Here is a 47,452-nt window from a genome sequence, read left to right as displayed (position 1 = left end):
AACTCGGTGGCGCGTTGGGCGGTGCGGCCAACGCCGGTGCCGGGCTCGGTGGCGCGCTGGGCGGTGCTGCCGATGCGGGAGCGGGTCTCGGTGGTGCGCTCGGCGGTGCGGCGGAGGCCGGGGCGGGTCTCGGCGGTGCGCTGAATGCGGGGGGTGACTTGGGTGCGGGGGTGTCCGGTGCTGCGGGTGCGGTGACCGGGGTGGGCTCCGAGCTGGGAGGTGCCTTGGACGGTGCCGCCAACGCGGGTGCTGGTCTGGGAGGTGCACTGAGTGGTGCGGCCAACGCCGGTGCGGGTCTGGGTGGTGCGCTGAATGCGGTGGGTGACTTGGGTGAGGGGCTGTCCGGTGCTGCCGGTGCCGCGACCGGCGCGGGCTCCGAACTCGGTGGTGCTTTGGGTGGCGCGGCGAATGCCGGTGCAGGACTGGGAGGCGCGCTGGGCGGTGTTGCCGATGCGGGTGCCGGCCTTGGTGGTGCGCTGAATGCGGGAGGTGACTTGGGTGCGGGGCTGTCCGGTGCCGCGGGCGCCGCGACCGCGGTGGGCTCCGAGTTGGGTGGTGCCTTGGGTGGTACAGCCGACGCGGGCGCTGGACTCGGTGGCGCGGTGGGTGGCATGGCGGACGCCGGTGCCGGACTGGGCGGTGCCTTGGGTGGTGCCGCCAATGCTGGTGCGGGGCTGGAAGGTTCACTCGGGAATTCGGTCCATGCGGGTGGCGATCTGGGTGGTGCGACGCAGGTCGGAGCCGACCTCGGTGGTGCTCTCGGGGGTGCGACCCAAGCGGGCGCTGGGCTCGGTGGCGCACTCGGGGGAGCGGCGAATGCAACTGCGGGCCTTGGGGGTTCACTCAGCGGGGCGGCCGATGCCGGTGCCGGGATCGGCGGCGATCTGTCGGATGCGACACAGGCGGCCGGAGATTTGGGCGGTGCGCTGAGCGGTGCTGCGCAGGGTGGTATCGGTGGTGCACTGAACGGTGCCGCGAATGCCGGAGCGGGACTGGGCGGCGCTGCGAATGCCGGTGCGGGGCTCGGTGGTGCCTTGGGTGGTGCGGCGAATGCCGGTGCGGGATTGGGTAGCGCCCTGAACGGTGCGGCGAACGCCGGTGCCGGGCTCGGTGGTGCCTTGGGTGGTGCGGCGAATGCCGGTGCGGGACTGGGTAGCGCCCTGAACGGTGCGGCGAACGCCAATGCCGGGCTCGGTGGTGCCCTGGGTGGTGCCGCGAATGCCGGTGCCGGGCTCGGTGGGGCGCTCGGTGGTGCTGCCAATGCCGCCGCGGGACTCGGGGGTGCCACCGGTATCGGCGCCGGGCTCGGCGGGGCCGTGGCTTCGGGGGCGCAGGGTGCGACCGGGTTGGAGACCGGGTTGTCCGGTGGTCTCGGCAGCGGTGTGCACACCGGCGCGGATCTGTCCGGGGCCGCGGCCTCGGGTGCGCATGCGGCCGGGGATCTGTCGTCCTCGCTGTCGGGTGCGGCGACGTCCGGTGTGAACAGCGCGACGGGCCTCGGAACCTCCCTGTCCGGATCAGCGGATGCGGGCGTCCACAGTGCCGGCGACTTGGCGACCTCGCTCTCGGGAGCGGGCGCCGGGGCCGTGCACAGTGCGGGCGAGTTGGGCACCTCGCTGTCCGGCGCTGGTGCCGGTGCCGTGCACAGTGCGGGCGACTTGGGCACGTCGTTGTCCGGCGCGGGCGCGGGGGCTGTGCACAGTGCGGGCGACCTGGGGACATCGCTGTCCGGGACCGCCGCGTCGGGTGTGCACAGTGCCGGTGACCTCGGAACCTCCTTGTCCGGGACCGCGGAGTCCGGTCTCCACGGTGCGGGCGATCTGTCGACCTCGCTGTCGGGCGCGGCGGATTCGGGGTTGCACGCGGGCGCCGATGCGAGCTCGGGTCTGACGGGTTCGGTCGACTCGGGGCTGCACGCGGGCACGGATGCCTCCTCGGCGCTCTCGGGTACGGCCGCCGGCACCTGGTCCGGTGTCGATGTGTCGCACGCGTTCGGCAGCGGTGTCGGCACCGATATCTCCGGCGTCGGCGCCTCGGGTATCGGCGGCGGCGTGGACAGCGCCCTCGGTGCGCACAGCGGCATCGACAGCACCCTGGCGGCGGGCGGCAACAGCTCGCTGTCGGGCGGGCTCGATACCGGCGGTCACACGGATTCGAGCCTGTTCGGTGACACCTCCGGCCACGCCTCGACCGTCACCGATACGCACGCCTCCGGCGACATCACCGGCGGACTGCTGCACTGAGGGTAGCGAAGAATCGGTTCGGTCAACGAAAAAGGTTGGGGTGCAACGAAAATGAGCAGTGTGGTCGTGGCGGACACCGCCCCGGAGGCGCCTGCCTCACCGCTGTCGCGGATTCTCGCCGAAACCATCACCGCCGCGCGCACCGCCGATCGTGACGATCTGGTCGGCCGGCTGGAGGTGCTGGCCGACCGGATCCGCGACCCCCGCCGCCGTATCGTGGTGGTGGGCCTGGGCAACCAGGGCAAGAGTCAATTCGTCAACGCGCTGCTGAATCTCGACATCAGCCCGGTCGGAGACGATGCGACCACCGGGGTACCGATCGTGCTCTCGCACGGACCGCAGGCCCGGGCCGAGACCGTTGTCACCACGCCGTCCGGTGACGAGCGGGACAACCGGCGGATTCCCCTGCCGCTCGGCGATATTCACACCGTCACGCCGCAGTCTCCGCACGGCCGCGTGGCGCGGGTGGAGATCGAGTTGCCGAATCCGCTGCTGGCCGACGGGATCGTCGTCATCGACACCCCGCCGGTCGGCGGCCACGCAACCGCCACGGCCGCAGCGGTTCTCGCCCTGGCCCCGGCCGCCGATGCGGTGCTGCTGCTCTCGGATGCCTCCACCGAACTGACCGAACCGGAGGTCGACTTCCTGCGGCAGGTGCGCGAACTGTGCCCGGCCGTGGCGCTGATTCTCAGCAAGATCGATCTGTATCCGCATTGGCGGCAGGTATTGCAGGCCGACCAGGCGCATCTGGAGCGCAATCGCCTGGCGCTGCCGATCATCCCGGTCTCGGCGCTGCTGCGCAGCCACGCCATGCGGCTGCAGGATCAGCAACTGGGCCGGGAATCCGGTTTCGGTGTCCTGTTCGACTTCCTGCGGGAGCAGGTGGTCGCCCGGGACAAGGCGGCGGCGCAACGCGCGGTGGCTCTCGACATCTCCTCTGCCGCAGAACATCTCGCACTGGCGCTCAGCAGTGAACTGGTCGCCCTGCGTGATCCCGAGCGCGGTGCGGCCGCCATCCGCGAACTGCGCACCGCCAAGGCACAGGCCGAGGAGCTGCATCGCCGGACCGCGGCCTGGCAGCAGACGCTGGGCGACGGCGTCACCGATCTGGCCGGCGATATCGACCACGACTTGCGAGACCGGTTGCGCGCCATCGGCAGAACCGCCGAGGAATGGATCGACGAGAACGATCCCGGCCGGCTGTGGGATCAATTGGAACAATGGCTGATGCATACGACCGACACCGCCATCGGCGACAATCTGCTGTGGACGCATCATCGCGCCATCCACTTGGCCGAGCGGGTGGCCGAGCACTTCCTCGAATTCGGCGCGGTGGATCTGCCTGCGGTGCGGTCGGGTTCGGAGTTGGAGGAGTCCCGGGTGGCGGCGGTCACGCTGGCTGATCTCGAGCCGGATCTCGGCATCGGCCACAAGTTGCTCGTCGGTATGCGCGGTTCCTACGGCGGCATGGTGATGATCGGCCTGGCCAGTACGGTCGCGGGCCTGGCGCTGATCAACCCGGTGTCGCTCGGCGCGGGTGTGCTGCTGGGCGGCAAGGCGTTTCGCGACGACAAACGAGAACGGCTGGCGCGCAAGCGCGGCGAGGCGAAGATGGCGGTGCGCCGCTACCTCGACGATGTGAGTTTCGAGGCGGGCAAGGAGTCGCGCGACCGGCTGCATCGCATCCATCGCATTCTGCGCGATCACTTCACCGGCATCGCCGACCGCAGTCTGCGTTCGATCAACGATTCGCTGCAGGCCGCGCAGGATGCCGCCGGTGTGGCCAACGCCCAGCGCGCGCAGCGGGGCGCGGAACTCGAGCGGCAATTGCGAGTGGTGGCCGAGCTGCGACGTCATGCCGATACGATGCTGCCGTCGGCGGGCCCGTCCGGACGTCATGCGCGCGGGGCACAGTCCTGACCCACGGCACCGGGACTCCGAGCCTGCGGCCCTGGGATTCCCAGCCCACGGCACCGGGATTCACAGCCTGCTCGGGTACGGTCGACGCGTGAGTTACCAGGTCAGCGACCAGACGCCGGGCATCGTGGGGGAGGCGCGCCGGTTGGTTTCGGCGGCCCGCCACGCCTATGCGCCGCGGTCGCGCCCCGCCGCGATGCTCGGTGACTGTGCGCGCCGCCTCGACCAACCGCTGCGGGTGGCGCTGGCCGGGCAGCTCAAGGCCGGTAAATCGACACTGCTCAATGCGCTGGTCGGACAGGACATCGCACCGACCGACGCCACCGAGTGCACGCGGATGGTGACCTGGTACCGCCACGGCCCGGCACCGCGCGTGAGCGCCCTGGCCGCCGACGGCGCGAGCGCCGATGTGGTGGTGCGCCGCACTCCCGGCGCCGACGGCCTGCCCGGGGCGCACGGTCTGAGTTTCGACCTGTCGGCGCTGCGCTGGAACGCCGCCGGTGAGCACGAGGTCGACCATCTGGATGTGCAGTGGCCGGCCGCCACCCTGGCTCGCACCACCATCATCGACACCCCGGGCACCTCGTCGCTGTCGCGGGAGGTGTCGCTGCGCACCTCACGGCTGCTCACGCCCGACGAGAATGCTGCGGTGACCGTGCCCGAGGCCGACGCGGTCGTCTATCTGCTGCGCCGGCTGGACGCCTCCGATATCGGATTCCTGGAACGCATCGGCGCCGGAGGTGCTGGCCGGCAGGGTGTTTCGGGTCCGCTCGGCGTGATCGGGGTGGTCTCCCGGGCCGACGAGATCGGCGCCGGCCGCATCGATGCCCTGCATTCGGCCCGCGAGGTCTCGGCCCGCTTCGCCACCGAACTGGAGCGAACCGGATTGTGCCAGGCGGTCATTCCGGTCGCCGGCCTGCTCGCCTTCGCCGGCGCGACGCTGCGGCAGCGCGAATTCGATGCCTTCGAGGCGCTGGCGCGGATCTCGGTGGACGATCTGAGCATCGCCCTGCTGTCCGCGGACCGATTCGCGCATCCGGAGTTGCCCCTGCCGGTACCGGCGGAACTGCGGGCCCATCTCGCTGCCCGTTTCGGCCTGTTCGGCATTCGCATGGCGGTGACGCTGATCCGGCTGGGCGTGCGCGACTCCGCCACGCTGGCACGCGAACTCGGCGAGCGCAGCGGTGTGGAGGAACTGCGCACGGTGCTCGATGTGCAGTTCGCCCAGCGAGCCGATCAACTGAAGGCACATTCGGCGTTGACCGCGGTGGCGCGGATCGTGGCCGCCCATCCGGGAACGCGCGCCGACGACCTGCTGCCCCATATCAACAGCCTGTTGGCGGATGTGCACGGATTCGCCGAGCTGCGGCTGCTCGGGCGGTTGCGCACCGATGAATTGCCCCTGCCCGCAGACGATGTCACCGAGTTGTACCGGCTGGTCGGCGGTTCCGGTGTGGCACCGCACCTGCGCCTGGGATTGCCCCCGGACGCTCCGGGCGGCGAAGTGCAGGCACACGCGGTGGCGGCGGTGCGGAAGTGGCGTGGTCGGGCGCGCCATCCGCTGGCCGACCGATTCACCACCGAGGCCTGCCTGACCGCGGCGCGGAGCGCGGAGGGAATCGTCGACCAGTTGCGGGAACCGGAAACCACCCCGATGAACCGCGTGCGTCCGCCTCGCGCCCGCTGATCCCTCGGCGCTGTGGTGTGTCTCGCATCACAGCGAAGGCCGGTCACAACCTCGTCCTGCCCGTGTCGAAACCGGATGTAAGGGCCGAAAACTCGGCCGGGCACCGATCCGAGGACACATCATGCCGACCGTCGTGACTCTCGATTCCTTCGTCAACTACCGCGAGAGCGGCACCGGACCGGTTCCGGTGGTCTTCCTGCACGGCAACCCGACCTCGTCGTATCTGTGGCGCAACGTGATTCCGCACGTCGATCCGCTGACCCGGGTGCTCGCGCCGGATCTGATCGGTATGGGGGATTCGGGCAAGCCCGATATCGCCTACCGATTCGCCGATCACGCCCGCTACCTCGACGCCTGGTTCGACGCCCTGGAGCTGGACGAGGTCGTGCTCGTGGGGCACGACTGGGGCGGTGCGCTGGGTATGGACTGGGCCGCGCGCCATGCCGACCGGGTGCGCGGCGTCGCGGTGGTGGAGACATTCCTGCGACCGCTGCGCTGGTCCGAGATGCCCGAGCAGGGGGCGGAGCTGTTCCGGCGGTTCCGGTCACCGGAGGGGGAGCAGATGATTCTGCGCGACAACATGTTCATCGAGTTCAATCTCCCGTTCGGCGCGCGCAGCCTGATTCCGGCCGATCTGGACGTGTACCGGGCGCCGTACCCGACGCCGGAGTCGCGACGGCCGATGTTGGTGTGGCCGCGCGAGATTCCGTTCGACGGGGAGCCCGCCGATGTCGCCGCCGTCATGGACGACTACGGCCGCTGGATGGCTTCCACACCGGATATCCCCAAGCTGGTGATGGCTGTGGATGCCGGCGTCGGCCTCGGATCGTCGGACGCGGTGGAGTGGGCGCGGCGGACCTTCGCCGCGGTCGAGGTCGTCGGGATCGGTGCGGCCGGACATCACGCCCCCGAGGACCGTCCCGACGCCATCGGCGCGGCCGTGGCCACCTGGCTGCGCGACGCGCGGCTCACCGAACCCCGCACCGCGGTCCGGACAACACCGCGGTGACCTGCGCCGTTGCGGTGCCGCCCGCGGCACCGCACGATAGGTCGATGAACGTTGACGGGCTCGACGAGCGGGCGGCCGAGACCGCCCTGGTCGAGCGCGCCGTGGCCGGCGACCGGACCGCCATCGCCGACGTGGTGCGGCTGTTGCAGGATCCGTTGTACCGCTTGGCGTTACGGATCACAGGTAATCCGCCCGACGCCGAGGACGCGGTGCAGGAAATCCTGCTGCGTGCCGTCGGAAATCTCGCGAGTTGGCGCGGCGAGGCGAAGCTGACGACCTGGGCCTATCGCATCGGCGTCAACTATCTGCTGAACCAGCGCCGGCGCAGCCCGCAGGAAACGGCGCAGCTGGACCTGGACGGCTTCGCCGCCAATCTGCTCGAGGGGCTGGCCGAACAGGAGTACCGGGGGCCCGAGGCGACGGTGCTCACCCGCGAGGTGCGGCTCGTCTGCAGCCAGGCGATGCTGCAATGCCTCGCCCGTGACGAGCGGGTCGCGTTCGTGCTCGCCGAGGTCTTCGAACTGAGCTCGGCCGAGGCCGCGTGGATTCTCGGCATCGGCGCGCCGGCCTATCGGAAAAGGCTGGAACGGGCGAGGACTCGGCTCGGCAACTTCTTGAACGCCACCTGTGGTGTGGCGAATCCGGCAGCGCCGTGCCGCTGCGCGCGCCGCGTGCGGACCGCCGTCGACCAGGGCCGGGTGCGGCCCGGCGCACCCGGCCTGGGTGGTCATCCGGTGGCGCCCGGTGGCCGCAGCGCGGCCGATGCCGAGAAGCAGATGGTCGGCCTGCACGATGCCGCGTCGATACTGCGTGCCCACCCGGACTACGCGCTGCCGCCGGCGCGGTTGGACGCGATCGCGAAACTGCTGGATTCCGGACGCTTCCCGCTGCTCGACCGCTGAGCGATCACACGTGGTCCGATGAACTCGACGGGTCCACAAGGATTTTCGCGTGATGTTCGGGACTGCCCAGGGCGGTGAAGGCGTTGTCGACACCCGCCAGCCCCACGGTTCCGGTGATCAGCGGGGCCGGGTCGACCTTGCCGCCGGCGATCATGTGCAGGGTGTCGCGGAATTCGCCCGGGTCGTAGCCGAAGGCGAAGCGCAGTTCGATCTCCTTGTTGATCGCCATCGCGGGCCGGAAACGGTCGGTCTCCATACAGACCCCGACCACCACGATGCGGGTCAGAGGCGGTGCGTCGGTGAGCAATTGGTCGATGATCCCCGGCACGCCCACACATTCGAACACCACCGGCCCGCCCGGCGCCGCGTCCAGGCTGTGCGCGAGGCGGAACAGATACCACCAGGGCAGTTTCGGGATGCTGCGCAGTCGCGTCATGGTGTCGAAACCGAGATTGAGGATATCGGTGACGCCGGAGATGCGACCCTTCGCGGGGTTGGCCGTCCACGGTGATTCCAGATTCGGATCCACCACCACATTCGCGCCACACCGGCGCGCCAGTTCGCGGCGACGCGGTGAGAAGTCGCTGGCGACAATATTCTTCACGCCGGCGGCGCGCAGCATGCTGATGACCGCCAGGCCGATCGGCCCGCACCCCACCACGAACGCGGGCTGGTTGCGGCCCACCCGACTTTTGCGCACCGCATGCCAGGCGACGGCCATCGGTTCGGTCAGCGCCGCATGGTCGGTGGCCAGCCCGTTGGGCACCGGGAACGTCATGGATTCCTGCACCACGACTTGTTCGGCGTAGCCGCCGGGCGCCTGCTCCGACAGTCCGGTCAGTTCCGGGTCGCGGCCGTTGCGCACGATCGGCAATGCCACCACGCGGGTGCCCGGCTGCCAGCGTTTGCGGCAGTCGGGCCCGTATTCGACTATCTCCCCGACGAATTCGTGGCCGAGCACCACACGCTGATGGGAGCGCATGAAATTCCGGTAACCGGTGGCGGCCGCGAGCTCGGCGAGTTCGTCACAGTGCAGACGGGCGTGCAGATCGGAGCCGCAGATCCCGCATCGCGACACCGCGATCACCAACTGGCCGGGCCCGGGTTTCGGCGCCGGGATATCAGCGACTTCCAGCTTGCCTTCCGAACACACCACGGCCTTCATATCCGCACGGTACCGCGCGGGATGTGCCGAATCAGCGGGATTGCGGAGGAACACCCGCGGACAAACTGGGGGGTCGCCCGAATCCCGCACCGACACGCCGTGATGCGGATGCCGAGTCGCTACCATCCAGGGGTGAGCTCTTCTGGGTCCGGAATGCCGGGTATGCCCGCACCCGGCAGCATGCGGGCCCGCGATATGGACCGAGTTCAAGCGCGCACCCTGCTCGATGCCGCATTCGACGAGGGCCAACTCAGCGCCGACGAATATCACGACCGGTCCGACCGTGCGGCCACCGCGAAGACCGTCGGCGAACTGCGGAATCTGGTCGACGACCTGCAACCGCCCGCCGGTGGTGCGCAATGGACACAGCCGCCGGGCCCGCCCCGGCGAGCAGGCCGCTATCCGGCCCATATCCGTGCCCGCGACGCCGACCGCGCCGAAACCTGCCGTGCCCTCGACACCGCCCTGGCCGACGGTCAGCTCTCGGCGGAGGAACATCAGACCCTCACCGATCTGACCACGGCCGCCGAAACCCTGGGCGATCTGGCCGAACTGACCGCGGACCTGCAGCGCCCGGCCGAAGCGCCGATCGATCCGCGGGCGGGAGCGCAGAGCGGGACGGCGTGGTTCGCGGGCGTCGCGGCGGTGGTCGTGCTGGCGGCTGCGGTCGGCGGATATCTGCTGACGCATCGAGCCGCCCCCGAGCCCGCTCCGATCGCGGCCGCGGCGCCGCAGGTGATACAGCCCGTGGTGATCGAGACGCCCGACCTCACCACGGTGGCCGGCTTCGAGAAGTTCCGCAGCGACTATCAAGCGAAATTCGGGGACACCACCGTCGACGACCTGACCCTGTTCCCCGATTTCGCGTCGGTCGACCGCACCTCGGCGCGGCAGCCGAATCGGGTGGCCGACTACTCCTATCGGGGCGGTTTCATGGCCTCGACCGCCGTCACCACTCGCTCGGCCGACAAGCCGATATTCGACCTCGCCGCGGTGAACACGTCCGCGCTGGGCGATCTGATCGCGCGGGCGGTACCGCTGCTGAAGGTCCCCGGCGGCGCGGTGAGTCATATCGGCATGGGTATCGACACCATCTCCAAGGTGCCCACGATCAGCATCTACGTCGGGAATTCGTTCAACGAGAACGCATACCTGGAAGCCACGCCCGCGGGCGATCCGATTCGCGTCTACCCGTTCCACACATAGGTGCAGCCGATGGGAACCTTCGCCACATCCCGCCGAACGGGCGCCCCGGCCGGGGCCGCGAACAGCGGTCTGCGGGTGCGTGATTCGGATCGCGTCGACGCCTGCGCGCTGCTGGACGCCGCCCGCGACGACGGTCAGCTCTCCGACTCCGAGCACGGGCGGCGCACCGCCGCGGCGATGCGGGCGCGCACCTTCGCCGACGTGGAGAAGGTCATCGGCGATCTGCAGATTCCGGCAAATATGGCCGACGCCCCCGTCGTGCGCCCAGCGCGACGACGGCGTGCCCGACGGTGGGTACTGGCGGGCGGTGCGGTGGCGGCTGCGGCACTGATCGGCATGTTCTGCGGCTGGGTGAGCAGCGACGACGGTCCGCTCGCCGACCACACGCCGCCGGATATGACGACCGCCGCCGGTATCGAGGCGTTTCTGTCCGATTACCGTCAGCACTACGGCGATCTGCTCGCCGACGACGTGACGCTGATGCCGGAGAACGCCTCGATCGAACGGCCCCGCACGGGGGACCGGTCGATTTCCGAAAGAGCTTCCTACAAGGGCGAATTCGACACCTGGACGACCAGCAGCCGGGATCCGAAACTCGAGCCGATCGACCTCGCGACGATCGATGTGCCGAAATTGGCGGCCCTGCTGGCCGGAGCTCCGCGAACCGTCGGGTCGCCGCAGACGAAGGTCAGCCATCTGATCATCGGTCGCGACAGCTCCGCGCCGGATCACCCGCCGACGATCACCATCTTCACCGAAGGCGCCCGCAGCGGGCATCTGGTGGTCGCGCCGTCCGGTGAACCACTGGTGGTCTACAAATCCCAGCCGTGAGGCAGGAGACGTCGGCCGTCCTCGCCGGCGGGTTTGACCTGTGCGTCTCGGGTTAGCCGGGTAGTGAATCGCCGGGTCGACGAAAGTGGGGTGTCGCAGATGAGCGCGAACGAGGATCGGATCGCCCGGGAACTGCTCGACCGAGCGGGGACCACCTATGCGGCCGAGGCGGGAATCACTCTCGCCGACAAACCCGCTCCGCTGTTCCAGCTCCTGGTGCTGGCCCAGCTCATGAGCGCCCGGATCACCGCCGATATCGCGGTCGCCGCCGCGCGCGAACTGCGATCGAGCGGCTACCGCACCCCGCAGCGCGTCGCCGAGGCCGACTGGCAGGACCTCGTCGACGCGCTGGGGCGCGGCCACTACCGCCGCTACGACGAATCCACCGCCACCCGGCTCGGTGAGAACGCCACCATCCTGCTCGACCGCTACCACGGCGATCTGCGGAAACTGGCCGCCGAAGCGGATCGGGACCCGGACCGGCTGGCCGAATCGCTGCACCAGTTCAAGGGCATCGGCCCGACCGGCGCCGAAATCTTCCTGCGCGAAGTTCAGGATGTCTGGACCTGGGTGCGCCCGCATTTCGACGACCGGGCCCGCAAGGGTGCCGATCTGCTGCATCTGTCGACCGATCCGAAGCGCCTCGACCGCCTCGGCCCTTCCGGCCACGACGCGGAATTGGCCGCCGCCCTGGTTCGGGTGAGTCTCGACAAGGATCTCGCCGACCGGGTACTCGCGGCCGCCGGCTGAGGGTCGGATGGTCGAAACGCCTGGTCATCCGCGTATTGCGGGACCAGGCCCGGTGAGCGCCGCGTGCGCTCCGGCGGGCCGGGAAATTTTTTCGTCCGGCCGGGAATGAACCGTCCGCCCCGCTCGTTGAGCTGATCGACGCAAGGTTGAGTGAAAGCGACTCAAGTCTCTGGTTGACTCCGACGGGATCGGGGGGCAGGATTGAGCCGACCACGCTCAGTGTTGCTGAGGACCGTGCTCCGTGCGGTGTCAGGGGCGAGGTCCGGCCGGCACGAACAGTGCCACACGCAGGGTCGCCCCTGCACCACACACAGTTACATCACCTAGGAGGAACCACTATGGCTCGTGCGGTCGGTATCGACCTCGGGACCACGAACTCGGTCATCGCTGTTCTCGAAGGCGGTGAGCCGGTCGTCGTCGCCAACTCGGAAGGTTCGCGCACCACCCCGTCGGTCGTCGCGTTCGCCAAGAACGGAGAGGTTCTCGTCGGGCAGCCGGCGAAGAACCAGGCGGTGACCAACGTCGATCGCACCATCAAGTCCGTCAAGCGCCACATGGGCGAGGACTGGACCGTGGAGATCGACGACAAGAAGTACACGGCGCAGGAGATCAGCGCCCGTACCCTCATGAAGCTCAAGCGCGACGCCGAGGCCTACCTGGGCGAGGAGATCACCGACGCGGTGATCACCGTGCCCGCCTACTTCGAGGACGCGCAGCGCCAGGCCACCAAGGAGGCCGGCCAGATCGCGGGTCTGAACGTCCTGCGCATCGTCAACGAGCCGACCGCAGCCGCGCTGGCCTACGGCCTGGACAAGGGCGACAAAGAGCAGACCATCCTGGTCTTCGACCTCGGTGGCGGCACCTTCGACGTCTCGCTGCTGGAAATCGGCGAGGGCGTCGTCGAGGTTCGTGCCACCTCCGGCGACAACCACCTCGGTGGCGACGACTGGGACAACCGGATCGTCACCTGGCTGGTCGACAAGTTCAAGGCCAGCTCGGGCATCGACCTGACCAAGGACAAGATGGCCCTGCAGCGTCTGCGTGAGGCCGCGGAGAAGGCCAAGATCGAACTGAGCTCCTCGCAGAGCACCTCGATCAACCTGCCCTACATCACCGTGGACGCGGAGAAGAACCCGCTGTTCCTCGACGAGCAGCTGACCCGCGCCGAGTTCCAGAAGATCACCTCCGATCTGCTGGACCGCACCCGCGCGCCGTTCCAGTCGGTGATCAAGGACGCCGGTATCTCGGTCAAGGACATCGACCACGTGGTGCTCGTCGGTGGCTCCACCCGTATGCCCGCGGTCTCCGAGCTGGTCAAGGAACTGACCGGCGGCAAGGAGCCCAACAAGGGCGTGAACCCGGACGAGGTCGTCGCCGTCGGCGCCGCCCTGCAGGCCGGTGTGCTCAAGGGTGAGGTCAAGGACGTCCTGCTGCTCGATGTGACCCCGCTGTCGCTGGGTATCGAGACCAAGGGTGGCGTGATGACCAAGCTCATCGAGCGCAACACCACCATCCCGACCAAGCGGTCGGAGACCTTCACCACGGCCGACGACAACCAGCCGTCGGTGCAGATCCAGGTCTTCCAGGGTGAGCGCGAAATCGCCTCGCACAACAAGCTGCTCGGCTCCTTCGAGCTGACCGGCATCCCGCCGGCCCCGCGCGGTGTGCCGCAGATCGAGGTCACCTTCGACATCGACGCCAACGGCATCGTCCACGTCACCGCGAAGGACAAGGGCACCGGTAAGGAGAACACGATCAAGATCCAGGACGGCTCCGGCCTGTCCAAGGAGGAGATCGACCGGATGATCAAGGACGCCGAGGCGCACGCGGCCGAGGACAAGTCGCGTCGCGAGGAGGCGGAGACCCGCAACCAGGCGGAGTCGCTGGTCCACCAGACCGAGAAGTTCATCGCGGACAACTCCGACAAGGTGCCGGCCGAGACCAAGGAGAAGGTCGAAGCGGCTATCGCCGAGGCCAAGCAGGCCCTGCAGGGCAGCGATATCGCCGCGGTGAAGTCCGCGGTGGAGAAGCTGGCCACCGAATCGCAGGCACTGGGTCAGGCGATCTACGAGGCTTCGGCTGCCGAGGGTGGCGCCGCCGCCGACGGTGCGGGCAACGCGTCCGCCGGTGACGACACCGTGGTCGACGCAGAGGTCGTGGAAGAGCCGGAGAAGAAGTGACGGAACAGAACCCGAAAGAGGAGCCGGTCACCATCGTCGACAACCGAAAGATCGACCAGGACGGGAAACCGTCCGCTCCGCAGGGTGATGTGAGCGAGGCCGCAGCCGGAAACGACACGGCTTCGGCCTCCGCTTCGGCCGGCGAGGGCGACGCCCTCGCCGACAGCATCAGCGCCGAATTGTCCGAGCGCACTGCGGATCTGCAGCGGCTGACCGCGGAGTACGCGAACTACCGCCGCCGCGTCGACCGCGACCGCAAGGCCGCCATCGACTCGGCCAAGGCCGCGGTGGTCACCGAATTGCTCGGTGTGCTCGACGATCTGGATCGTGCCCGTGCCCACGGAGATCTCGAGTCCGGACCGCTGAAGTCGGTCGCGGACAAGCTCGCCGACGCGCTGCAGAAGCAGGGCCTCGAGGAATTCGGTGTCGAGGGTGAATCTTTCGACCCGACCCTGCACGAGGCCGTGCAGCACGAGGGTGAGGGACACAACCCGGTGATCGGGGTGGTCATGCGTAAGGGTTACCGCTTCGGCGACCGCGTCCTGCGCCATGCGCTGGTCGGAGTCACCGATGGGGTAGCGGATCTGTCCGATTCGTCGGACACTGCGAATGCCGGCCGAGATGCCGACGGTGCCGAGTAACACACAGTCGCGCAATGTGACGGAAGGAGGAGATGCCCGGTGAATCGGGAGTGGCTGGAAAAGGACTTCTACAAAGAGCTGGGTATTTCCTCCAGCGCGACCCAGGACGAGATCAAGAAGGCCTACCGGAAACTGGCCCGGGATCTGCATCCGGACAAGAATCCGGGAGATACCAAGGCCGAGGAGCGCTTCAAAGCGGTCAGCGAGGCGCATGCCGTGCTGGCCGATCCGGAGAAGCGCAAGGAGTACGACGAGGCCCGGCGGTTGTTCGCCAGCGGCGGTTTCGGCCGCGGCGGCTACGCCCCGGGTGGCGGCTACACCGGCGGTGGCGGCTTCTCCAACGAATTCAACCTGGGTGACATCTTCGGCGGTGCGGCCGCCGGCGCGGGTGACGGCGGTCTGGGGGATATCCTCGGCGGCCTGTTCAACCGCGGTGGCACACGGACCACGTCGCGCCCGCGACGGGGCAGCGACGTGGAGACCGAGACGACTCTCGGGTTCCGCGAGGCGGCCCAGGGCGTGACCGTTCCGCTGCGGATGACCAGTCCGTCGCCGTGTACGACCTGTCACGGCAGCGGCGCCAAGCCGGGCACCAGCCCGCGAGTGTGCCCGCACTGCAACGGAACCGGCGTGATCAGCCGCAACCAGGGCGCGTTCGGGTTCAGCGAACCCTGCGACGACTGCCGTGGCACCGGCTCGATCATCGACGACCCGTGCACCGACTGTCACGGCACCGGCATCCAGAACCGGACCCGCACCATCACCGTGCGCATCCCGCCCGGGGTGCGCGACGGGCAGCGGATCCGGTTGGCGGGCCAGGGCGAGGCGGGTCTGCGGGGCGCGCCCGCAGGCGACCTGTACGTGACCGTGCACGTCAGCCAGGACAAGGTCTTCGGCCGCAACGGCGACGATCTGACCCTGGTGCTGCCGGTCAGCTACAGCGAATTGGTGCTGGGTACAACGGTTTCCGTGCCTACACTGGAAGGCAGAGTCGGAGTGAAGGTGCCACCCGGCACCGCCGACGGCCGGACGCTGCGAGTGCGCGGGCGCGGTGTGCCCAAGCGCGGCGGCGGCGCCGGTGACCTGCTGGTCACGGTGAAGGTCGCGGTACCGCAGAAGCTGGACGACGAAGCCACCGAGGCGCTGCGGCGCTACGCGGAGGCGGAGAAGGCCGGCGGGTTCGACCCGCGCGCAGGTTGGGCAGGTGCGTAATGAACGGTGATCCGAAGAATCGGGCAACCGGCACCGAGTACTTCATGATCTCGGTGGCGGCTCAGCTGGCGGGAATGCACGCGCAGACGCTGCGGACCTACGACAGACTGGGATTGGTTACGCCGCAACGCACTTCCGGCGGCGGCCGACGTTATTCGTCCCGGGATGTGGAACTGCTCCGCGAGGTGCAGCGCCTGTCCCAGGACGAGGGCGTCAACCTGGCCGGGATCAAGCGGATCATCGAACTCACCAATCAGGTCGAGGCGCTGCAGCAGCGGGTGGGTGAATTGACCGCCGAGGTCGAACGCCTGCGTGCCGGGCATCGGCCCGATATGGCTCCGCCGCAACGCAGTACCGCACTGGTGGTGTGGCAGCCACGCAACAAACGGCGGTAGGCGGTTTCGGCTCTGTGCCGTTCCGCGACCGAACACACCGTGCGACAGCGCCCCCGGATCGGGGGCGCTGTTCGCGTATCCGGGCCTCGTTCCGGCACTCAGCATGCACCCGGCAAATGTGAAAATCGCATATCGAGTCGTGCACAACCACTCTCGAACACGCCGAAATACATGGCGTGTCACGGTCTTTGAGTCGGTTTCCAGGGGGCTACACACTCCGGGACCTCGGTTCGGCCGAATTACCTCCCTGTTGTTCGTTCAGTGCGTCCCGCGCCCGGCAAACCTCGCCTACACTCGGTCTCCATCGGCTGCGCCGCGTGTCCGGCGGCACCGCGCTCACCGGACCGGCCCGTGTTCGACGTGCGAAATGGGGTTGTGGACAGATGGATTCGCGGACCGTCGCGCTGATCAGAACCACGTTCAAGGCGGTGGCCGCGGAGGAAGGCGGCCCCGAACAGCTCGCCCGATCCTTCTACGCCCTGCTGTTCACCGAATATCCGCAGCTCCGGGATTTCTTCCCCGCCGCTCTGGAGGTGCAGCGCGACCGGCTGGTCAAGGCCATCGGGTATGCCGTGGACCGGCTGGAGGAGCCCGAGCAACTGCTGCCCTTCCTGGCGCAGCTCGGCCGCGACCATCGCAAATACGGTGTGGTAGCCGAACATTATGCGGCCGTGGGTAATTCGCTCAAGAGCGCCCTGCGTGCGCATGCCGGCACCGAATTGTGGACCGATGAGGTGGAACAGGCCTGGGACGCCGGCCTCGCGTTGATCACCCAGACGATGATCGGCGCCGCCGATCAGGAGACGACGCCGCCGGTCTGGACCGGAACCGTCGTCGAACATCGCGAGGTGCTGTGCAATCTGGCCGTCGTCCGGCTGCAGCTCGACCAGCCCATGACCTATGCGGCCGGACAATATGTGAGTGTGCAGATCCCGGCCCGCCCGCGGATGTGGCGGTACCTGTCCCCGGCTATCCCGGCGAATCCCCAGGGCGAGATCGAATTCCATATTCGCAGCGTCAGTGGCGGCTGGGTCAGTCCGGCGATGGTCGGCCATACCGCGATCGGCGACCAGTGGCTGCTCGGGGCGCCGCTCGGCGGGCTGGGGGTGCCGCGCAACACGCGCCGCAAGATGCTGATGGTCGGCTGCGGCACCGGCATCGCTCCGCTGCGCGCGCAATTGCTGGCGATGTCGCAACGCCGGTCCAATCCGAAGGTCCACCTGTTCGTCGGCGGACACCATCCGTGCGATCTCTACGATCTGCCGACGTTGAGCGAACTGGCTGTCGCGAACAAATGGCTCACTGTCGTTCCGGTCACCGAAAGCGACGAAAACCCCTGGTGGTATTACCATCCGGAACGTGTCGAGCCCGATCTTCCGGGCATAGCGCCGCGCGAAACGGGACAGATCGGAGCGGTCGTGGCCCGCGGCGGCGACTGGTCGGACTGCGATGTCCAGATCGTCGGATCACCGAGTACGGTGCAGACCACCAAATTCCGGTTGATGGCGGCGGGCACGCCCACCGAGAACATTCGCCACGATCCGCTGTTCTAGCCGGCGCCGGCGCGGATCAGAGCCCGTCGAAGCGGATTGCCTCCGGCGGCGTACCCGTATTGACCAGCACTTCCAGCGTGGCCTGGGTCATTCCGGGCGAACCGCACACCAGGACCTGGTGGTGCAGCAGCGGGCCCATATCGCCCACCACATCGGCCAGCGTGCCCTCCATCATCTCGTCGACATCGAATCCGACATCCACGCGGCAGCTCTCGTACCACTGGTCGACCCAATTCGGGTCCTCGGCCCTCTCGACCACGGGAATCACCGTGAGCCAGGGCATTTCGCCGGCGAGCAGGTAGAGCATGTCGGAGGCGTAGAGGTCGCGCGGGCTGCGTCCGCCGATGAACAGATGGGTGCGCGGTGGCTCCGGGCGACGGGACAGATCCAGCAGGAGCGAGCGCATCGGCGCCAGACCCGTTCCGCCGGCGATCATCACGAGGTCGGTGGTGCCGGGGTCGACGCTCAGCCACCCGGCGGGAGCGCTGATCCGCCATTCGTCGCCAGGAGCCGTTTCGGTGACGATCGATCCGCTGCACCATCCGCCCGGGACGGTGCGGACGTGGAATTCGAGTTTGCCGTCCAGTGAGGGCGGCAGCGCGGGCGACAGCCGGCGGCGCATACCGGGATGCTGCGGAATCTGGACCTCGACCGATTGGCCCGCCTCGAACGGGACGAATTCGCCGATCAACCGGACCACCGCGAGATCGTGGCGCAGCCGATGATGTCCGACGACGGTCGACGACCATTCCGTCGGCGCGTCCAGCCGAATCTCCCCGGTCTCATCCGGACCCAACGTCACCGTTCCTCCTGTGATCCGAGGGACAGCTGCCGCCCCCGAAAAGTCTTGTGCCGGGCGCGGTCCCGTGTGCTCACGCCCGCCCACCAAGGTACGCCGCGGACGCCGGGTTGCCTACCGATTGCCGCTCACACCGGGTCGGCGCTGATGATGTGTTCGGGGGTGCCGACCGCCAGCAGCGCCCGCTTGGTGTCGGCGATCATCCGCGCCGATCCGGCGATCTGGATCTGCCGATCCGACCACGAGCCGAAGCTGGCCACGACCGCGCCCAGATTCCCGATCAGCCGTCGATGCATGCCGTACGGCGGGTCCGCGGGCGGATGCGGATGCCACCACGGATTCGTGTCGCTCTCACAGACCGGCACCACCGTCAGCCACGGATTGCTCAGCGACAGCTGCCACATGTTCTCCACGTCGTACAGATCGCACGGATAGCGGCCGCCGATGAAGAAGTGCACGCGCGGGTTCACGCCGCGCCGGCCCATCTCGATCAACTGCGCGCGCAGCGGCGCGATTCCGGTCCCGGAGCCGATCATCAGCACGTCGCGCTGGGATTCGGTGTCGATGTGCAGGCCGCCCAGCGGCCCGGCGATCAACCAGGTGTCGCCGACCTCGGTTTCGCCGACGATCGCGGGACTGACCCAGCCGGTGCGGATCTTGCGGACGTGGAATTCGATCTCGCCGTACGGGTTCGTGGGAATGGCCGGGGACAGATACCGCCACATCTTCGGTCGCTGCGGGATCGAGACCGGTACGTACTGCCCGGCCTGGTAGGGGATCGGCTCGTCGGATTGCAGGCGCACGATCGCCAGGTCGTCGAGTACGCGCCGATGGCCGACCACCGTCGCTTCCCAATACGGTCGCGAGGTGTCCGAGTTGGCGCCGATGGCCATCGAGGCCGAGATCAGGATGGCGATATCGCGCCAGCCGTCCTCCAGATCGGGTGTCCAGAGCGGACCGTTGTAGGTGACGAAGGCAGCCAGCAACGCGCGTCCGGCGGCATCGTAATGTGCCGCCGCGACACCGTATTTGCGGTGGTCGAGGGCCAACTGTTCCAGGAACCGCTGCGCGCGGTCCCAGTTCTCCAGATGATCCAGCACGAACTGGATGGCCGTGACAACCCGCTTGGGCTGCATATCCATCGTGTGCGGGAACAATTCGCGCAGGCCGGGAGCCTCCGCGAACAGATGCCTGTAAAACGCGCCGATCAATCGTTCGGGCCCTTGCGGCGCCTCGACGATCGACCGGAAGTTGGCGCGGACCAGCGCTGCCGAACGCGCATCCACGACGTCGAGCTTCCTTTCCTTCAATGTGTCCGACTACAGCTGCCGTGTCGTCGGCCCCCGCGGACCAGTATCCCCGAAAAAACCGTGGTCGTGCGGTGATGAGCGGATCACTTTACCCAGATCCACCAAGGGTGAAACGATTGGCCACAGGTTCCTGAAATATGTCAAACTTGAGCGGAACAGACTCAACTCCTACCGCGTTGGACTACTCAGAAGAGTCGGACCGCCCGGACCCGACCGAACACAACGCGAGACGACCGTAGGAAGGTGATCGTGGACTCGTTCAACCCCACCACCAAGACCCAGGCTGCCCTGACGGCTGCCCTGCAGGCGGCTTCGGCTGCCGGAAATCCGGAGATTCGTCCGGCTCACTTGCTGGTGGCGCTGCTGGATCAAACCGACGGCATCGCCGCCCCCCTGCTCAAGGCTGTCGCGGTCGACCCGGCAACGGTGCGACGCGAGGCACAGGACATCGTCGACCGACTGCCCCGCGCGACCGGCGCCACCACGCAGCCGCAGCTCGGCCGGGAAGCGCTCGCCGCGCTCACCGCCGGCCAGCGCCTCGCCACCGAACTCGGTGACGAGTACGTCTCCACCGAGCACGTCGTGGTGGGTCTCGCCGAAGGCGACTCCGATGTCTCGCAGCTGCTGCTGAAGTACGGCGCCACCGCGGACGCGCTGCGCGAGGCGTTCACCGCCGTGCGTGGCAACACCCGCGTGACCAGCGCGGACCCCGAGGGCACCTATCAGGCGCTGGAGAAGTACTCCACGGACCTCACCGCAGCCGCGCGCGAGGGCAAACTCGATCCGGTCATCGGCCGCGACACCGAGATCCGGCGCGTGGTGCAGGTGCTGAGCCGGCGCACGAAGAACAACCCGGTCCTCATCGGTGAGCCCGGTGTCGGTAAGACCGCCATCGTCGAGGGGCTGGCCCAGCGCATCGTCGCCGGGGACGTTCCGGAATCGCTGCGCGGGAAGACGCTGGTCTCGCTGGACCTCGGTGCGATGGTGGCCGGCGCGAAGTATCGCGGTGAGTTCGAGGAACGGCTCAAGGCGGTGCTGGAGGAGATCAAATCCAGTGCCGGACAGATCATTACGTTTATCGACGAGCTGCACACCATCGTCGGCGCCGGCGCGACCGGCGAATCGGCGATGGACGCCGGCAACATGATCAAGCCGATGCTGGCGCGCGGTGAACTGCGCCTGGTCGGTGCGACCACGCTCGACGAATACCGTCAGCACATCGAGAAGGACGCCGCCCTGGAGCGCCGCTTCCAGCAGGTGCTGGTCGGCGAGCCGTCGGTGGAGGACACCATCGGCATCCTGCGCGGGCTCAAGGAGCGCTACGAGGTACACCACGGTGTGCGGATCACCGACTCCGCGCTGGTGGCGGCCGCGACCCTCAGCGATCGCTACATCACCTCGCGGTTCCTGCCCGACAAGGCGATCGACCTGGTCGACGAGTCGGCCTCGCGGCTGCGCATGGAGATCGACTCGCGGCCGGTCGAGATCGACGAGGTCGAACGGGCGGTGCGCCGCCTCGAGATCGAGGAGGTCGCCCTCGCCAAGGAGACCGACGAGGCGTCCAAGCAGCGACTCGACAAGTTGCGCCAGGAACTGGCCGACGACCGCGAGAAGCTGAACCAGCTGATGGCGCGTTGGCAGAACGAGAAGCAGGCCATCGACTCGGTCCGCACCATCAAGGAGCAGCTGGAATCGCTGCGCGGTGAATCCGAGCGCGCCGAACGCGACGGTGATCTCGGCAAGGCCGCCGAACTGCGGTACGGCCGCATCCCGCAGCTCGAGAAGCAGCTCGCGGAGGCCGAGAAGAACGCGGGCAAGGCCGGCAGCGGCAGCCTCGAGGACGAGGTGATGCTCAAGGAGGAGGTCGGTCCGGACGACATCGCCGAAGTGGTCTCCTCGTGGACCGGCATCCCGGTCGGCCGCATGCTCGAGGGTGAAACCCAGAAACTGCTGCGGATGGAGGAGGAACTCGGGCATCGGGTGGTCGGACAGGCCGAGGCCGTCACCGCGGTCTCCGACGCGGTGCGCCGCGCCCGGGCCGGGGTCGCCGACCCCAACCGGCCGACGGGCTCGTTCATGTTCGTCGGACCCACCGGTGTCGGTAAGACCGAGCTGGCGAAGGCCCTCGCGGACTTCCTTTTCGATGACGAGCGCGCGATGACCCGCATCGATATGAGCGAGTACTCCGAGAAGCATTCGGTGGCTCGCCTCGTCGGCGCCCCGCCCGGATATGTCGGCTACGACCAGGGCGGCCAGCTCACCGAGGCGGTCCGGCGACGGCCGTACACGGTGGTGCTGTTCGACGAGATCGAGAAGGCGCACCCCGACGTCTTCGACATCCTGCTGCAGGTACTGGACGAGGGGCGGCTCACCGACGGCCAAGGCCGCACGGTGGACTTCCGCAACACCATCCTCATCCTCACCTCCAACCTGGGTGCCGGTGGCGACAAGGAGTTCGTGATGAACGCCGTGCGCTCGGCGTTCAAACCGGAATTCCTCAACCGCCTCGACGACGTGGTGATGTTCTCCGCGCTCAACGAGGAGCAGCTCGAGAACATCGTCGACATCCAGTTGGCGCAGCTGCAGAAGCGGCTCTCGCAGCGGCGGCTGAAGCTGGACGTCAGCGATTCGGCGCGGTTCTGGCTGGCCGTGCGCGGCTACGACCCGGTCTACGGCGCCCGGCCGCTGCGCCGGCTGATCCAGCAGGCCATCGGCGATTCGCTCGCCAAGGAACTGCTGGCCGGTGAGGTCACCGACGGCGACCTGGTGAAGGTCAACGTCGCACCCGACGGCGACGGGCTGATCGTGGGTCGGTGACGACCGAGCCGTCCGGGATTCAATGAACGGGGCGCGGTGTGTGAGTGAATCGCACACCGCGCTCCGGCGTATCCGCCGGATTCCGCCCGCTCAGGTTTCCGAGGTTGTCGCACTTCGCTGAAGCAACGCCGATCTGCACCTACCCTGGTGAGCATGACGAATCCGAGCGACCCGTGGGCGCAGCGTCCGGATTCACCCGATACGCCGACCGAGAAGCTCGGCGCGTCGGGCCGGCATCCGGACGACGGCGCCAACCACACGACGGAATACTCGGAAGCGTACGGTCAGAGCCCCGAGCCGTACGAGAGCACTCGCCCCTACGGACATCCCGGGCCCTACGAACAGACCGCGCCCTACGAATTCCCGTCCCATCCCGAATATGAGGGCCGGTACTTCGAACAATCGCCCGGCCCGAACGCGACCCGAGAACTTCCGCCCTACGACAGCCAATGGGGCGCCTACGAATCCGGGTACAGCGAACCGGGCGGATACCCCCCTTACGGTTCCGGCGCCCCCGGCCCCACCGGCCCGCAGGGAGCGGTCGGCCCGACCGGACTGCCCGTCGAACCGCCGCGCCGCCACCGCACCGGCCTGTGGATCGCGCTGACCGCGGCCGTCTTCGTCCTCGTGGTCCTCGGCGGCATCGCCGCGGGCCTGCTGCTCGCCGGCAACGACTCCTCGTCCTCCGATGCGGCCGCCACCGGCCGGCCCGCGCCGACGCGCGTACCGGTCGTCCCGCCGAACCCGTCCGGCGGCGCGCAACCCAGCCTCCCGCAGCTACCGGGCCTCGGCGACATCGACGGTCTCGGGGCGACCATGGGGACCGTGAACAGCAACGACGGAACGACCATCATGCTGCAGTCGCTGCTGGGCAACTCGGTCACCGTGCACACGGACGCGCAGACCCAGGTGATCTCGATGGGATCCGGGAAGGTCTCCGATCTGAAACAGGGCGACATGGTGGTCGTGCAGGGGGACAAGAACCCGGACGGGTCCATCAAGGCGAAGATCATCATCAGCACCCAGTTGCCGAGGTAATCCGCCTCCGCATCGCCGCGGCGGGATCGTCGTCACTGCCGCGCGGAGGCGGGGGTCGTGCCGGTCATGCGGCGGTAGAACTTCACGAAGTTGGTGGCCTCGGAGAAACCGAGTTCGCGCGCCAGCGCTGCGACGGTGACGTCGGTGGTGGCCAGGCGGCGGCGGGCTTCCAGCGCCAGTCGCTCGTCGAGATACCGCTTCGCGCTGATACCGCGGGCCCGGCGCACCGACCGGTCGATGGTCTTGGTGCCGGCGTGCACGGCCCGCTCGTAGTCGCCGACCCGATGCCGCCGAGGAAATTCGGCTTCGACCGCCGCCGCGAAACGCGCGAAGACCGCGGACACCGGCCCGTTGTCCGATGCGACGCCCGGCGCCGCGGCCACGAGCGGGGTGAGCGCCAAGCGGAGTGCGTCGGCGATATCGCGAGCGCAGGAGGGCGCGGCGAGCACCAATTCCAGATGTCGCAGTGCGGTCGTGACGAGCGGATCTCGCGGATCCATCGCCCATCGGCTCGGCCGGACCGGATCGTCGGCGAACGCCGCGACCCGATGGCCGGGGGCGAGGACGTCGGGGGTGAACAGGATCGCCGTTCCGTGCAGCCGGTCGGCATCGAGCACCTGATGAACCTGCCCGGGCCGCAACCAGAACACCGTGCCCGCGGCCAGATCGTCCGGGCGGAAGTCGACGGCATGCCGGCCCGCGCCACCGGTGATCACACCGACGACGTGGAAATCCGGGCGAACCGGCCGGTGCCGCACCACGCCCCCGAAAACGTCCGGGAGGCGCCGCGACTCGACCGCACGGCCCGCAGCAGCGGGTGCGTAGCCGACGCCGAGTACGTGTTGACCTGTTTCGACCATAACCGGTCGTAAAACTACCTCGTCGTGGCGTCCTGAGCGGAGTGGGATGGAGATATCCGACCAGAACGGAGCACGATGAACACCCTTTCCACCCGAAGCCGGCGCTTCCATCTCCGCGACTCCGGCGGCACCGGCCCGGCCATACTCTTCCTGCACGGCAACCTCATGGACTCGACCATGTGGGACGGCGTCGTCTCGAACCTCTCCGGCTACCGCCGCATCCGCTTCGATTTCCGGCTGCACGGCGATACCGAGGACGACGGTCTGCCCTTCACCTATTGGGACGCCGCGCGCGACGCTCTGAGCGTCCTCGACGCGCTCGACGTGCCGGCCGCTCACATCGTCGGTCACTCGCAGGGCGGATTCACCGCGCTGCGGGCGGCACTGCTGGCCCCGGCACGTATTCGGAGCTTGACACTCATCGATACCGCCGCGGATCCGTTCCCCGGTCCGGCGCTGGAACAAATGGCTCGCATCCGGGACGGTTTCGCCGCCGGTGCGGTCGAGGCGACCGGGGGCGCGGTTCTCGATCTGCTGCTGGGTGACGTCGCGGCGGTCGAGCATTGGCTGGCCCGGATACGACGGCAGCCTGCCGATCGACTCGCTCGCGCGGTCGGGGTGCTGATGGGCGCCGACGGAATCGCCGGCCGCCTCGCCGAGATCACCGCCCCGGCGTTGGTCGTCCACGGCGGTGCCGACCTGCCCATTCCCGCTGCGTCCGGCGCTGCCCTCGCCGCCGCGCTACCCGCCGCGGGGCCGCTGGAATTGCTGGACGGTGTCGCGCACACCCCGCCCGTGACCCACCCCGCCGCGGTCGCCGCGCTGCTGCGCACCTTCCTCGATGCGGTGGTCTGCGATGCCCCACAACGAGTTTCGACAACCGCACCCACGCGATGAGTGCGACGCCGCGGGTGCGGCGCCTTCGCCGTGCCCGCTCGGGGGCGTGACGTCGGAAGGCAGGCGCGAACCGCGGGACGAACGGGCGCGAGCAATTGCACCCGAACCCACTAGACTCAGGTGCGATGACAGCAGCAATCTGGTTCGGCCTCGCGGCGATCGCACTGGTAGGTGCGATCGTACTGCTGTATTTCGATCGCGTGCAGCGGCAGCGGACCGGACACGTACGGCAGGTCTGGGCCAAATCCCAGGGATACACCTACGTTTCGGTCGAACCTTCGCTGGCATCGACATGGCGGCGGGGCGCGATGGCCAAACTGGGGTATCTGTCCGCGATCGATGTGGTTTCCGGTAATCGCAAGGGCGAGAAGTTCGTCCTGTTCGATCTGGAGGACGCCGCGACGCTGGTCGCCGTGCGCCGCCAGATCGGCTCCGACATCGATATCGACCTGCGCCTGAAAACCGCCGCCCCGCCCAAGGACGCCGATCTGGAACTGCTCGGCGCGATCGGCGACCGCGTGGTCTTCGCCACCAATCCGGACGTCGCTCGCCACGCCGTCGACCAGCGGATGGTCCACTTCATCGAAACGCTGCCGCACACCGTGCAGCAGTTGTGGAGTGAGGGCAACTGGACGCTGGGCATGTTGCCGGTCGGCACCGCGGCCAAGGATTGGGAGGCCGCGATCGATGCCGTGCTGCGGCTCTCGGGTCTGCTGCACGTGCTGCCGCCGGTGGCCGGTGGCGACCGCGGCCGCCTGGAATCCGATCAGCACGATCCCGTTCGTCCGCGCCCGAATGCCGAGGAACCCGGTGAAGCCGACCAGGGCTACCGCGAGCAGGGCTATGGGGACCAGGGCTATCGGGACCAGAGCTACGACGACCGGGCCGACCGCGGCTTCCGCGATCAGGATTACGGCGACCGGTTCGAGCGCTTCGAAGACGACGAGTTCGATGACGGATTCGACGACGAGCAAGGTCCAGGCGACCGATTCGACGACGACCACGATGTGCGTGACGAGCGCGCGTCCGGGCCCCGGGACGGCGCAGCCCCCGGCGGCCGCAGCCGGTTCGCGCACGAGAACGTGGACGGCATCGACCGCGGAAACATCGCTCGCGGTGGCACCGACGCACCGGCCGGCCCCCGCCCCGGCGACACTCGCCCCGGCGACACCCGTAACTCCGGCGAACGCCCGGCATCCGATTCGGCGGACCGCGAGTCCGGTGTGATCGCCGCGCCGGTCGGCGATCTCGCTGGCGAGTCCGAGCAGCAGCCGCCGCGTCGCCCGGCGCTCGCGGTGGTGCCGGATCCCCGCAACCGGGTCCGCCGTAACTGGCCGCCCGCCGAGGAATTCCTCGAGGGCGAGGAAAACGATTCGGCCGCAGCGGATTCCGACGAACCGCAGGCCGAGGACGAGCTGCCGCCGCGGCCGGGCGGTCCGTTCCATCCGGGGTTCCGTCCCTATCAGGGCCCCGCACCGCGGTGACCGGTCCGGTTCGCGAACCGGTGTCCGGGCACCGGGATTATCCGCCCGACACTAGGTGGTTGACGACCCATGACCGATAGCCCCGCAGACCCGGGGGCCGCACGCCTCCCCGGTGCCACCCGTCCGGTCGCCCTGGTGACCGGACCGACCTCCGGTATCGGCCAGGGCTACGCCACCCGCCTGGCTTCCCTCGGCTACGACCTGGTGCTGGTGGCGCGCGACGAGCAACGCCTGACCGCCCTCGCCTCGGAATTGCAGCACCGCTTCGATACCCGCAGCGAGATCCTGGCCGCGGATCTGGCGCGCGAGCAGGACCGCGACACCGTCGCCGGGCGGCTCGGCGAGGGCGTGGACTTCCTGGTCAACAATGCCGGATTCGGTATCTCGGGTGAGTTCTGGACCGTGGATCCGCGGGAATTGCAGGCCCAACTGGATGTCAACGTCACCGCGGTGCTGCAATTGACGCGTGCCGCACTGCCGCCGATGATCGCCGCCGCCAAGGGTTCGGTGGTCAATGTCGCCAGTGTGGCCGGGCTGGTACCGGGCCGCGGCTCGACCTATTCGGCCTCCAAGGCCTACGTCATATCCTTGACCGAGGGCCTGGCCGGCGGACTGGCCGGGACCGGGGTCCGGGTGCAGGCGCTGTGCCCGGGATTCGTGCACACGGAATTTCACGAGCGTGCCGGAATCGAGATGTCGTCGCTACCGAAGCCGATGTGGCTCGATGTCGATCAGGTGGTGTCCGGTTCGCTGCAGGATTTGGAGAAGGACCGGGTGATCAGTGTGCCCGGGGTGCAGTACAAGGTGCTCACCACCGTCGCCGGGCTGATCCCGCGGAATCTGGTGACCCGGCTCAACCGAGGCATGTTCAACGCACGGGGAAGGACATAAACCCACATGATCGAATCCACCACCGACCGCGACAGATTGGCCGAGCTGGTCCGGGAGCTCGCCGTCGTGCACGGCCGGGTGACCCTGTCCTCCGGTAAGGAGGCCGACTACTACGTCGATCTGCGCCGGGCGACCCTGCATCATCAGGCGGCGCCGCTGATCGGCACCCTGCTGCGAGAGCTGGTGTCGGACTGGGAGTTCGACGCCGTCGGCGGGCTCACCATGGGCGCGGATCCGGTGGCGCTGGCGATGCTGCACGCCCCCGGTCGCCCGCTGAACGCGTTCGTGGTGCGCAAGGCCGCCAAGACGCACGGCATGCAGCGCCAGATCGAGGGGCCGGAAATCTCCGGTAAGCGTGTGCTGGTCGTCGAGGACACCACGACCACCGGCAATTCGCCGCTGACCGCAGTCCGGGCACTGCGCGAGGCCGGTGCGACCGTGGTCGGCGTCGCCACCGTGGTCGATCGCGAGACCGGCGCCGACCAGGTGATTGCCGAGGAGGGACTGGAGTACCGCTCCATTCTGGGCCTGAAGGATCTGGCTCTGGGGTGATATTTGGGCCTGGGTTAGCCTGGACGCTGGTCTTATGTACGACAGCGTGAAGGGTCGAGTGAGTCTCCTGTGGTGAGCATTGCAATCAACGAGGGTCGCAAGAATGTTGCGATGCTCGGCATCGGGGCATACCGGCCGAAGCGTGTCGTCAGCAACGCCGACGTCTGCGAGGTTCTCGATTCCACCCCGGAGTGGATCTTCGAGCGCACCGGCATCCGCAATCGTCGCTGGATCAGCGGTGACGAGACCCTGCGCTCCATGTCGGCGGCCGCCGGGGAGCGGGCCGTCATCAACAGCGGTATCGATCGCAGCAAGATCAGCGCGCTGATTCTGGCTACCTCCAGCTGGCTCAAGCTCACCCCGCACGGTGCGCCCTCGGTGGCCTTCGATCTCGGGATGAACGGCATCCCGGCCTTCGACCTCACCTCCGGTTGCGGCGGATTCGGCTACGCCCTCGGTGTGGCGGCCGATCTGATCCGGGCCGGTTCCGCCGAATACGTGCTGGTGATCGGCGCGGAAACCATGACGGTCGGCCTGGACCCGACCGACCGCGGCACCGCCATGATCTTCGGCGACGGCGCCGGTGCGGTCGTGGTCGGCCCGAGCGACGTCAACGGCATCTCCCCGACGGTGTGGGGCAGCGACGGGGAGAGCGCCGAGGCGATCTCCCAGGACGTCAACTTCTTCGACTACATGGACCGGGCGGAGCGACTGCAGGGCACCGATCCCGAGGTGGAGCCGGTGGGCCGGATGGCGCTGCGGATGGAGGGGCCGCGCGTATTCCGTTGGGCCGCAGTCACTCTGCCCCGCGCCCTGTCGACCGCGCTGGAGGTGTCGGGCGTGGCCAAGGAGGATATCGAGGTCTTCGTGCCGCATCAGGCCAATGCGCGCATCAACGAACTGATGAAGAAGAACCTCGGCCTCGCCGACGACATCCCGATGGCCAACGACATCGAGAACACCGGCAACACCTCCGCCGCCTCCATCCCGCTGGCCATGGAGGAGATGCTGGTGACCGGTAAGGCCAAGGGCGGACAGCTGGCCCTGCTGCTCGGCTTCGGCGCCGGGCTGAGCTACGCCGGGCAGGTGGTCACCCTCCCGCCCAAGCCGATCGAACCCAGTTTCTGACCGGCCGCGACCGTCGCACCGGTCCACCGTCGTCGTGGATTGATGAGGAGATTCCGAATGGCGCGACCGTTCCGTGCTGCGTACGTGGGTGCCGCGGTGATCACCGTCCTCGGCGCGGCCACCGGGCGGGACCGGTGGCAGTGGGCGACGAAGCCGCTGCTCATGCCCCTGCTGGCGGCCGATGCGATCCAGGCCGGGCGCGCGTCCAGCGCCGGTGAGGTCTCCGCTGGTGAGGCGGACCGGCGAGGGGGCGAGCACGCCTCCGAGTCGGCCGGCCATGGCAACGCCGAGCCTGCTCGCGCGACGGGTGACCGGGGATCGTCGCAGTCCGATCGGGCTCTTCTGCTCGGGTCGCTGGCGGCGGCCACCGTCGGCGACGTACTCCTGATAGATCCCGACGACGACCGCCGTCTGGTCGCGGGCGCTTCGGCCTTCGCGGTCATGCAGTGCGGATACTCGGCGCTGTGGTGGCGGCGCGGTGCGCGGCCGCAGCCGATGGTCGCGGCGCCCCGGCTCTTCGCGTGGCTGGGCGCCGCCATGCTGTTGCGGGCGCGCGCGCCCCGCATCGCCGCGCCGCTGACCGCCTACGGTGCGACGCTGGGTACGGCGGCGACTCTCGCCTCCGATCCGGCCCTGGCTCCCGGCGCGAAAGTCGTTGCGGGAACCGTGGTTCCGGGAAGCGACCCGCGCAGCCGCCTGGCTCTGGGCGCGCTGTTGTTCACACTCTCCGACGGCATGATCGTGCTGCGTCGCCTCTTCGCTCGGACGACACGGTCGCGCCGTGCGAGCGAGGCCGTCATTCTCGCGACCTATGCCGGTGCCCAGTACCTGCTGACCGCGCCGACCCACTTCGACTGAACCCCACCGCCATCGCGCGACCGCGCGGCCGGATGCTCACAGGCAGAGCATGATCCGATCGCGGTCGGCCGGATCCACCCGGATCGAAATCGTCTCGCCCACATGCATTCTCGGCCGATCGATCGGTGCGACGTCGAAAACGACCGTGCCCCGATAGGTTTCCGAACCGGGAACGGTCAGCTCCAGATCGAGTTCGGTCAGTTCCGTGTGGTGATCCGTGTACTGCAGCGGGTGCACCCGCTCGATGGTCGCCCACCCCTCCAGCCCGTGCCGCAACAACCGCCGATCCGACCGCGACGGCCGCTGCGCCAGTAACATCCCGATCCCCACACACGACCCGAACGCCCCCACCATCGCCATGATCTGATACGGCTCGGTCCCCGGCGGCGTGTGCTGATGCACCCACCCCAGCCAGACCCCGAGCACGATCACATACCCGACCGTCACCCCGAGCACGGTCCGAAGAATGCGTACGTGGTCCATAACCGCCTCCACCACCCCGCGGATACCTCAAGAATAAGCCCCACCACTCCCACCCCGCCCGCATAGCGCATAACGGACAGACACGTTTCGGCCACCCCACCGAGACCGGTGGTCTCCAGCTCACCGCGCGAGTCCGCCACCCGCGTCACCGCCGCATATCCGCCCGTTACCGCTGGCCGCGGCTACTCGGATCGGGATTCGGTCAGCGCGGACAGATCGAGGGTGACGGGAGTGCCGGTCACGTCGATTCGAACCGTCGATCGCGTGTCTGCGACCAGCTCGTAGTAGTCGTCGACCCATCGATAGCCGGTGAGTGTTGTCGGAGCGTCGAGGTCGACGAGCCAGTAGTGCTCGATCCCGGCCTCGGCGTATTCGGCGAACTTGGTGACACGGTCGGTGCGCCGTGAGCCAGGGGAGAGAATCTCCACCGCCAGCAAGACCTCGTCGGCATTCCAGCGCGGGTTGGTCTCGATTCCGGCCTCGGGGACGACGATGAGATCCGGGACTCGGATAGTCGGGGGAGCGACCGGGTCGATGACAACCTCGGTCTCGGTCAGGACGCCGAACGCCGGGGGCAGTTGTGGCTCCAGCTGTGCGGCAGAGCGCCACATCGCTCGTTGATGTTTCGACACCGGCCTCGGTGACACGACGAGTAGCCCCTCCACGAGCTCGTAGCTACGGCTGTTGTCCTCCGGCAGCGCCTCCCAGTCCGCCATCGTCAGTAGACGATCGGGCCAATACATAACCACGTGCTCACCTCCTCTCGTTTGCCCTGGTCCACTCAGTGTTCCACAGCTGACCGACAGCTCCGGGCAGTCCGGCGGCGAGCCGCTGCCGCCGCGCTATCCCCGCAGGCGCAGCACCGCCATGACCCGGCGGTGGTGGGTGTCGGACGGGGGGAGGTCCAACTTCAGGAAGATGTTGCCGATGTGTTTTTCCACCGCGCGTTCGGTCACGGTGAGGGTGGTGGCGATGGAGGCGTTGGTGAGGCCCTGGGCCATCAGTTCCAGGACTTCGCGTTCGCGCGGGGTGAGGCGGGCGAGCGAATCCTGTTGCCGGGCAGCGCCGAACAGCTGGCTCACCACCTCGGGGTCGAGGGCCGTACCGCCGGTGGCGACGCGCTGCAGCGCGTCGACGAATTCGCGGACGTCGGCTACCCGGTCCTTGAGCAGGTAGCCGACACCGCCCGCGCCGCCGGCGAGAAGTTCGGTGGCATAACGGGTTTCGACCCATTGAGAGAATACGAGCACTCCGGTGGCGGGGAATTTCCGGCGCAGTTCGATGGCGGCGAGCAGACCTTCGTCGGTGAACGAGGGCGGCATCCGTACGTCGACCACGGCGACGTCGGGACGGGTTTCGGCCACGATCTCGCTCAGCCGGATCGCATCGCCGACCATGGCCACGATCTCGTGACCGCGATCGGTGAGCAGTCCGGCCAGACCGTCCCGCAGGATCGCGCTGTCCTCGGCGATCACGATCCGCAGGGCGTCGGCGGTGCGGCCGGCCTCGGCCGTACTCATTGCGGGCCCGCGATCGGCAGGGTGACGGTGATATTGGTGGGCCCTCCGACCGGGCTGTCGACGGTCAGGTTGCCGTCGACGGAGCGCGCCCGTGCGGCGAGACCGGCCAGACCACCGCCGACCAGCCGCTCGGTCGGCGCATCGGCCCCGGCCTCGGATTCGCCTCCCACCGGACCGGGCTGTCGCACCCCACCGTGACCGTTGTCGCGCACGCTCACCATCATCGTCGCGGCGCCCGCCGGCGCGACGGACACCCACGCCGCGGTCGCCCCCGAATGCTTCACTACGTTGGTGAGCAGTTCCGCGACCGAGAAATACGCGATCGCCTCGATCGCCGGACTGGGCCGCTGCGGCAGGTGGACGCGCAGTTCGACCGGTATCGCACAACGTGCGGTCAGTGTCTCCAGCGCCGGTTCCAGTCCCAGTTCGAGCGCGGGGGGATGGATGCCGCGCACCAGTTCCCGCAGCTCGGCGATGGCATCCTTCGAGCTCGCCCGGGCATCGGCGATGAGCGCGGCCGGGTCGGCGCCCGCGGCGAGTCGTTCCTCGGCACGCCCCAGCGTCATCGCGATACTCACCAGCCGTGCCTGGGTGCCGTCGTGCAGATCGCGTTCCAGCCGCCGCAGCGTCGCCGCGGAATCCTCGACCGCGACGCGCCGGCTCTCCTGCAGTTCGACCATCCGCCGATCGCCCGCGGTCGGTGTCAGCAGCACCAGCATCAGTCCGCGATGCGCCCAGCACACCGCGCGCACGAGCCACGGCAGCAGGAAGCAGCCGATGACGCCCAGTGCCGCCAGACCGAGTACGCGCGGCCAGGTGTCGATGTAGTAGTCGCCGAACTGCGCCATCGAATGATGTTCGCGCCCTTGCGGATCCACGTTGACGGGGTGGAAAACCGCCCACGGGATGGGGGAGATCGCGGTGAAGACGGTCACCGCGATCACGGTCAGCACCACGTATCCGACGAACACCCCGAGGACCGCCTCGGCGACCAGGAAGGCCAGTGCCCGCCATGCGGTGCGATCGGTGAAGACGCTGCGGAACCAGCCCACCAGTCCCGGCCGGGCGGCGAAATTCGGCGGCGCCGGCAGATCGGCGGACAGTAGCGCGGCACCCACGGCCCGGTAGACCCGTCCCCAGATCCGGCCGCCCAGCAGCACCCCGGCCAGCAGCGGAGCGCCGATGATCAGGATCGAACTGTAGAGCCCGACGCCGTAGCCGACGAACAGATAGGCCAGCACCAGACAGCCCAGAATCGCGGCGACGACCAGGTAGGCCAGCTCTTTCCAGGTGCGTGCCTGGAACGGGGCACGCAGGATCGCCCGCAGCACCGACCCGGCGGTCGGGCGCGAGTCCGGACGGTCGAGTACGAGCGTCGGTTCGGCGAGTGTTTCGGTCATAGCTTCCATGCTGGTCGGAGCCGATCCGCGCAGCGAGGGAGCAGACCGGCGAATCGACGGTGTGGACAGCACCACCATCGGATCCGACGGTACCGGGCGCGGCTACGATGACCGGCGTGAATCACCCGCTCCAGCCGCTGCCCGACCCATCGGACGGCGATGTGCCGGGCCCGACCGAATGGGGTGAACATCCGCACGGCGTGGGCCCGTGGCGCGACGAATTCGGCACCGAACCGCCGGACGATCCGCGTCTGGACCCGGAACTGCTGGCGCACGGCGACCGCCGCAACGTGGTCGACGCCTACCGGTACTGGTCGCGCGCGGCGATCGTCGCCGATATCGATAGCCGTCGCCATCCGTTCCACATCGCGATCGAGAATTTCGGGCACGACGCCAATATCGGCACGGTGGTTCGCACCGCGAATGCCTTCGCCGCGGCGGCGGTCCATATCGTCGGACGCCGCCGCTGGAATCGGCGCGGCGCCATGGTGACCGACCGGTATCAGCACATCGTGCACCACAGCGATATCGCCGAACTGCTGGAGTTCGCCGAGCGCGAGAATCTCACCGTGGTGGCCGTCGACAACGTGCCGGGTTCGGTGCCGCTGGAAACCGCTGCGCTGCCGCGTGATTGCCTGCTCCTGTTCGGCCAGGAGGGTCCGGGCGTCACCGAGGCCGCCAAACGGGCCGCGGTCATGACGGTATCGATCGCGCAGTTCGGCTCGACCCGCAGCATCAACGCGGGGGTCGCCGCCGGAATCGCCATGCACGCGTGGATAACTCAGCACGCGGACCTCGAACGTTCTTGGTGATCATCGGGAATCACGCAGTGCCGCGGCCGTCGCGGATTCGCGGCAGCGCAGCAGTTCCTCCGGAGTGCCCTGGAAGACGATCCGGCCGCCGTGCCGGCCGGGGCCCGGCCCGAGGTCGATCACCCGGTCGGCCGCGCGGACGACGTCGAGATTGTGTTCGATGACGACCACGGTATTGCCCCGGTCGATCAGATGGTCGAACAGCTGGATCAGCGTATCGATATCGCGCAGGTGCAGCCCCGTCGTCGGCTCGTCGAGGACATAGAGGGTGTGCCGGTCGCCGCGCGCGAGTTCCCTGGCGATCTTCAGCCGCTGACATTCCCCGCCGGACAGCGTGGTCAGCGACTGCCCGAGCCGCAGATATCCGAGTCCGACCTCGTCGAGATGCCGCAGACCCCGCGCGACCGCGGGCAGTCGCCGCATCGCCTCCGCGATGGTCAGATCGTCGATATCGGCGATGGTCAGGCCGTCGACGGTGTAACCGAGCACCCGATCGGTGAACCGGCGTCCGCCGCACGCCGAGCACACCGTTTCCTGACCGTCCATGAACGCCAGGTCGGTGTAGATCACACCGGCGCCCTCGCACACCGGGCAGGCTCCCTCGGAATTCGCGCTGAACAGGGCGGCACTCACGCCATGGCGCTTCGCGAACATCGTGCGCACCGCGCCGGCGATCCCGGCGTAGGTGAGCGGCGTGGAACGCCGGTTGGTGCCGACCGGACGCTGATCGACCACGGTGGCCGGATGCCGCTGCACCAGTTCCGCGGCCAGACTGGATTTACCCGAACCCGCGACGCCGGTGAGCACGGTCAGCACACCGGTCGCGATGTCGACCGAGATGTCGCGCAGATTGTTGCGAGTCGCGTTGTCGATACGCAGTTTTCCGGTCGGCACCCGCGGTGGGCGGCCGGTCCGCCGGATCCGCAACGCCTGCCCGGTAGGGGTATCAACGGTCGCCAACCGCTCGAAGTCGCCGGTGAACACGATCCGCCCGCCCTCGGCTCCGGCCCCCGGGCCCACCTCGACGATATGGTCGGCCACCCGCATCACATCCGGATCGTGTTCGACCACCAGAACGCTGTTGCCCTTGTCCCGCAACGATTTCAGCAGTTCGGTCATCGGCCGCACATCGTGCGGATGCAATCCGACGGTGGGTTCGTCGAAGACGTAGAGCATTTCGGTGAGACTGCTGCCGAGATGGCGAACGGTCTTGATGCGCTGCGATTCTCCGCCGGACAGCGTCGTCGTCGGACGCGACAGCGACAGGTAACCGAGCCCGATGTGGGCGAGGGCGCGGAGCCGCTCGTGCAACGCGGACACCACCGAAACCATCTCGGGGGCGCGCACCTCGGTGATCAGCTGGGCGAGTTCGCCGATCTCCATCCGGCTCATCTCGACGATGGTTCGGTCGAGCACCCGCGCCGAGCGGGCCGCCGGATTCAACCGTTGCCCGTCGCATTCCGGACACGGTCCCGAGCGGGTGAACCGCTGCAGCACAGCCTGTTTGCGTTCGGACAGGTTGTCGGAGGTGTGCAGATACACCCGCTCGAACAGCTCGATCACGCCTTCGTAATCCTTCGGCGGACTCGGCCGCAGGGCCGCGGCCGCGGGCCCGCCGTGCAGCAGTGCGTCGCGTTCGGCGGGCGACCATTCCCGCAGCGGCACGGTCGCATCGAAGGCTCCGAGTTCGGCGTAGCGGCGGTACCAGTACTGACCGGCGGCGAAGCCGGGCAATCGGATCGCGCCCTGCTCCAGCGAGAGATCCGGTTCGAGCACCTGCTCCAGATCGGGAACCAGCGTTTCGCCGAGACCGGAACAGGCCGGGCACATTCCGGCCGGATCGTTGAACGAGAAGTGATTGGATTCCCCGACGTACGGCTGCCCGATACGGGAGAACAACAGCCGCAGATAGGTGTACGCATCGGTAATGGTGCCGACCGTCGAACGGGCGTTGCCGCCGAGCCGCTTCTGATCGATCACCACCACCGGCGAGAGGCCGTCGATCAGGTCCACCTCCGGACGCGTCCACCGCGGCAGCCGATTGCGCACGAACGGCGGATAGGTCTCGTTGACCTGATATCCCGCCTCGGCCGCGATGGTGTCGAAAACCAGCGACGATTTGCCCGAACCGGACACCCCGGCGAACACCACCAGCCGGCCCCGCGGCACATCGATATCCACACTTTTCAGGTTGTTGGTACGCGCTGCGCGAATGCGGATCGAAGTCATATCTCGACGCTAGGGACAGATGTGGCCAGGTTCTGACCGCAATTGCCGGAGGATGGAGTCATGAGCGCCACTCGCCGCCTGCTCGATCTGCTCGCTTATCTGCAGACCGGCCGCCGCTACACCGGCGCCGAACTGGCCGCCCGCCTGGAGACCAGCCCGCGCACCGTGCGCCGCGATGTCGAGCGGCTGCGCGAATATGGCTATCCGGTCGCCACCCAACCCGGCCCCGGCGGCTTCTACCAACTCGCCGCCGGCCGCATCCTCCCGCCGCTGGTCTTCGACGACGACGAGGCCATCGCCACCATCGTCGCCCTCGGCATGCTCGCGGCGACGTCGGAACCGCACAGCCAGGGGGAGCACCAGGGCTCGTCGGATATCGGCGCCGCCGCCCTGCGCGCCTTCGGCAAGATCGACCAGTTGCTGCCGAAGCGGTTGCGGGGCCGGGCGAACGCGGTGCGGGCGACGGTGGAGACGGCGGCGGTCGCGGCACCCGCGGTCGACGCGGCGGTGCTGGCGCTCGTGGCCAGGGCCGCGGCCGAACACGAACGCCTCGTCTTCGACTACCGCACCCGCACCGGCGTGCTCGCCCGGCGCCGGGTCGAACCGTATCGGCAGGTGTATCAGCATCTACGCTGGTATCTGCTCGCCTGGGACCGCGATCGTGGAGATTGGCGCACCTTCCGCCTGGATCGGATCGCCGATATCGCCGCTACCGGAACCTTTTTCGAGCCGCGCCCGCTACCGGCCGAGACGGCCGCGGGCTATCTCCGGCGCGAACTCACCGCCGGGCGGCATCGCGCGGTCGTCACCGTGGAGGCTGCGGCCACGGCGGTGGCCGACATCCTGAAATTCCAGGACTGCGATATCGAGTCGCGCGGACCGCAGCGCTGCCGGATCACCACATGGGTGGATTCGTTCGAATGGCTGGTACTCAATCTCGCGTTCCTCGACGCCGATTTCGTGATCGAGGAGCCGCCCGCGTTCCGCGACCGCTGTCGCGCTCTCGCAGCACGTATGGAACGCGCGTCCGCCGTCGTGGAACCGGGCTGACACGCCGCGCGTGCCGGGCCGACTCGGCACGTCGCGAACACGAGTCGATCGCGTAACAAATCGGGCGCGAAATCGGGGCTCGGACTGGCACGATGTACCCATGAACTCGCGGAGCGACGACGTGCAACCGCGTCCGCATCTGCGGCGGGGGCGCGCACGAGTCGATTCCGCTGCCGAGCCGGGCGCCGATATCTGGGCACAGCGAGCCGATGCGGCGGAATCGGCCATCGTGTCCCGGCATCTGCGTCGGCTGTGGCTGCTGCCGGGGGCCGAGCTGGGTGTGGTGGGCTGGCCCGCGACCACCGCGGAACGGCTGTTCTTCAGCTGGAACTACTGGTGGCAGGCTCATCTCGTCGACTGCGCGATCGATGCCGCCGACCGGGAGGCCACCCCGGCCCGCACCGGACGCATCGCAGCCATCGCGCATGCCCACCGGCTGCGCAACATCACCGGCTGGACCAACAACTACTACGACGATATGGCTTGGCTCGCACTCGCTTTGGAGCGGGCCGAACGCACCCGGGGCATCACCGAGGTGCGCGGCGGGCTGATCGCGCTCGAGCAGCAACTCATGGCGGGATGGCAGCCGGAGATCGGCGCGGTGCCGTGGCGTAAGGGCTCCGACTACTTCAACGCTCCCGCCAACGGCCCGGTCGCCATCGCGCTCGCGCGCCTGGGGCATCACGAGCGGGCCGCGCAGATCGCCGACTGGATCGATGCCACCCTGCGCGATCCGGAAACAGGGTTGATCCTCGACGGCATCCACCTGCCCTCGGGCCGGATCGAACGGCCGACCTTCAGCTACTGCCAGGGCGTGGTCCTCGGGCTGGAAACCGAACTGGCGGCCCGGACCGGAGATGTTCGTCACCTCGAGCGCGTGCAGCGATTGCTCCGCGCGGTCGAGGATGGGATGACGGAACGGAATGTCGTCACCGGCGGGGGCGGCGGGGACGGTGGTCTGTTCAACGGGATCCTGGCCCGCTATCTCGCGCTGGTGGCGATCATGCTGCCCGGAGACGAGGTTGCGCAACGCTCGGCCCGTCGCTCGGCCGCCGCGATCGTGAAGGCCTCGGCCCGCGCCGCCTGGGACCATCGGCTCGCGGTCGAGGGCGATCCGCTGTTCGGCCACGACTGGAACGAACCGGCTCGGCTGCCGGGCGGCACCGCCGGGGCGGCCCGGTCTACCCCGGGTGGTTCGGTCACCTCGTCGCGGACACCGGAACGAGATCTGTCGGTGCAGCTGTCGGGCTGGATGTTGATGGAGGCCGCACACGTGGTGACGGCCGCCGGACTCTAGCGGGCGCCGGCGGCCCCAGGCCAGATCAGTGCCGGGGATCGGTCCACACGATGCGCGCGGGCGCCGCGGTGGCCGTGCGCTCCGGGCGGACGGTGCGCAGCGGCACGGTGTCCGGATAGTCGGCGGTCCGGATCTCGAGCGGCAGCGTGTCGAGGGCGTCCGAATCGAAAGCCGCCCGGTCGAAGCCCTGGGCGTCGAAGGTCTGGCCGTTGGATTCGAGTTCGACATCGAAGTCCTCGGCCGGACGCGACATCTCCGCGCGGTACTGCCGCAGGCCGATGATCGTGCCGATGATCAGCACCACGACCAGCGAGCCGCTCACGGTCGGCATCAGCCAGGACACCTTGTTCAGGTAGCCGCCGGTGTAGTAGCCGAGCAGCAGCAGAATCGGCGCCCAGATCACCGCGCCGATCGAACTGGCCACGGTGTAGCGGCGGTGGTCCATCCCGGCTGCCCCGGCGACCAGCGGGCACAGCGTGCGTACCCACGGAATCCAGCGGGCGATGAGCACCGCCACGAACCCGTGCCGGTGCAGCAGATCCGATACCCGGGCCAGATTCTCGGCGTTGACGTATTTGCCGTTCTTACGGGCGATCAGGCGATGGCCGGTGCGCGTGCCGATCACGTACCCCACCTGGTTACCTGCGATAGCGGCGAGCATGGTCGCCACCACCAGCGCCCACACCTGCGTATGCCCGGTCTCGTGTGAGGCGAAGATGATGCCGGCGGTCAGCAGCATCGAATCGCCGGGCAGGAACAGGCCGATGATCACCGCGCACTCGAGGAAGACGAAGACCAGGACGACGGTCCAGACGAGTGCCGGCCCGGCGGACTGCAGCGGATCGAATCCGCCCAGTGCAAGGGGTAACGGCGTAGCAGGCAATGGTGTCAGTGCGTGGGTTCGTTCGTCGGTACGGACATCGTGGGCTCCTCGATCTCGAGCACCGGCTCGTGGTTACGCAGCTTCTTCGCCACGGAGATGATGGCGGGCAGGATCGAGACGAACACGATCAGCAGGAAGATGGCCTCGACGTGATCGCGAATGAACCCGACGTTCCCCAGGAAGTATCCGAGGACCGTGATGCCGCCGGCCCACAGAATGCCACCGATGATGTCGAACGTGAGGAATTTCCGGTAATCCATTTTCGACACGCCCGCGAGCACCGGCATGAAGGTCCGCACGATCGGCACGAAGCGCGCCAGGATGATCGTCTTCGGACCGTACTTCTCGAAGAAGGCGTGCGTCTCGGTGATGTAGCGCTGTTTGAAGAAGCGCCCATCCTCCTTGTGGAACAGCGCCGGCCCGATGGCCCGGCCGATCCAGTAGGCGCACTGATCGCCCGCGATCGCGGTCACCGCCACCGCCGGAACGAGCACCCAGATCGACACCGGCGGATGTTCGAGCGCCGCGAGCAGGCCGCCGGTGAACAGCAGCGAATCGCCCGGCAGGATCGGGAACAGCAGCCCGGTCTCGATGAAGACGATGACCAGGATGGCCGGCAGCACCGCATTCGACATCCAGGTATCCGTCAGCAGATACATGGGGTCGAGCAGCTTGTGGACGGAGAATCCGTCGGCGAGAGTGTTCGTGATGGCCAGCGTGGTCACGGGCCCCACAGTACCGGTCACCGTGCGATCTCACCGAACCTCACGGGAACCTCTCAGGCGTTGGCGAATTTCGGTCAACCGAGTTTCGGACCGCTCCCGGCGGTCGACGCGGGTGCGCGCCCGGCCCGGCAAGTCCGCCGCAAGCACTCCCGATCCCGGGCCGCCTTTCGCGACAACGGGCCATGAACTTAGGGTATGGGCTGACAGAATTGTTGTTCGCAGCACACATACGGAGGTCACTCAGTGCCCATCGCGACTCCGGAGGTCTACGCCGAGATGCTCGGTCGGGCCAAAGAGAACTCCTTCGCCTTCCCCGCGATCAACTGCACCTCCTCGGAGACCATCAACGCGGCCATCCGCGGGTTCGCCGAGGCCGGCAGTGACGGCATCATCCAGTTCTCCACCGGCGGCGCCGAATTCGGTTCCGGCCAGGGTGTGAAGGACATGGTCACCGGTGCGGTCGCGCTGGCGGAGTTCGCTCATGTGGTGGCAGCCAAGTACGACGTGACGATCGCGCTGCACACCGACCACTGCCCCAAGGACAAGCTGGACGGCTTCGTCCGTCCGCTGCTGGCCATCTCGCAGGAGCGGGTCAAGGCCGGGCAGAACCCGCTGTTCCAGTCCCACATGTGGGACGGCTCGGCCATCCCGATCGACGAGAACCTCGAGATCGCCAAGGAACTGCTGAAGCAGGCCGCCGCGGCGAACATCATTCTCGAGGTCGAGATCGGTGTCGTCGGCGGTGAAGAGGACGGTGTCGAGGCCGAGATCAACGAGAAGCTCTACACCTCGTCCGAGGACTTCGCCAAGACGATCGACGCCCTGGGCGCCGGTGAGAACGGCAAGTATCTGCTCGCCGCCACCTTCGGCAACGTGCACGGCGTCTACAAGCCGGGCAACGTGGTGCTCAAGCCCGAGGTGCTGGCCGAGGGCCAGCGCGTGGCCGCGGCCAAGCTCGGCCTGGGCGACGGCGCGAAGCCGTTCGACTTCGTCTTCCACGGCGGCTCGGGCTCGCTGAAGTCGGAGATCGACGACTCGCTGAAGTACGGCGTGGTGAAGATGAACGTCGACACCGACACCCAGTACGCCTTCACCCGTCCGATCGCGGCGCACATGTTCACCAACTACGACGGTGTGCTGAAGATCGACGGCGAGGTCGGCAACAAGAAGACCTACGACCCGCGCAGCTACCTCAAGAAGGCCGAGACCTCGATGGCCGAGCGGGTCATCGAGGCCTGCAACGACCTGCGTTCGGCCGGCAAGTCGGTCAGCGCGAAGTAGTAGTTCCCGCAGCGGAACGGATCGAGGGTGCGTCGTCCGGTGGGCGGCGCACCCTCGGCGTTCGCGGCCGCCACCGTGACGGCGGGTTGTCCCAGCCGGAAGGGCGCGAGATGATCTTCTCCGTGAGCAGATGGACACTGTGCCGAGAATCCGGACGACACGAGGCGCTGGACCGGTGAGCAATCCGACCGGCCCCCAATCCATTCCGCCCACCGGTCTCGACGTCCGCGTGCTCGGGCCCGTACAACTCTCGGTCGGCGGCACGGCCGTACCCGTGGGCGGACCCAAGCCGCGAGCGCTGCTGGCCGCGCTGGCGGTCAACCGGCGGCGTGCCGTCTCGTCGCAGGCGCTGGCCGATATCGTCTGGAACGAGGAGCCGCCGGATTCCTATCAGGCGAGTCTGCAGGTATTCGTCTCCAATATTCGTAAGGCGCTGCGTAATTCGGGAGTCGACCCGGCAACGGTGCTGCGCACCGAATCCTCCGGCTACCGGCTCGACATCACCGACGACGAATGCGATCTGGGCCGATTCGAGGCCACCCGCAAGGCCGCGATCGAGGCCGGCGCGGCGGGCGACCACGAGAGCGCGTCGCGGCTGTACGGTGCGGCACTGGAACAGTGGAGCGGTAGAGCGCTCGACGATCTGTCCGGCACCCGCTTCGCCGACACCTTCGCCACCGCGATGGACGAGGAACGCCTGCTTGTCGCCTCCGCCCGCATCGATGCCGAAATCGCCTGCGGCCGCGCCTCTTCGGTGGTCGGCGAACTGGTGGCGATGACGAACGAGCATCCGATGCGGGAACCGCTGTGGGTGCAGCTCATCACCGCGTTGTATCTGTCCGGCCGCCAGGCCGACGCGCTGGAGGCCTGCCGCCGGGTCCGGGCTGTTCTCGCCGACGAACTCGGGATCGATCCCGGGCCGGCGCTGGTCGAACTGGAGAAACGCGTCCTGCGGCAGGAACCGCTCAATACGATGGCCATCGCCCAGGTCGAGCGGATGGCCAAGGCGATGACCGAAACCGTCACCGAAACCCCGCGCAGCGCCCGCGCCGGACGGCTGCGGCTGGCGGACGGCCGGGTGATACCGATTGCCAAGGGCGGCTTGAAGATCGGCCGCATGACCGACAACGATCTGATCCTCGACGATCCGAAGGTCAGCCGCTATCACGCGCACGTGCTGCCCAGCCGGGCCGGGATGCTGATCAAGGATCTGGCCTCGGCCAACGGCATCTACGTCGACGACGAGGTCGTCGACAGCGGCACCATGCTGTTCGGCGGGGAACTCATCCGGATCGGTTCGACGGTGCTGAGTTTCGAGGCGGACACCGAGTAGGTCGCGCCGAACACACCGGCGGTTGCTCGATAACCGCCGTTCCAGGGCGTTTCCCGGGTAGGGTCGGCGCGGGTGCCGTCCGCGGGATGAGGTCGCGGGTAGGGGAAATCGATCGGTCCGAGAGGTTGCTGATGCGTGTGCGCGTGCCGGCTTCGGCCGCAGTGGTGTTGCTGAGTGCCGGACTGCTGGTGGGGCTGCCCGGATCTGCCGTCGCCGAACCCGGGACCGGTTCGGCGGCAACGGTTCCCGGTACGGGGCCGTGTGCCACCGACCCCGTCCCCGTGCACGAGCCGGTGGTGCCGAAGACCCTCGAGGTGCCGATCCCGTATCCGGTGGTGACCGTCGATCAACCACCGCCACCCGCGATACCGAAGCGCACGAGCGTGCAGCTGCCGGTCGATCCGTGCGTCAGCCCGTGCCCGGATCTCACCGACGGCCCGCCGCCCGCGCCCGGTCTGCTGAACCGGCTCGGCGTGCCGGAGGTGCTGCTGAAGCCGAAGCCGTTCTATTTCGCGCTGCCGCCGGGACCCTCGCCCGAACCCGGGCCGCCTCCGCCGCCGCGAGCCGCACCGCCGACCGAACCGGGGCCGGCGGTGGCCGCGCGGCCGGCGCCGAGGGTGAGTCAGGTCCGCGAGGTGGCCAAGGAGACCGGCGCGAATTCGGTGAACCGCACCGACAAGCGCTGGCAGGTCAACGGGACCGACCTGGGCATCATGTGGGAGAGCGCGCCGGGGGAGATCGCGACGGCCTTCGGCGACACCGTCGGGCACGGGTTCCACCCGCCGGGTGGGATGGGCGAGGACTGGCGCAGCAATCTGCTCGCCTTCAGCACGAATCGCGACCTCGGCAAGGGCATGATCATCGACCGCATGGTCACCGACGATCGCTGTCACGCCGCCGAAGTGCTCGCCAGTCGCAAGAAGGACAATATCGAGATCACCACGATTCCGACCTCCGGTTTCGCGCTGCCGCATCGAGGTTCGGCCGACGGCATCCGGCAGTTCATGAGCTACATGTCGATTCGGACGTGGAACAGCCTGCCGGGCACCTTCTACACCAACTACGGCGGTATCGCGTACTCCGACGACCACGGGCAGACCTGGACCAGGGATCCGCACGCGCACTGGGACAACATCTTCGGCCTCGCGAATTTCCAGGTGTCGGCGATGGTTCCGCAGGGCGACTACGTCTACCTGTTCGGCACGCCGAATACGCGGCTCGGCTCGGTCGGCCTCGCCCGGGTGCCCACGGAGCACGTGCTCGACACCTCCGCCTACCAGTACTGGCGCGACGGCACCTGGACTCCGGTGGGCGGAGCCGCTTCCGCCACACCGATCGTCGACGGGCCGGCCGGCGAACTGTCGGTGCGTTACGACAACGCTCGCGGTGTCTGGCAGATGAGTTATCTCGACACCGCGAAGGCGGCGGTCGTCGTGCGCGAATCGAACACGCCGCAGGGTCTGTGGTCGCCGAGTTCGCCGCTGGTGCACGTCTCGGCCGAATATCCCGAACTCTACGGCGGATTCATCCACCCGTGGTCGACGTCCTCGGATCTGTACTTCACCGTCAGTACCTGGAGCGACTACAACGTCTACCTGATGCACGCCCGGCTGGACTGACGCTCGAGCCGGCGGCTCAGGACAGTTGGACCTCCGCCAGCGCGCGGCCGAACAGCTTCTTACCCGCCGAGGTGGCGCTCAGCAGAATCGTCGCGACCCGACGCTCCGGATCCAGCGACTTGATCTTGGCGGAGAAGTCGATCTGCGCCGGCGAATGGCGTTCCACCGGAACGTATCCGGAGAAGCGGACACTGTAGCTTTCGATCGCTCCCGGATCTCCGAGCCACGAGGTCAGATACTGCGCACCCAGGCCCATGGTGAGCATGCCGTGCGCGACCACGGTGGGCAGGCCGGCCAGTTCGGCCGCGCGGTCGCTGAAGTGGATCGGGTTGGGATCACCCGCCACACCGGCGTAGTTGACCAGATCGCCGCGGGTGAGCCGCATCGTGGCGGGGGGCAGTTGGTCGCCCACCGCGAGATCGTCGAAATTCGGCTGGGTCTCGACGGTGACGTCCTTGCGCGATTCGGCGACCCCGGGTTCGGGGGTGGCCTCCTCGGCGGCGATCGGGATCAGCACCTCCGGGGTGGTCGCGCCGACCTCCCGGCGATGCATGACCACACCTTCGACCAGCCGCACGATATCGGCATCGACCTCGGCGCCCAGGCGCGCCACGATGGTGGTGAGACCCACCTGGACGACGGTGTCCTCGGCATCGAGGATGGTGGCCTTCACGGTGATGAAATCGTTTCCGCGCAGGTGGCGGATCGATTCGATCTCCGCCTCGCTGCGCAGGGCGTCGCCGGCCAGGATCGGGCGGTGGATGTGGAAGACCTGGTCGGTCTGCAGAATCTGCGACAGGTCGTATTCGCTGAGCACGCTGTCGAGCAGGGCCTGGGTGGTCGCCATGCCGAGCACCGAGGCGAAGGTCGGCGGCGCCACGACGGCATCCCAGCCGAGCTTGGCGGCGTCGGCCTCGAAGTGATGGGCGGGGTGATGGTTCTGCACGGCCCGCGCGAATTCGCGGACCTTCTCCCTGCCCACTTCGTAGCGGTCCCGAATCCGGTAATGCCGACCGGCCAGTGCCGTGGATGCCGGCGCGTCGGGTGCCAGCTCCGGCATGTCCCTTGCTCCCTGCTCGATTCATACTGCGTAAACGACAGCACCGGTCGACCGCCCCGGAACAGATCGGCGGAGGGTCGGCGGGTGACAATCCGAGCCATGCTATCGGCGGACCGGACCGCTGACCAGGTGTCTGTGACGTGCATCGCCGGGAAGCGGCGCGATGTGACACCAAGGTGACGCACGTCATCGACTCCGGCGCGTCTACTGCGCGGCACCGGCGGGATCGCACACCTTCCAGCCGCCGTCGGTCTGTTGCAGATCGAAGGTGCGGGCGGTCGAGCGGCTCGGATCGGCATCGGTGTAGATGTCGACCTGAGCGACGGCCTTGTCCCCGGTGATCTGGACGCCGTCCACGCCCGCGACCTTCGGGATCTTCTTCTGATCCACCGCTAGCTTGTGCACGCCGGCGTACTGATCGGGCGCGATGTTCTGGTAGAAGTCGTGCAGTTTGCCGCACGTCGCGGATTGCAGCTGACTCAGGTTTCCGGACGCCAGTGCGTTGGTGTAGCTGTTGACCGCGCCCTTGACCTGTGCCTCCGGCGAATTGTCGGAGCCGCCGGTGACGAGTGCGACCACCGCCACGATCGCGACGATCACCACCACGACCGCGCCGCCGGCGAGCAGCAGCCAGCGCTTACTGCGCGCGGGCTGTCCCGGCGCGGCGTCCGGTCCAGGTTCCGGCGCCGGTACCCGCTGCGGCTGCGCCACCGGGCGCGGTGCACCCAGCTGGCCCGGTGCGCCCGGTTGTCCCGGTGCGCCCGGCCGGTTCGGTCCACCCGGGCCGGCCGGCTGCGCGGACAGCGTCGGCGCTGTCATCTTGGTATCGGCGGGTGACGATGCGCCGCCGGGGCGCTGGCCTTGTTCACCTTGCGCCGCAGGACCTTTCAGGCCCTGTGCGCCGAGTGCCGCCGCCGCTCCCAGCTGCCCCGGCCCACCGGGACGCTGCTGGCCGGGCGCTCCCGGGCCTTGCGCGCCTTGGTTTTGTGCACCCGGCCCCTTCGGGCCTTGTGCACCTGGCCCCTGTGCGCCGGGACCCTGCTGGCCAGGACCCTGTGCGCCGGGACCCTGCTGACCTGGCCCCTGCGCACCTGGACCCTGTGGTCCCGGCCGCCCGGCCCCCTGCGCACCCGGGCCCTGGGGGTTCTGCCCGCCGGGACGCTGTGGACCGTGTCCACGTCCCTGCGAGCCGGGGCCACCGGGGCCCTGCTGAGCAGGTCCGTTCGGACCGGCTCCGGGTCCCTGTCCCGGCCCAGCCGGAGCCTGCTGCCCCGGGGCGTTCGGCCCGCTCGCAGCGGATTGCGGACCCGGTCGACCCGGACCTTGCTGCCCTGGTCCACCGGGGCCGCCCGCCGGAGCCTGCCCCGGTGCGCCGCCTGCCGGGCCCTGCTGCCCCGGTCCACCGGAACCGCTCGTCCGCCCCTGTCCCGGTGCG

Annotated in this window: 39 protein-coding genes and 2 pseudogenes; 28 read left to right on the top strand and 13 right to left on the bottom strand. The window is 68.4% G+C overall.

The window, feature by feature from the left end; genetic code table 11:
• The 5 genes and pseudogenes from NE2_RS36455 to NE2_RS30370 form a co-directional block, all read left to right on the top strand.
• Window positions 1-2,243, top strand: a pseudogene (locus tag NE2_RS36455) (hypothetical protein); the annotation flags it as partial.
• Between the two features lie 51 nt (window positions 2,244-2,294).
• The gene (locus NE2_RS30385) at window positions 2,295-4,163 is read left to right on the top strand and encodes a dynamin family protein (protein ID WP_063031640.1); all 1,869 of its coding nucleotides are present in this window, start codon (window positions 2,295-2,297) and stop codon (window positions 4,161-4,163) included.
• A gap of 88 nt (window positions 4,164-4,251) precedes the next feature.
• On the top strand, window positions 4,252-5,847 hold the full coding sequence (locus NE2_RS30380; RefSeq protein WP_233429924.1) for a dynamin family protein: 1,596 nt from the start codon (window positions 4,252-4,254) through the stop codon (window positions 5,845-5,847).
• Window positions 5,848-5,968: 121 nt separating this feature from the next.
• Complete coding sequence (locus NE2_RS30375; RefSeq protein ID WP_063031638.1) at window positions 5,969-6,856, top strand: haloalkane dehalogenase; 888 nt, start codon at window positions 5,969-5,971, stop codon at window positions 6,854-6,856.
• A gap of 44 nt (window positions 6,857-6,900) precedes the next feature.
• Complete coding sequence (locus NE2_RS30370; RefSeq protein ID WP_063031657.1) at window positions 6,901-7,758, top strand: RNA polymerase sigma factor; 858 nt, start codon at window positions 6,901-6,903, stop codon at window positions 7,756-7,758.
• A gap of 4 nt (window positions 7,759-7,762) precedes the next feature.
• Here the strand turns inward: NE2_RS30370 and NE2_RS30365 are convergent, their stop codons facing one another.
• On the bottom strand, window positions 7,763-8,923 hold the full coding sequence (locus NE2_RS30365; RefSeq protein WP_030514327.1) for a zinc-binding dehydrogenase: 1,161 nt from the start codon (window positions 8,921-8,923) through the stop codon (window positions 7,763-7,765).
• A gap of 132 nt (window positions 8,924-9,055) precedes the next feature.
• Here NE2_RS30365 and NE2_RS30360 point away from each other — a divergent pair, with 132 nt between their 5' ends.
• The 8 genes from NE2_RS30360 to NE2_RS30325 all read left to right on the top strand — a co-directional run bounded on the left by NE2_RS30360 (window position 9,056) and on the right by NE2_RS30325 (window position 17,691).
• Window positions 9,056-10,129, top strand: coding sequence for a DUF1707 SHOCT-like domain-containing protein (locus NE2_RS30360; protein WP_167356799.1), 1,074 nt, complete (start codon window positions 9,056-9,058; stop codon window positions 10,127-10,129).
• Window positions 10,130-10,138: 9 nt separating this feature from the next.
• Window positions 10,139-10,960 (top strand): DUF1707 domain-containing protein, encoded by an 822-nt coding sequence (locus tag NE2_RS30355; protein ID WP_063909525.1) that lies wholly within the window; start codon window positions 10,139-10,141, stop codon window positions 10,958-10,960.
• Window positions 10,961-11,059: 99 nt separating this feature from the next.
• Window positions 11,060-11,710, top strand: a complete 651-nt coding sequence (locus NE2_RS30350) for an HhH-GDP family DNA glycosylase (RefSeq protein ID WP_063031655.1) — start codon at window positions 11,060-11,062, stop codon at window positions 11,708-11,710.
• A gap of 338 nt (window positions 11,711-12,048) precedes the next feature.
• Window positions 12,049-13,890 (top strand): molecular chaperone DnaK, encoded by a 1,842-nt coding sequence (gene dnaK, locus NE2_RS30345; protein ID WP_030516678.1) that lies wholly within the window; start codon window positions 12,049-12,051, stop codon window positions 13,888-13,890.
• Entirely contained in the window at window positions 13,887-14,531 is a 645-nt protein-coding gene (gene grpE / locus NE2_RS30340) for a nucleotide exchange factor GrpE (RefSeq protein WP_030516677.1), read from the top strand. Before dnaK ends, grpE begins: the two co-directional genes overlap by 4 nt.
• Before the next feature lie 39 nt (window positions 14,532-14,570).
• Complete coding sequence (gene dnaJ / locus NE2_RS30335; RefSeq protein WP_063017336.1) at window positions 14,571-15,743, top strand: molecular chaperone DnaJ; 1,173 nt, start codon at window positions 14,571-14,573, stop codon at window positions 15,741-15,743.
• Entirely contained in the window at window positions 15,743-16,138 is a 396-nt protein-coding gene (locus NE2_RS30330) for a heat shock protein transcriptional repressor HspR (protein ID WP_063017334.1), read from the top strand. Before dnaJ ends, NE2_RS30330 begins: the two co-directional genes overlap by 1 nt.
• A 383-nt stretch (window positions 16,139-16,521) precedes the next feature.
• Window positions 16,522-17,691, top strand: coding sequence for a globin domain-containing protein (locus tag NE2_RS30325; protein WP_063031632.1), 1,170 nt, complete (start codon window positions 16,522-16,524; stop codon window positions 17,689-17,691).
• Between the two features lie 16 nt (window positions 17,692-17,707).
• On the opposite strand, the gene NE2_RS30320 is transcribed toward NE2_RS30325, so the two are convergent.
• Complete coding sequence (locus NE2_RS30320) at window positions 17,708-18,493, bottom strand: FAD-binding oxidoreductase (protein WP_081879635.1); 786 nt, start codon at window positions 18,491-18,493, stop codon at window positions 17,708-17,710.
• A 125-nt stretch (window positions 18,494-18,618) separates the two neighbouring features.
• Window positions 18,619-19,776 carry an FAD-binding oxidoreductase gene (locus tag NE2_RS30315; RefSeq protein ID WP_030516672.1) on the bottom strand — a complete coding sequence of 386 codons (1,158 nt, stop codon included), beginning with the start codon at window positions 19,774-19,776 and terminating at the stop codon, window positions 18,619-18,621.
• A 273-nt stretch (window positions 19,777-20,049) separates the two neighbouring features.
• On the opposite strand from NE2_RS30315, the gene clpB reads away from it, so the two are divergent.
• Together clpB and NE2_RS30305 are read left to right on the top strand one after the other, a co-directional pair.
• On the top strand, window positions 20,050-22,617 hold the full coding sequence (gene clpB / locus NE2_RS30310) for an ATP-dependent chaperone ClpB (RefSeq protein ID WP_063031653.1): 2,568 nt from the start codon (window positions 20,050-20,052) through the stop codon (window positions 22,615-22,617).
• A gap of 153 nt (window positions 22,618-22,770) precedes the next feature.
• Window positions 22,771-23,655, top strand: coding sequence for a DUF5666 domain-containing protein (locus NE2_RS30305; protein WP_063031630.1), 885 nt, complete (start codon window positions 22,771-22,773; stop codon window positions 23,653-23,655).
• A gap of 32 nt (window positions 23,656-23,687) precedes the next feature.
• On the opposite strand, the gene NE2_RS30300 is transcribed toward NE2_RS30305, so the two are convergent.
• Window positions 23,688-24,515 (bottom strand): AraC family transcriptional regulator, encoded by an 828-nt coding sequence (locus NE2_RS30300; RefSeq protein ID WP_063031628.1) that lies wholly within the window; start codon window positions 24,513-24,515, stop codon window positions 23,688-23,690.
• A gap of 75 nt (window positions 24,516-24,590) precedes the next feature.
• Here NE2_RS30300 and NE2_RS30295 point away from each other — a divergent pair, with 75 nt between their 5' ends.
• From NE2_RS30295 to NE2_RS34580, 6 genes are all read left to right on the top strand, one after another.
• Entirely contained in the window at window positions 24,591-25,412 is an 822-nt protein-coding gene (locus NE2_RS30295; protein WP_063031626.1) for an alpha/beta fold hydrolase, read from the top strand.
• Between the two features lie 125 nt (window positions 25,413-25,537).
• Complete coding sequence (locus NE2_RS37350) at window positions 25,538-26,896, top strand: TtfA family protein (protein ID WP_063909523.1); 1,359 nt, start codon at window positions 25,538-25,540, stop codon at window positions 26,894-26,896.
• Between the two features lie 69 nt (window positions 26,897-26,965).
• Complete coding sequence (locus tag NE2_RS30285) at window positions 26,966-27,787, top strand: SDR family NAD(P)-dependent oxidoreductase (RefSeq protein ID WP_063031625.1); 822 nt, start codon at window positions 26,966-26,968, stop codon at window positions 27,785-27,787.
• Window positions 27,788-27,793: 6 nt separating this feature from the next.
• A complete protein-coding gene (gene pyrE, locus NE2_RS30280) occupies window positions 27,794-28,339 on the top strand; it encodes an orotate phosphoribosyltransferase (RefSeq protein WP_030516665.1) in 546 nt (181 codons plus the stop codon).
• 69 nt (window positions 28,340-28,408) lie between these two features.
• Window positions 28,409-29,467, top strand: a complete 1,059-nt coding sequence (locus tag NE2_RS30275; RefSeq protein WP_063017320.1) for a beta-ketoacyl-ACP synthase III — start codon at window positions 28,409-28,411, stop codon at window positions 29,465-29,467.
• 57 nt (window positions 29,468-29,524) lie between these two features.
• Window positions 29,525-30,325 (top strand): lysoplasmalogenase family protein, encoded by an 801-nt coding sequence (locus NE2_RS34580; protein ID WP_084494435.1) that lies wholly within the window; start codon window positions 29,525-29,527, stop codon window positions 30,323-30,325.
• Window positions 30,326-30,361: 36 nt separating this feature from the next.
• Here NE2_RS34580 and NE2_RS30265 read toward each other — a convergent pair whose 3' ends face one another.
• From NE2_RS30265 to NE2_RS30250, 4 genes are all read right to left on the bottom strand, one after another.
• A complete protein-coding gene (locus tag NE2_RS30265; protein ID WP_062967790.1) occupies window positions 30,362-30,808 on the bottom strand; it encodes a hypothetical protein in 447 nt (148 codons plus the stop codon).
• Window positions 30,809-30,990: 182 nt separating this feature from the next.
• Entirely contained in the window at window positions 30,991-31,551 is a 561-nt protein-coding gene (locus NE2_RS30260; protein WP_063031621.1) for a Uma2 family endonuclease, read from the bottom strand.
• A gap of 99 nt (window positions 31,552-31,650) precedes the next feature.
• Window positions 31,651-32,328 carry a LuxR C-terminal-related transcriptional regulator gene (locus NE2_RS30255; protein WP_174554000.1) on the bottom strand — a complete coding sequence of 226 codons (678 nt, stop codon included), beginning with the start codon at window positions 32,326-32,328 and terminating at the stop codon, window positions 31,651-31,653.
• On the bottom strand, window positions 32,325-33,728 hold the full coding sequence (locus NE2_RS30250) for a sensor histidine kinase (RefSeq protein WP_228817714.1): 1,404 nt from the start codon (window positions 33,726-33,728) through the stop codon (window positions 32,325-32,327). Before NE2_RS30250 ends, NE2_RS30255 begins: the two co-directional genes overlap by 4 nt.
• A gap of 107 nt (window positions 33,729-33,835) precedes the next feature.
• Between NE2_RS30250 and NE2_RS30245 the strand changes: the two genes are divergently transcribed.
• On the top strand, window positions 33,836-34,540 hold the full coding sequence (locus NE2_RS30245) for a TrmH family RNA methyltransferase (RefSeq protein WP_063017312.1): 705 nt from the start codon (window positions 33,836-33,838) through the stop codon (window positions 34,538-34,540).
• On the opposite strand, the gene NE2_RS30240 is transcribed toward NE2_RS30245, so the two are convergent.
• A complete protein-coding gene (locus NE2_RS30240) occupies window positions 34,541-36,769 on the bottom strand; it encodes an ATP-binding cassette domain-containing protein (protein WP_063031620.1) in 2,229 nt (742 codons plus the stop codon).
• 60 nt (window positions 36,770-36,829) lie between these two features.
• Between NE2_RS30240 and NE2_RS30235 the strand changes: the two genes are divergently transcribed.
• Complete coding sequence (locus NE2_RS30235; protein ID WP_063031618.1) at window positions 36,830-37,819, top strand: helix-turn-helix transcriptional regulator; 990 nt, start codon at window positions 36,830-36,832, stop codon at window positions 37,817-37,819.
• Window positions 37,820-37,919: 100 nt separating this feature from the next.
• Window positions 37,920-39,116 carry a glycoside hydrolase family 76 protein gene (locus NE2_RS30230; RefSeq protein WP_084494434.1) on the top strand — a complete coding sequence of 399 codons (1,197 nt, stop codon included), beginning with the start codon at window positions 37,920-37,922 and terminating at the stop codon, window positions 39,114-39,116.
• Window positions 39,117-39,336: 220 nt separating this feature from the next.
• On the opposite strand, the pseudogene NE2_RS30225 reads toward NE2_RS30230, so the two are convergent.
• Together NE2_RS30225 and NE2_RS30220 are read right to left on the bottom strand one after the other, a co-directional pair.
• Window positions 39,337-40,008, bottom strand: a pseudogene (locus NE2_RS30225) (DedA family protein); the annotation flags it as partial.
• Window positions 40,005-40,658: a DedA family protein gene (locus NE2_RS30220; RefSeq protein WP_051756587.1), complete on the bottom strand. Its 654-nt coding sequence runs from the start codon at window positions 40,656-40,658 to the stop codon at window positions 40,005-40,007. The gene NE2_RS30220 and the pseudogene NE2_RS30225, both read right to left, overlap by 4 nt.
• Window positions 40,659-40,967: 309 nt before the next feature.
• Between NE2_RS30220 and fbaA the strand changes: the two genes are divergently transcribed.
• The 3 genes from fbaA (at window position 40,968) to NE2_RS30205 (ending at window position 44,957) form a co-directional block, all read left to right on the top strand.
• On the top strand, window positions 40,968-42,005 hold the full coding sequence (gene fbaA / locus NE2_RS30215) for a class II fructose-bisphosphate aldolase (RefSeq protein WP_030516652.1): 1,038 nt from the start codon (window positions 40,968-40,970) through the stop codon (window positions 42,003-42,005).
• 175 nt (window positions 42,006-42,180) lie between these two features.
• Complete coding sequence (locus tag NE2_RS30210; protein WP_233429922.1) at window positions 42,181-43,338, top strand: BTAD domain-containing putative transcriptional regulator; 1,158 nt, start codon at window positions 42,181-42,183, stop codon at window positions 43,336-43,338.
• A 131-nt stretch (window positions 43,339-43,469) separates the two neighbouring features.
• Window positions 43,470-44,957: a glycoside hydrolase family 183 protein gene (locus tag NE2_RS30205; RefSeq protein ID WP_063031614.1), complete on the top strand. Its 1,488-nt coding sequence runs from the start codon at window positions 43,470-43,472 to the stop codon at window positions 44,955-44,957.
• Between the two features lie 16 nt (window positions 44,958-44,973).
• Here the strand turns inward: NE2_RS30205 and NE2_RS30200 are convergent, their stop codons facing one another.
• Entirely contained in the window at window positions 44,974-46,017 is a 1,044-nt protein-coding gene (locus NE2_RS30200; protein ID WP_063031606.1) for a fused (3R)-hydroxyacyl-ACP dehydratase subunits HadA/HadB, read from the bottom strand.
• A gap of 204 nt (window positions 46,018-46,221) precedes the next feature.
• The gene (locus NE2_RS30195; RefSeq protein ID WP_063031604.1) at window positions 46,222-46,836 is read right to left on the bottom strand and encodes an Rv0361 family membrane protein; all 615 of its coding nucleotides are present in this window, start codon (window positions 46,834-46,836) and stop codon (window positions 46,222-46,224) included.
• Between the two features lie 189 nt (window positions 46,837-47,025).
• On the opposite strand from NE2_RS30195, the gene NE2_RS36785 reads away from it, so the two are divergent.
• On the top strand, window positions 47,026-47,452 hold a 427-nt coding region (locus tag NE2_RS36785; protein ID WP_218018690.1), incomplete at its 3' end, for a hypothetical protein.

Source organism: Nocardia elegans NBRC 108235, from assembly GCF_001612845.1.
GTDB lineage: Bacteria > Actinomycetota > Actinomycetes > Mycobacteriales > Mycobacteriaceae > Nocardia > Nocardia nova.
This window is presented reverse-complemented; position numbering and strand designations above follow the sequence as displayed.

Excerpts from the sequence above, each read along its gene's own strand:
- NE2_RS30370 (WP_063031657.1), top strand. The coding sequence starts at position 6,901 with ATGAACGTTGACGGGCTCGACGAGCGGGCGGCCGAGACCGCCCTGGTC.
- NE2_RS37350 (WP_063909523.1), top strand. The coding sequence starts at position 25,538 with ATGACAGCAGCAATCTGGTTCGGCCTCGCGGCGATCGCACTGGTAGGT.
- NE2_RS30300 (WP_063031628.1), bottom strand. The coding sequence starts at position 24,515 with ATGGTCGAAACAGGTCAACACGTACTCGGCGTCGGCTACGCACCCGCT.
- NE2_RS30350 (WP_063031655.1), top strand. The coding sequence starts at position 11,060 with ATGAGCGCGAACGAGGATCGGATCGCCCGGGAACTGCTCGACCGAGCG.
- NE2_RS30245 (WP_063017312.1), top strand. The coding sequence starts at position 33,836 with ATGACCGGCGTGAATCACCCGCTCCAGCCGCTGCCCGACCCATCGGAC.
- NE2_RS30235 (WP_063031618.1), top strand. The coding sequence starts at position 36,830 with ATGAGCGCCACTCGCCGCCTGCTCGATCTGCTCGCTTATCTGCAGACC.
- NE2_RS30305 (WP_063031630.1), top strand. The coding sequence starts at position 22,771 with ATGACGAATCCGAGCGACCCGTGGGCGCAGCGTCCGGATTCACCCGAT.
- NE2_RS30325 (WP_063031632.1), top strand. The coding sequence starts at position 16,522 with ATGGATTCGCGGACCGTCGCGCTGATCAGAACCACGTTCAAGGCGGTG.
- NE2_RS30260 (WP_063031621.1), bottom strand. The coding sequence starts at position 31,551 with ATGTATTGGCCCGATCGTCTACTGACGATGGCGGACTGGGAGGCGCTG.
- NE2_RS30365 (WP_030514327.1), bottom strand. The coding sequence starts at position 8,923 with ATGAAGGCCGTGGTGTGTTCGGAAGGCAAGCTGGAAGTCGCTGATATC.
- NE2_RS30250 (WP_228817714.1), bottom strand. The coding sequence starts at position 33,728 with ATGACCGAAACACTCGCCGAACCGACGCTCGTACTCGACCGTCCGGAC.
- NE2_RS30265 (WP_062967790.1), bottom strand. The coding sequence starts at position 30,808 with ATGGACCACGTACGCATTCTTCGGACCGTGCTCGGGGTGACGGTCGGG.
- NE2_RS30240 (WP_063031620.1), bottom strand. The coding sequence starts at position 36,769 with ATGACTTCGATCCGCATTCGCGCAGCGCGTACCAACAACCTGAAAAGT.
- NE2_RS30220 (WP_051756587.1), bottom strand. The coding sequence starts at position 40,658 with ATGTATCTGCTGACGGATACCTGGATGTCGAATGCGGTGCTGCCGGCC.
- NE2_RS30195 (WP_063031604.1), bottom strand. The coding sequence starts at position 46,836 with ATGACAGCGCCGACGCTGTCCGCGCAGCCGGCCGGCCCGGGTGGACCG.
- NE2_RS30255 (WP_174554000.1), bottom strand. The coding sequence starts at position 32,328 with ATGAGTACGGCCGAGGCCGGCCGCACCGCCGACGCCCTGCGGATCGTG.
- NE2_RS30355 (WP_063909525.1), top strand. The coding sequence starts at position 10,139 with ATGGGAACCTTCGCCACATCCCGCCGAACGGGCGCCCCGGCCGGGGCC.
- NE2_RS30285 (WP_063031625.1), top strand. The coding sequence starts at position 26,966 with ATGACCGATAGCCCCGCAGACCCGGGGGCCGCACGCCTCCCCGGTGCC.
- pyrE (WP_030516665.1), top strand. The coding sequence starts at position 27,794 with ATGATCGAATCCACCACCGACCGCGACAGATTGGCCGAGCTGGTCCGG.
- NE2_RS30205 (WP_063031614.1), top strand. The coding sequence starts at position 43,470 with ATGCGTGTGCGCGTGCCGGCTTCGGCCGCAGTGGTGTTGCTGAGTGCC.
- dnaK (WP_030516678.1), top strand. The coding sequence starts at position 12,049 with ATGGCTCGTGCGGTCGGTATCGACCTCGGGACCACGAACTCGGTCATC.
- NE2_RS30200 (WP_063031606.1), bottom strand. The coding sequence starts at position 46,017 with ATGCCGGAGCTGGCACCCGACGCGCCGGCATCCACGGCACTGGCCGGT.
- NE2_RS34580 (WP_084494435.1), top strand. The coding sequence starts at position 29,525 with ATGGCGCGACCGTTCCGTGCTGCGTACGTGGGTGCCGCGGTGATCACC.
- NE2_RS30230 (WP_084494434.1), top strand. The coding sequence starts at position 37,920 with ATGAACTCGCGGAGCGACGACGTGCAACCGCGTCCGCATCTGCGGCGG.
- NE2_RS30385 (WP_063031640.1), top strand. The coding sequence starts at position 2,295 with ATGAGCAGTGTGGTCGTGGCGGACACCGCCCCGGAGGCGCCTGCCTCA.
- NE2_RS30295 (WP_063031626.1), top strand. The coding sequence starts at position 24,591 with ATGAACACCCTTTCCACCCGAAGCCGGCGCTTCCATCTCCGCGACTCC.
- NE2_RS30330 (WP_063017334.1), top strand. The coding sequence starts at position 15,743 with ATGAACGGTGATCCGAAGAATCGGGCAACCGGCACCGAGTACTTCATG.
- NE2_RS30375 (WP_063031638.1), top strand. The coding sequence starts at position 5,969 with ATGCCGACCGTCGTGACTCTCGATTCCTTCGTCAACTACCGCGAGAGC.